Genomic DNA, 55,389 nt, shown 5'->3' with positions numbered 1-55,389 from the left:
CCCCTACGGCCGCCGCGGGCCCGATCGCGCCGGCTGGCTCACCAGAAAGGACTTGACCAAATCGCCCGCGGCCTGCATCCGGGTTCGCCGATCCATGCGGATCGCGCGTTCTGCAGGGATGCCAGACCATGACCGGCAAGACATGGGCCTATGAGGACTTCGTCGAGGGCGCCTCGTTCGACCTCGGCACGAAAGAGGTGAGTGCGGCCGAAATCATCGAGTTCGCCAGCGAGTTCGATGCCCAGCCGATGCATCTCGACGAGGAGGCCGGCAAGGCGAGTATCCTGGGCGGCCTCTCGGCTTCAGGCTGGCACACCTGCGCCATGTTCATGCGCATGCTGTGCGATGCCTTCCTGCTGGACTCCACCTGCCAGGGCGCACCGGGAGTCGATCAGGTCAAATGGAAGAAGCCGGTGCTCGCCGGCGATACGCTGCGGGGCAGCCTGGTGGTTCTGGCCAGGCGCCTGTCGAAATCGAAGCCGCAACTCGGCTTCGTGACCATGCGCAGCGAACTGGTCAACCAGCGCGGCGAAAGCGTGTTCGAGCTCGAGAACTCCGTCATGTTCCTGACGCGCGACGCGGGGAATGCGGCATGACGCTCGACGAATTCTTCCGCATCGGCACCACGGTGACGCTGGGCTCGCACAGATTCGAGCCCGAGGCGATCAAGGCGTTCGCCCGCAAATACGACCCGCAGATCTTTCACATCGACGAAGAGGCCGCGAAGAAGAGCGTGCTCGGCGGCCTCTGCGCCTCCGGCTGGCATACCGCCGCCACCTGGATGAAGCTGAACCTGGAGAGCCGCCTGGACGCCGAAGGCTGGGACGGCCCGGTGCCCGAATTCGGCCCCTCGCCCGGATTCAAGAACCTGAAGTGGCTGAAGCCCGTCTTTGCTGGGCAAACCATCACCTTCACGCGCACGGCGCTGTCCCACCGCCCCATCGCGTCCCGCCCCGGCTGGCGGTTGCTGGCGCTCCTCTGCGAGGCCACTGATTCGACCGGCGGCAAGGTGCTGGAGTTCGAAAGCGCGGTGCTGGTGAAGGTGGAGTAGTCTCTTCCTTCGCCCCGTTTATGGCGTGGCCGAAGGCGGATGAGGGCGGCACCCGCGCTGGTTATCGTGTTGCCTCCCTGCCCTTCGCTATCGCTCCGGGCGTTCGAGATCTTTGAAAGGTCCACTGGACCTTTCAATTTCCTTCGGCAAACCGGTCTCAAACCCCCTCGAACCCAATCAGCGTTCGCACCGGCACGCCGAGCGCTTCGAGCTTGGCGCGCCCGCCCAAATCCGGCAGGTCGATGACGAAACAGGCGGCGAGAATGTCGGCGCCGATCTGGCGCAGCAGCTTGACCGCCGCTTCAGCCGTGCCGCCGGTGGCGATCAGATCGTCGACCAGGATCACCTTCTCGCCGGGCGCGACGCCGTCCTTGTGCATCTCCATCTCGTCCAGCCCGTATTCCAGGCTATAGGCGACGCGCACGGTCTCATAAGGCAGCTTGCCCTTCTTGCGGATCGGCACGAAGCCGGCCGAGAGCTGGTGGGCAACGGCGCCGCCCAGGATGAAGCCGCGCGCTTCGATGCCGGCGATCTTGTCGATCTTCTGCCCGGCATAGGGATGCACCAGCTCGTCGATGGCGCGGCGGAAGGCGCGCGCATTGCCGAGCAGCGTGGTGATGTCGCGAAACAGGATGCCGGGCTTGGGATAGTCCGGGATGGTACGGATCGAGGCCAGCAGCGTGTCTTCGAGAGAAGGTTTCATGAAGCGGCTCCGAATGATCCGGCTGACAAAGTGAAGCGGCGCGGGGCCGATCGTAACCCGGCGCGACCGACAACGGCTAGCGCGATGTGGCGACCGAGACAAGCGCATCCGGCAAAGGAATTGACTACGGGCTGGGAGCAACCACCAGGCGATTTTCCTCCTGTTGGGCGCAGCCACGAAAAAGGGGCGCCCGAAGGCGCCCCGCTCGAACGGATGGCTATCGGCCAAATCCTACATGCCGAGATCGGAACGAAGCTCCGCCCTGGCCACATCGTACTCGGCCTTGAAGTCATCCCGGTTGAGCAGGACGGCGGCGATGACGCTGCCGGAAATCTTGCCCATCTCGACGTCGGACGGATAGTGGATGCCGCCGACGATGCGGTTGTGGGCGAACTCGGCCGCGCGCGCCATGATCTCAGCACGCCTTTCCGGAACCATGTCGGACAGGATGATGCCCATCATCGTGCCGACGGTCGCATGGCCGGACGGCCAGGAACCGGAGCTCGACAGCTTGACCACCGGCTTGACGAGATCGCTGAGCTGGTGCGGACGCGGGCGCTTCCAGACATCCTTGGCCGGATCGACGACGGCGCCTTCGGTCTCCACCACGCGATCGAAGAAGGCGCTGAATTTCGGCAGCTTGTCCTTGTTGAAATTCGGCCCCATGACATCGGCGAAACGCCAGACGTTTTCCTCGGCGTCGGCGATGGCGCGGGCTTCCATCTCGGGTGTGCGCGTGACCTGCATGGTCAGCACTTCGCCAAGCTCGGCCTTGGTCTCAGCCGAATCATTGGCCGGCGGCGGCGGCAGGATCATCGTCAGGTCGACATCCTTGTTGGTGATGAATGGTTTTGCGTCTTCGGCGCGGGCCGCGGAACCAACGACGAGCAGCAGCAGGCCTGCCGCAAGCGATGCGTATCTTTTCATGGGCGTGATCCTTTGATGAGAGCGCCGCAGGATCGCGATGTGTGGTGACGGCCATGTGACACCGCCGAGACGTGGAGCCGCAATCCACTCAAAAAGCAGAAAGGGCGCCTCGCGGCGCCCCATGTTGTGCACTGAACGACCCAAGGCCTTTTGAGATTCAGATCAGGCTGAATCGAAAACGATGGTTTCCGAGAACCGGAGCGGAGCGTACTTGAAGTACGTGAGCACCGGAAGCGCAGGAAGCCATCGTTTGCAGACCGGCCTCACCTGAAGATCAACAGGCCTAGTGCGCGACGGCTTCCCACACCTTGCGCTTGGTCAGGTAGACCAGGGCGCCGAACAGAAGCAGGAACACCAGCACGCGGAAGCCCATCTTCTTGCGGTCTTCCATGTGCGGCTCGGCAGCCCATGTCAGGAAGGCAGCCACGTCGCGGGAATACTGGTCGATGGTCTGCGGCGAACCGTCGTCATAGGTGACCTGGCCGTCGGAGAGCGGCTTGGGCATCTTCAGCGACACGCCGGACATGAAGTACGGGTTGTAGTGTGTGCCTTCGGGGATGACCATGCCGGCGGGCGGCGTCTGGTCGTAGCCGGTCAAGAGCGAATGGATGTAGTCGGGACCACCGGCATCATACTGGGTGAAGATATCGAAGACGAACTGCGGGAAGCCGCGCTCGACGCCGCGCGCCTTGGCCAGCAACGACATATCCGGCGGCGCCGCGCCGCCATTGGAGGCAGCGGCGGCTTCCTCATTGGCGAACGGTGCCGGGAAATGGTCGGACGGCTTGCCGGGACGGTCGAACATGTCGCCGGCATCGTTGGGACCGTCATGGATGGTGTATTCGGCTGACAGCGTCTTGATCTGCGCGTCGCTGTAGCCGAGGTCCGAAAGCGTGCGGAACGCCACCAGGTTCATCGAATGGCAGGCCGAGCAGACTTCCTTGTAGACCTTCAGGCCGCGCTGCAACTGCGCCTTGTCATAGGTGCCGAACGGGCCGGTGAAGCTCCAGCTCATTTCCTTCGGCTCGTTGATCGGGAAATGCGTCGGTGCCGCCGCGTTGTGCGCCTCTTCGGCCGCGAACGCGCAAGTGCCTGCAACTCCGGTGCCGGCGGCCACGAGGCCGACCAGCGCAAGCGAAGTGAGAATCTTTTTCATGCCAAATCCCCTTAGATTCTCTACCGCTCAGCCCTTGGTCTCAGGTGCTGCCGTGGCGCCCGCCGGATGTCCGCTGCCACCCTTGTTCTTTTCGAGCACCGCCTCGGTGATCGAGTTCGGCAGCCTGCGGGGTGTCTCGATCAAGCCGAGCACCGGCAGCGCGATCAGGAAGAAGGCGAAGTAGAACAGCGTCGCCATCTGCGCCATGAACACATAGCTGCCTTCCGCCGGCTGCGAGCCCAGCCAGCCCAGCAGGATGGCATCGGCCACGAACAGCCAGAAAAACAGCTTGTACCAGGGCCGGTAGACCGCCGAGCGCACCTTGGAGGTGTCGAGCCACGGCACCAGGAACAGCATGACGATGGCGCCGAACATGCACAGCACGCCGCCGAGCTTGGAATTGATCGGCCCGATGTTGAACGTGATGGCGCGCAGGATTGCGTAGAACGGCAGGAAGTACCATTCCGGGACGATATGGGCCGGCGTCTTAAGCGGGTTGGCGACCGTGTAGTTGTCCGGATGGCCGAGATAGTTCGGCAGGTAGAAGACGAAGTAGGCGAAGACGAACAGGAACACGATCATGCCGAACGCGTCCTTGATGGTCGCGTAGGGCGTGAAGGCCACGGTATCTGTCTTCGACTTGACCTCGATGCCGGTCGGGTTCGACTGGCCGACGACATGCAGCGCCCAGACATGCAGAACGACGACGCCGGCAATCATGAACGGCAGCAGGTAATGCAGGGCGAAGAAGCGGTTCAGCGTCGGATTGTCGACGGCGAAGCCGCCGAGCAGGAGCTGCTGGATCCAGTCGCCAACCAGCGGAATGGCGCTGAAGAAGCCGGTGATGACAGTGGCGCCCCAGAAGCTCATCTGCCCCCATGGCAGCACATAGCCCATGAAGCCGGTCGCCATCATCAGCAGGTAGATGATGCAGCCGAGGATCCACAGCAGCTCGCGCGGCGCCTTGTAGGAGCCGTAATAAAGACCGCGGAAGATATGCAGGTAGACGGCGATGAAGAAGAACGAGGCGCCGTTGGCGTGCATGTAGCGCAGCAGCCATCCGGAATTCACGTCGCGCATGATCTTTTCGACCGAACCGAAGGCGAGATTGGTGTCGGCCGTATAGTGCATGGCCAGCACGATGCCGGTCAGGATCTGCGCCACCAGCATGATCGCCAGAATGCCGCCGAAGGTCCACATATAGTTCAGGTTGCGCGGCACCGGATAGGCGATGAAGCTGTCATAGACCATCCTGGGCAGCGGCATGCGGGCGTCGAACCAGCGTTCGATACCGGTCTTCGGCGTGTAGGTCGAGTGTCCCTCGCTCATCGAAATATCCCCTGCCTCAACCGATAAGGAGTTTGGTGTCGGAAACGAATTTGAATACCGGAATCGCCATGTTCTCCGGCGCCGGGCCTTTGCGGATGCGGCCGGCCGTGTCGTATTGCGAACCGTGGCACGGGCAGAACCAGCCGCCGAAATCGCCTTCCTGGCCGAGCGGGATGCAGCCCAGATGGGTGCAGACCTGAACCATCACCATCCAGGCCTCCTTGCCGGGCGTGGTGCGGTTGGCGTCGGTCGCCGGCGCATCGGACGGCAAATTGGCGTTGCGGGCGATCGGATCCTTGAGATCGGAGAGGCTGACGGCCTCGCCGTCCTTCATTTCCTTCTCGGTCCGGTTGCGCACCACGACCGGCTTGCCGCGCCACTTGACGATCAGCGAGCTGCCAGGCGCCAGCGAGGAGACATCGACCTCGACCGAAGCGAGCGCCAGCGTCGAGGCATCAGGGCGCATCTGGTCGATGAACGGCCAGGCCACGGCACCGGCGCCAACCACGGCGGCCATGCCGGTGGCGACGTAGAGAAAATCTCGACGATTGGGATCGTGGATGTCGGTTGCGCTCACGGGTGCCTGATCCTTTCGCCTCTTCCGCGCCGGTGGCCGAGCCTTGTTCCCCGCTCAATCACGCCAACCCGACAGCGCATGGCGAACAGGCTAGCGAATTCCTCCGGCATTTGGACTTCGGTTTATGCGTGAAGCCCGTTTTTGTCCAGACGGGTGAAGGCACAAGGGCAGATTGTCGCGGGGACAAAATCCCCCAGTGTCCGGCGGGACGGCGAATGGCTGCAAAAGGCGGCTAAACAACCGGGAAATATCAGCAAAATCCAAGGCTCCAGCTTGCCTCGACACAGGGCGCCGGTGTGATCTATCCTCCTTCGCATGGCGCACGTCATCGATCGCGAGCAATGGGCTGTTCGTTCCGACCACTGGAAGGGCGAACTGCAGTGCGGTGCCTACGGCTCAAACTCCTGCCTGATCTTCAATCACCTGCCCGACGTCGGCGGCGGCCCGCGGCTGCACGCCCATCCCTATGCGGAGATCTTCATCATCCGCCAGGGAACCGGCCTCTTCACGGTCGGTGACCAGGAAATCGAGGCTTCGGCGGGGCAGATCCTGATCGTGCCGCCCAACACGCCGCACAAATTCACCAATCTCGGTCCCGGTCCACTGGAAACGACCGACATTCACGAAAACGGCAGCTTCATCACCGAATGGCTGGAGTGATTCCTAAAAACTGATTTTACGCGGCGCCCAGCCTCACTAGAACCGCCCTGGGGATATTGTATTCGCGGATCACGGCGTCATGCTTGCGAAGGCCGCACAGTTCGCGCTGGATGAAATAGGCGTGAACGGCCACGGCAGCCTCCTTGAGCAGACGGGGGCGCAACTCATCGTCCCCGTTATCGCGCAACCGCGCCAAGGTTTCTTCCACGCGCTGGCCGGCCCGCCCGAGCGCCGCCGCCTTCTCTGCCAGGATTTCATGGCCAAGCGCGTCGAAGGCCGCGTCGGCGGCCGACGTGCCGGCAAGATGGGATGGCGGACGCAAGGACATTTCAGTTCCCTTTCCTGAACACCATGCGATGGGTGACGAATTCTTCACCCTCCACGGGCTGAAAACCAAGCCGTTCATAGAAAGCGAAGGCTTCTGGCGGCGCGCGGGTGTTCAACACGGTGAAATACTGGCGGGCTCGGTCGATCACGATCTCGACCAGCGTTCGGCCAAGGCCGGCGCGACGGTGACGCGCGCTGACGAACAGGTGGCGGACCCGGCCGTGGTCCCTGCCCTCGAAATAGGGATCGATGTTCAGCCCGCAGACACCGGCGAGTTCGGCGCCATGCCAGGCTCCGAACAGCGCCTCGCCCCGCTTCAGGAACTTGTTGCGGCCGCTTGCCCAGCCATCGCCCAGACGCACCAGCATCCAGTAGCCTTCCAGCCGGCTCTCTTCCTTCAGCGTGTCGAAGGCCGCCACGGTTGGCCGCAAACGCTTGAGCGTGTAGCCGATCTCTGGGCCGATCTCCGGACTGAGCTCTGCCGATCCACCCACGCGCCTACTCCGCCGGCCGCGTCTCTTCCAGCACGCTTTCCTCGTGATAGAGGAACCCGCCGGACTGGCGCTTCCACAGCCGGGCATAAAGCCCGTCGAGCGCCACCAGTTCGTCATGTGTGCCTTGCTCGACGATGCGGCCGCCGTCGAGCACCACCAGGCGGTCAAGTGCCGCGATCGTCGACAGCCGGTGGGCAATCGCGATCACGGTCTTGTTCTCCATCAGCCGCGTCAGATTCTCCTGGATCGCCGCCTCGATGTCGGAATCGAGCGCCGACGTCGCCTCGTCGAGGATCAGGACCGGCGCGTCCTTGAGGAAGACGCGGGCGATCGCCACGCGCTGGCGCTGGCCGCCCGACAGTTTCACGCCGCGCTCGCCGACAAAGGCTTCGTAGCCCTGGCGGTCCCTGTTGTCGCGCAAGGTCAGGATGAATTCATGGGCCTCGGCTTTTTTCGCCGCCGCGATGACCTGCGCATCGGTTGCGTCGGGCATGCCGAGCTTGATGTTGTCACGCAGCGAACGGTGGAACAGGGCCGTGTCCTGGCTGACGACGCCGATATTGGCGCGCAGCGAATCCTGCGTTACACCAGAGACGTCCTGGCCGTCGATGGTGATCTGGCCGCTTTCGAGATCGTAGAGGCGCAGGATAAGGTTCGCCAGCGTCGTCTTGCCGGCGCCCGAAGGCCCGACCAGCCCGACCTTCTCGCCCGGCTTGACGACAAGGTCGATGCCGTTCAGCACCCCAAACCCCTTGCCGTAGTGGAACTCGACATTTTTCACGTCGATGCGCCCACCCGCCACGACCAGTTCCCCGGCGTCCGGTGCATCGGTCAGGCCGAGCGGCTGCGAGATCAGCGCCTTGGAGTTCTCCAGCACGCCGAGATTCCGCAAGATGCCGTTCATCTGCATCATCAACCGGCCGAGCAGCATGTTGAGCCGCAGCACCAGGCTGAGCGTAAAGGCGACCGCCCCGACCGTGATCGAGCCCTCGACCCAGAGATAAACGGCAAAGCAGCCGATCGCCGTGATCATGATGCCCGACAGCGTCGTCAGCGCCATGCGCACGCCGGTCAAGCGGCGGGTGAAGGGCCGCAATGCGTCGAGATAGATGTCGAAGCCGTTCCTGATGTAGCGATCGTCGCCGTCGGCCGCGAACAGTTTCAGCGTCTGCACGTTGGAGTAGGAATCGACAATGCGGCCATTGATCATGGAGCCCGCCTCCGCCGTCGCTTCGGCGTGCTTGCGGATTGCCGGCAAATAGCGCTTCGCCAGAAAGCCGAAGGCGGTGATCCAGACCACCACGAGTGCCGCCAGCCTGAGGTCAAGCCCGGCGACCAGCGCCAGCGTCGTCGCCGTATAGACGACCATGAACCAGACGACCTCGATGAAACTTTCCATCAGGTCGCCCGTTGCCTGCCCGGCCTGCCAGACTTTCGTCGCGATGCGGCCGGCAAAATCGTTCTGGAAGAAGGCGTAGGACTGGCGCGAGACGTGCCGGTGCGCCTGCCAGCGCACCAGATTGTAGAAGCCGGGCGTGATCGTCTGTTCGTCGACCAGCGCCGACAAGGCGACGACCACGGTGCGGATGATCAGCACCACCGCGACCATGAACACCAGTTCGGGTCCGGCGGCGGTCCACAGCGCGTGCCAGCTCCGTTCGCCGGGCAATTGGTCGAGAATATCGACCAGCCGTCCGACGAAATAGAACAGCCCGGCCTCGACGAGCGGCGCGATGCCGCCGATGACCAGCATGGCGAAGAAGGCGAACTTCGCTTGCCCGACATAGTGCCAGAGGAAGCCCGTAACGCTGGCCGGTGGCCGAAGATTCGCCGGCTCCCTGAACGGGTAGACCCAGGTCTCGAACCAGCGGTAGACGGCTGTCATCATGCGGCGGCCATCATTCTGCGGCTTGCCCCTTTGCTATTGCGTCATTGGCGGCTTCGACTGGGACGTCATCGAGCAGGAACCCACCCGACTGGCGCTGCCAGAGCTGCGCGTAGAGCCCGCCTCTGGCGACCAGTTCCTCGTGCGAGCCCTCCTCGATGACGCGACCCTGGTCCATCACGACGAGCCTGTCCATCGCCGCGATGGTTGACAGCCGGTGCGCGATGGCGATGACGGTCTTGCCTTGCATGAGCTTGTAGAGGTTCTCCTGGATGGCGGCTTCCGCCTCGGAATCGAGCGCCGACGTCGCCTCGTCAAGGATAAGTATGGGCGCGTCCTTCAACATAACGCGAGCAATGGCGATGCGTTGCCGCTGACCGCCGGACAGTTTGACGCCGCGGTCGCCCACATAGGCGTCGAACCCCTTGCGTCCATGATGATCCGAAAGTCCTGATATGAAATCCATCGCCTCGGCTCGCCGCGCCGCCTCGAGCAGCATCTCGTCGGTGGCATCGGGCCGGCCATAGAGGATGTTCTCGCGCACCGAACGATGCAGCAGCGAGGTGTCCTGCGTGACCATCCCGATCTGGGCGCGCAGCGAATCCTGTTTCATGCCGGCGATCTCCTGGCCGTCGATCAGGATCCGGCCGCTTTCCAAGTCGTAGAAGCGCAAGAGGAGATTGACCAGCGTCGACTTGCCGGCGCCCGAGCGGCCGACAATGCCGACCTTCTCGCCCGGCTTCACCGCCAGCGACAGGTTTTCGATGACGCCCTTCTGCTTGCCGTAATGGAAGCGGATATCCTCGAAGCGGATATCGCCTTTGGAAACGATGATCTCCTTGGCATCCGGCCTGTCCTCGACAAGGCGCGGCAACGAAATCGAGGCAATGCCGTCCTGCACCGTGCCGATATTCTCGAACAGGCTCGACATTTCCCACATGATCCACTGCGACATGCCCCACATCCGGAGCACCAGGCCGATGACCACCGCGACCGCACCGATCGTCACCACTTGCCCCATCCACAGCCACAGCGAGATGGCGGTGACCGAGAACAGCAGCAGCGCGTTCAGTATGTAGAGCGAGCCGAACAGCAGTGTCACCAGCCGCATCGACCGGTAGACCGTGTCGAGGAAGCCCATCATGCCTTCCCTGGCGAAGGCGGCCTCGCGGCGTGAATGGGAAAACAGCTTGACCGTCTGGATGTTGGTGTAGCTGTCGACGACGCGACCGGTCATGGTCGAGCGCGCATTGGCCTGCTCCTCGCCGACCTTGCCCAGGCGCGGGATGAAGAAGCGCAGCAGCAGGATGTAGCCGACCATCCAGACGCCGAGCGGCGCGGCCAGCCGCCAGTCGGCCGAACCGACGATCAACAGCATGCCGAGGAAATAGACGACGACGTAGTTCAGGACGTCGATCACCTTGATGACGCATTCGCGCACGGCAAGCGCGGTCTGCATCAGCTTGGTGGCGATGCGGCCGGCGAACTCGTCCTGGTAGAAGCTCATCGATTGCTTGAGCAGGTAGCGGTGCACCTGCCAGCGGATGCGCATGGGGTAATTGCCCATCAGCGTCTGCTGGTTGAGCAGGGAATGCAGCCCGACCGTGCCGGGCAGCGCAAACAATACGATGAAGGCCATGCCGGCGAGTTTCCAGCCCTCCGTCTGCAGGAAGGTTTCGCGGTTCTGCCCCGACAGCCAGTCGACGATGCGGCCGAGGAAGCCGAACATCCACACTTCCGCGATGGCGATGGCCGCGACCAGCACCGCATCGACAAGAATATAGGGCCATGCCCCGCGCGTATAATGCAGGCAAAAGGCAACAAGCGTCTTGGGCGGCTCGACCGGTTCCGCGGCCGGGAACGGATCGAGCTTTCTTTCAAACCAGCTAAACAACAACATAGGTCACGCCTGTGAGATCTGTTTTCCGCTTACGCGGCTTGGCGGCGTACGAAGTCCTCGGACCGCATGGCATCGAGGGCCGACGCTCCGGAATCATCCGGAGCGTCGGCCCTGCTTCGCGCTATATAGGGGTTCGCCGGCTTTTCGCCGACAGCCACCTTTGTCGATCCTGACGACATGGCGCCACCAGTCCGGTTTTTCGCGCCTGGCCGGATCAGCCGGATGATCCGGCGCACCAGCGACGGACGGCTCGGATCGGGTACCGCGCGCGAGAAATCGACATCCGGCAGCATGCCGCGATGTGGACGCCGGCGTACTTCGGCATGAACCGCCGACGAATAGGTGTCACCGATCAACAGCGCCCAGGTCGGCAGCCGGTGGATATGCAGGCTCCTCGAGCCGGGTATTCTATAGGGATCGAACATCGGTCCGTCCTCCGTGTTGAAATAGAGATAAAAAGGATGATCGACGTCGTGCCGCGGGATCGGCGGCGGATCAGTCGGAACGCGTTGGGACGGGGCCATCGGCCCCTTCGGCAGCTTGAAAAACATCGCGGTTTCCTTCGAAGACCAGGGTATGGTTTCGGCGGAAATCGGTGCGGAAGTGTCTAAAAGATCAGGAGAAACGTCGTACCGAAACCGCCAGGGCGCAAATAAGCCCACAGGTGGGGCGCTGGATGTACATGGCCATCATGAATTACCCCTCCATCGGTTCGGGTTGACAATGCCGGTCATATACCCGACTTCGAAAAAAATGGCCACCCGCAGGTCCAGGAATTTCCAAAACCAGGAAGCTGCTGTGGCCGATCTGCCACTTATTAGAAGGACGCGGAAGTGAACCCTGGTCTCCGCATCGCGCTCTACCAGCCTGACATTGCCGGCAATACCGGGACAATCCTGCGCTTCGCCGCTTGCCTCGGCCTCGGCGTCGACATCATTGAGCCGGCCGGCTTTCCGCTCTCCGACAAAGCGCTCAAGCGCGCCGGCATGGACTACCTCGAAATGGCTGCCCTGACCCGGCATGTCGACTGGGACGCCTTCGAGGAGTGGCGCAAGGCCCGCGCGGATCGCATGGTGCTGCTGTCGACCAAGGCTACGATCCCCTACACCGACTTCAGCTTCACCGACCGCGACATCCTCCTGTTCGGCCGCGAATCCGCGGGGGTGCCGGATCCAGTCCATCAGGCGGCGGATGCGCGGCTGACCATCCCGATGCAGCCCGGCGCGCGCAGCATCAACGTCGCCCTTTCCGTCGCCATGGTGGCGGGCGAAGCCGTCCGGCAACTCCGATAGGGGATCGCCGGCAGCGCCGTCAGCGGTGATTTTTGCCCAGGCGCACATCCGCCTTCTCCTTTGGTTTGCACAGTCAGGCTTTCTTGGCTACAAGCTCAACTTAACTTGAGGTCAAGCGGAAAGTGCGAAAATGGCGCCGGTAACGGAATTGACGGTCGGCCAGGTGGCCGCGCGTAGCGGCGTGGCTGTGTCGGCACTGCATTTCTACGAAGCGCGCGGTCTGATCCGCAGCCATCGCACGGCAGGCAACCAGCGGCGCTACGGCCGTGACGTGCTGCGCCGGGTGGCCATAATCCGGATTGCCCAGGAGGTCGGCATCTCGCTCGCGGAAATCGGTGCCGCGCTTGAATCATTACCTGAAGGCCGCACGCCGACGCGCGAGGATTGGAATCTGCTTTCAACGGCTTGGCGCGATAGCCTCGACCAGAAAATCAGCCAGCTAAGGAAGCTGCGCGACGGCTTGACCGACTGCATTGGCTGCGGCTGCATGTCGATCGACAAATGCCCGCTTCGCAATAAGGGGGATCGGCTGGCAAGGGAGGGAACGGGCGCGAGGCGCCTGCTGGTCGAGCGCTAATCCGCGGCTGGCAGCCGCCTTATCGTGAACTCGATCAGATCGCCCGGGCGTTCGAACCAGCTTTCGATCTCGGTCCAGTAGGCCTGCTTGGGGAAGCGCTCGAACCATTCCTTGGCCTTGAGACGGGCGTCCGAGCGCGGCAGCACGAAGGTCTCGCGCAAAAAACCGTCGCGCGGCATGCGTGCGCGCTCTGCCCGGCTTTGATCGAGCCTTTTCTTCAGGCCATCCAGCGGCGGTCTTGCCGGGGTGCGCACGAAACAACTCCTTGCACCTGGCGCATGACCCCGAAATCGGAATCGGGTTTCGGAAAGGATCATGCGCGAAACCAAAGTGACTTGACCCTATCCCTTAAGAGATTAGGGATCGCGCCCGGAAAAGACGAGTCTTTTGTCGACTCACCGCCCCGCAACCGGAGACGGCACTTGGAACGACCTGAAATACCGGCGGGGCTGCCTGCCGACATCGAAGAAAAGAAGATGAAGGCCCGGCTTTGGTTCGAGGCGCTGCGCGAGCGCATCTGCGGCGCTTTCGAGCAGATCGAGCAGGATCTCGGCGGGCCGCTGGCTTCGTGGTCACCGGGCCGTTTCGAAAAGACGCCCTGGGAGCGCGATCACGGCAAGGGCGGTGGCGGCACCATGTCGATGATGCACGGCCGCGTCTTCGAGAAGGTCGGCGTCCACACTTCGACTGTTCATGGCGAGTTCTCGCCCGAGTTCAGGAAGCAGATGCCAGGCGCCGAGGAAGACCCGCGCTTCTGGGCATCGGGCATTTCACTGATCGCGCACCCCTGGAACCCCAACGTTCCGGCCGTGCATATGAACACCCGCATGGTGGTGACCTCGCGCCAGTGGTTCGGCGGCGGCGCCGACCTGACGCCGGTGCTCGACCGCCGCCGCACCCGGGATGATCCCGACACGATAGCCTTTCAGCGTGCCATGCAATTCGCTTGCGAGAAGAATGCCGCCGTCGCCGACTATCCGAAATTCAAGGCTTGGTGCGACGAGTACTTCTTCCTGCCGCACCGCAACGAGCCGCGCGGCACCGGCGGCATCTTCTTCGACTACCTGCATCCGGAAGAAGAGAAGGGCGGCTGGAATGCCAATTTCAACTTCGTCCAGGATGTCGGGCGCTCTTTTCTCGTGGTCTACGGCCACCTCGTGCGCGCCAACTTCAACGAGAACTGGACCGATGGCGACCGCGACGAACAGCTCGTTCGCCGCGGCCGCTATGTCGAATTCAACCTTCTTCACGATCGCGGCACCATCTTCGGGCTCAAGACCGGCGGCAATGTCGCCTCGATCCTGTCCAGCCTGCCGCCGGAGGTGCGCTGGCCATAAAAAAATTGTGAGCGCGATGTGAGGCCGCATTGATGTCCCATTGTTCGAATCTGGGCGCGGAATGTGACGCAATGAATATCTTTTTCGTCTAATATCCATCTGAAAAAGCTGGGTTATTTATCGCATTCGGGTCGGGAAGCGCCGGTGGTTTGCCTGAGGGCAATTCCAGGAAAATGCGGTTTTCCCTTCGGAATTGCATCGGAACAGGCGAACCGCGACTCGACGCGACCGGACGGCCCGAAGACGATGCGGATCATCTTCGTCAAAGGATGGCCGCTTTCCCAGGAGTATATCAGCATGAGAAAGATCATTGTTTCCGCTGCCGCGGCTGCCTTTCTTGCTTCCGGTTCGGTGGCGTTCGCCGCCGTCAAGCACACCACCGGAACGGTCAAGAGCTTCGATGCGACGGCCAAGAGCCTGGTTCTCGACAATGGATCGTCTTTTACGCTTCCCCAAACCTTCAAGGATCCTGGCCTGAAGGTCGGCGAGAAGGTCAGAATTTCGTGGGACATGAGCGGCAAGGACAAAGTTGCCGAGGCAGTCAAGATCGTGAAGTGACGGCCTGCCCGCCGGGCTAGCGTAAGAGGGCGGAGCAGCGCTGCTCCGCCCTTTCACCGTTGACCGCAACCAATATCACACCATCTGTGTTATGGTTCTCACCCCCGCCCATGATCGGAAAAGTCGGATCATGAGCCAAAAAAGTACCGGAGCCTCGCAGGCTCCACGGAGGAAAAGGAGAAATCCGATGAAGGAATTTCACTGCGGGTCGCTGGTTCCCGGCTGTGAGTGGCATACTCGTGCCGGCGAGGAGGCCGAAGTGATGCGCCGTGCCGTCGAGCATATGCGTGAGACACATGGCGAAACGACCATCCGCGAGACGATGATCGAGGCTATCCGCTCCCGAATTGAGAAGGTCCGCGACGCGGCATGATCCTCATCAGCCTTCAAGTGCCTCCGCGGCGCGCTTGATCAGTGCGTCGCGATCGGGCGTGAAACTCGCATCGATCCATTCCGCTTCCAGGTTCTTGAGGATCTCGCCGAGCTTCGGCCCCGGGGTTGCGCCGAGCGCGGTCAGATCGGCGCCTCGCAGCGGAAACTCGGGCCTTTTCCATTTGAGCGCAAAGGAAAGCAGGCGCGAAAAGCCGCCGGCTTCGAGCAGCGCTTCATTGTCTTCGACGGCCCGCACCCGCGCCGCGGCAAGCGAAAGCCGCAGGCGGTCGACAAATCCTTGGCGGTCGCCGCGATAGAGCCGTTTCGCCAATTCGCCCTCGGTCGTCTTCGGTTCGACGGCGGTTGCCATGGACCAATGGCGCAGGCGATCCGCCTCGGCGGTCGAGAATTTCAGCCGCTCCGCAAGCGTCTTCATGCGCGCCGCATCCGGCGGCACCATAGCCTCCAGCCGCAGCATCGGATCCACTGCCCAGCCCAGATCCTTCTCGGCTCTGGTCAATCCGTGGATCGCATCGATGCCCCATTTCTCGCTTTCCGACAGCGCGGCGGTCAAGACACCGGCCTGCCGCATCCAGAGCAGCGCCCGCGAGGGATCGGGTGCGGACAAGAGCTTTTTCAGTTCGGACCAGATGCGCTCCGCCGAGAGTTGGGCGAGGCCTTCCTTCAACCGGGCGCAGGCCTTCAGCCCCTCGGCGTCGGGCCGGCCTTCGCCATACCAGGCGAAGAAGCGGAAGAAGCGCAGGATGCGAAGATAATCCTCGCGGATGCGTGCCTCCGGATCGCCGATGAAGCGCAGCCGGCGCGCCTCGATGTCGGCGATGCCGCCGACAAGGTCGACAACGCTGCCGTCGGCCTCCGCATAAAGCGCGTTGATGGTGAAGTCGCGCCGCTCGGCGTCGAGCTTCCAGTCGCGCCCGAACGACACCTTGGCACGACGGCCATCGGTCTCGACATCGGCGCGCAAGGTGGTGATTTCATAGGGTTTACCATCGGCGACCACGGTAATGGTGCCATGCTCGATACCGGTCGGCACCGCTTTGAACCCTTCCGCCTCGGCGCGGCGGATGGTTTCCCGCGGCAGGCAAGAGGTTGCTATGTCGATGTCGGTGACAGGCTGGCCCATCAGCACGTTGCGAACGGCGCCGCCGGCGATGCGCGCCTCTTCACCGCCTTCGGTGAGCGCGCCAAGCAGGCGCTGCAGATGCTTGTCGAAGAGCCAGTCCGCCCTGCCCGCGATCGAAACACTCACGCATAGAGCCTTTCATACAGTGTGCGGATGATCCCGGCGGTGACACCCCAGATGCGCCGGTCGCCATAGGGCATGTCGTAGAAGAACCATTCGAGATCGTTCCAGATGCGGCTGTCGCGCTTGTGGTTGGCCGCGTCCATCAGGAAGCGCAGCGGCACTTCGAAGGCGGCGTCGACCTCATCGGTGTTCAGGGTCAGCTGGAAATGTGGCCGCACGATGCCAAGCACCGGTGCGATGCGATAGCCGCTGCCGGCGACGTAATCGGGCATCCGGCCGATGATCTCGATGCGATCCTGGCCAAGGCCGATCTCCTCGAAGGTCTCGCGCAGTGCCGCCGCCTCCGGGCTTGCGTCGGTCGCATCGATCGTGCCGCCCGGGAAAGCCACTTGCCCGGAGTGATTGCGGAGTTTTTCGGCCCGTTTGGTCAGCAGAACCGTCGCCTCGCCGTCATGGTCGACCACCGGGATCAGCACCGCGGCGTTGCGCAGCGGCTTGCCAGGGTTAAGGCGCGGATGGCCGGGATTGAAGCGGTGATCGCCATAGTCGCCGCCGGCATGCGCCTCCGGCTGCGCGGCAAAGCGCGCGCGAAAATCCGCCGACGAAAACGGCGCCGGAGAGACCTGGTCCATCATTCGCTCAACCGCTTCAACTGATCGGCCGGCATGATCGGAAACACGGCGTTCTTGGAGCGCACCGAAAACATCGTCCTGCCGTCGATTTCGATCTCCTCGCCATGCCCGACCAGTTCGTACATGACCGGCCGCGCCACAAGCGCCTCCAGCCTGCCGCGCACCAGCAGATACGGCTTCAAACCGCCGGTCCCGTTCTCGTCGACGAAGCGCAGCGGCCGCTCCGGTCCGGCCTCGATCACGTCGCCGACATTGGTGCGGAAGGTGATGACCTGATCCTCGCCTTCGCCCGAAACATCCATCTCGACGGCGACGAAAGGCGCATCGGCGACGCGGATGCCGACTTTTTCCACCGGCGTCACCAGATAGGTCCTGCCGTCGGCGTCCTTGCGCAGCACAGAGGAGAAAAGCTGCACCAGCGGCATGCGGCCGATCGGCGTGCCCAGGTAGAACCAGGTGCCGTCGGCCTTGATTTCCATGTCGAGATCGCCGCAAAAGTCGGGATTCCAGCGCTCGACCGGCGCCGCGCCCTTGCCTGCGCGGGCCGCGCGCGAGATCAGCGCCTCGAGGCCCCGAGCCTCGGTGGCCTGCGTAAGGCTTTGTTGGCGATGTTCGTGGTGTTCGCTCATCGTCACGAAATAGTCACTGTTGTTCCGCTTGTCAGCCTAAGTCTGTGATTTAAGTTCAACCATAGGCGCTCCGCGAGGCCGAATCGCGGCAGTCTATGGTATGGTGCGGGCCAGCATTTCCAAACCATGGCATTTCCAACCAAAGGGATCGATGCGGCATGAGCGTGATGGTCAAGGAAAGCCCGATCAGCGAAACGGACATGGTCGCCGAGGCCGAGAAGGCACTTGCCGACATCTCCAGGATCCGTGACGGGGTTGGCCGGGTGATCTTCGGCCAGGAGAACGTCGTCGAGCGTACGCTGGTGGCGCTGCTTGCCGGCGGCCATGCGCTTCTGGTCGGTGTGCCGGGCCTCGCCAAGACCAAGCTGGTGGAGACGCTGGGCGTCGTGCTGGGGCTCGATTCGCGCCGCATCCAGTTCACGCCCGACCTGATGCCGTCCGACATCCTCGGCTCCGAGGTCATGGAGCAGGACGAGACCGGCAAGCGCTCGTTCCGCTTCATTTCCGGGCCGATCTTCGCCCAGCTGCTGATGGCCGACGAGATCAACCGCGCCTCGCCGCGCACGCAGTCGGCGCTGCTGCAGGCGATGCAGGAATATCATGTCACCATTGCCGGCGCGCGCTACGACCTGCCTTCCCCCTTCCATGTGCTGGCGACGCAGAACCCGCTGGAGCAGGAAGGCACCTATCCGCTGCCCGAAGCCCAGCTCGACCGCTTCCTGATGCAGGTCGATATCCTCTACCCCGAAATCGAGGCCGAGCGCCGCATCCTGTTGGAAACCACCGGCGTCGAGGACGCGAAAGCCCAGAACGTGCTGCAGCCGGCGCGGCTGAAGGAGATCCAGACACTGATCCGCCGCATGCCGGTACCCGAAAGCGTCGTCGAGGCGATCCTTACCCTGGTGCGCTCGGCGCGTCCGGGCCAGGGCAATGCCGACACAGACAAGCATGTCGCCTGGGGCCCGGGCCCGCGCGCCAGCCAGGCGCTGATGCTGTGCACCAGGGCCCGCGCGCTCTACGACGGACGCCTGGCGCCCTCGGTCGACGATGTCAGGGCGCTGGCCGAGCCGGTGCTGCAGCATCGCATGGCGCTGACCTTCGCCGCCCGCGCGGAGGGCACCAGCGTGCGCGACGTGGTGGCGAAACTTGTGAAAGGCATTTGATGGCGCGTATCGGCGAAGTCCAGGCCCCGGCAGCGACGCGCGATGCGCTCGCCCGAGGCCGGTTGCGGGCTTCGCTGGTTCCCGACCTGCTGGTCGAGGCACGCCGTATCGTCAACACCGTGATCGCCGGCTGGCATGGCCGCCGCAAGCGCGGCATCGGCGAGAATTTCTGGCAGTTCCGGCCCTATGTCGAAGGCGACGCCTCGCGCATCGACTGGCGCCGCTCGGCCCGCGACGACCACACCTATGTGCGCGACCGTGAATGGGAAGCCGCCCACACCGTCTGGCTGTGGGCCGACCCCTCGCCGTCCATGCTCTACAAATCGACGGGAGCCGGCGTTTCCAAGCAATCGCGCGCCCTGGTGCTGACCTTGGCCATGGCCGAGCTTTTGTCACGCAGCGGCGAACGCATCGCCTGGCCTGATCTGACCGATCCATTCACCGCTCGCAACGGCGCCGAGCGCATCGCCGCCCAGCTCATGCATGCCGGCGAACTGCCGGCAAAACCCGATCTCTCCAACATCAGGCGCTTCTGCGACATCGTCATCGCCAGCGATTTCCTCGACCCCGTCGAGGAAACCATGGCCTGGCTCGACGTGCTCGCCCGCCATGGCGTGCGCGCCCATCTGATCGAGGTTGCCGACCCGGCCGAGGAAACCTTCCCCTATGCCGGCCGCACCGAGTTCACCGATCCCGAGACCGGCGACAAGCTGACCGCCGGCCGCGCCGAGATGCTGGCCGATGAATACCGCCTGCTCTACACCGCTCGCCGCCAGGAGCTGGCCGGCTGGTGCAAGCGGCTTGGCTGGAGCTTTACCGTCAACCACACCGACCGGCTCGCGTCCGACGCGCTGGTGCGCCTGCACATGGCGATGACCGCCGATGGCGGGCATGCCGGTATCATTGCCGGCGATCAGCCCAGGCTGATCGCCAAGGGCGATCAGCCTGGAAAGGCGGTCGCATGAGCTGGCTGCCGCTCTCCTTCGGTGCCCCCATGGTGCTGTGGGGCCTGCTGGCGCTACCGGTGATCTGGTGGCTGCTCAGGCTCACCCCGCCCAAGCCACAGACCGAGGTGTTCCCGCCGCTGAAGATCCTGGCCCGTGTGCTCAAGCGTGAGGAAACCCCACAGCGCAGCCCCTGGTGGCTGACGCTGCTCAGGCTTCTGATGGCTGCCCTCGTCGTCGCGGCATTGGCCGAACCGGTGTTCAACCCGCGCGAAAAGCTGCCGGCCGAGGGTGCCGCGCTTGCCCTGGTCATCGACAATGATTGGGCGAGTGCCGCCGACTGGAACAAGCGTGTCGCCACCGCCGAGCGGCTGATCAAGGACGCCGGCTCGAATGGCGTGCCTGTTATCATCGCCTTCACCGCCGAAAAGCCCAATGCGGAGATGGGCCCCTTCGATGCCGCCGCCGCGCTCGACCGGCTGCGCGCCGCCAAGCCGCGGCCGATCCCCACCGACCGGCCCGCCGTCTATGCCCGCGTCGCCGGCATGCTGGAAACCTTGCCAGGCGCCAGCGTCGCCGTGCTGGCCGATGGCCTGGCGGCAAAGGGCGACGAGGCCGCCTTCAACACGCTGTTGTCGAAAAATGCCGCCCGAATCGCCTGGGCGGTGGCCGACCGGCTGTCGCTGACTGGCCTGACATCAGCCGAAAACCAGGTTGATGGCTTTGGTTTGACCGCCATCCGCGCGCCCGGCGATCCCGCCCCGGCGCAGGTCACCGCCGGCGCATTCGACGACAAGGGCCGCCGCATCGCCGATGCGACCCTGACCTTCGCGCCGGGCGAAGCCACGGCCACCGGCACCATGGCGGTGCCGTTCGAATTGCGCAACGATTTCGCCTCGATCGCGCTCGATGGCGAACGGCATGCAGGTGCCGTGCGTGTGCTCGACGAAAGCTCCAAACGCCGCCGCGTCGGGCTGTTGTCGCAGGCCGAGGCCGACCAGGCGCAGCCGCTTCTGTCGCCGCTCTACTATATCAGGCGCGCGCTGCAGCCTTTCGCCGATCTGGTCGAGCCCTCCAGCGCCGATCTCGCCGACGCCATCCCGCAGATCCTCGACCAGAAGCCGGCGATGATCGTCATGGCCGATATCGGCACCATTCCCGCACAGGTCCGGCAAAGACTGGTCGACTGGGTCGACAATGGCGGCACGCTCGTGCGTTTCGCCGGCTCGCGGCTGGCCGCCGCCGGCAATGACGACGATTTGCTGCCGGTCCGCCTGCGCACCGGCGAGCGTTCGCTCGGCGGCGCGCTGTCATGGACCTCGCCGCAGCCGGTCACCGAATTTCCCAAGGCCGGCCCGTTCGCCGACCTGGCGCCGCCGACCGAGGTCACGGTGACCAGGCAGGTGCTGGCCGAACCGACACCCGACATCGTCGAGCGCACCTGGGCGGCTCTTGCCGACGGCACGCCGCTGGTGACCGGGCTGAAGAAGGGCAAGGGCACGCTGGTGCTGTTCCATGTCACCCCCGAGGCGACGTGGTCGAACCTGCCGATCTCGGGCAGTTTCGTGGAGATGCTGCGCCGCATCGTGCAATTGTCGCGCAACCAGGGCGCGGCGATCGCCAATGCCGAAGCCGCAGCCACGTCGCTGGCGCCCTATCGGATGATCGCGGCCGACGGCTCGCTGGTGCCGCCGACACCGGATGCACGGCCGCTGGTGCCGGGCGCAGGACCACTGCCGGTCACCTTCGAGAACCCGCCTGGCCTCTACGGCTCGGAAACCGGCGTCTTCGCCCACAATCTGCTCGACGCCTCAAGCACCTTCGCCCCGCTGGCGCGCCCGCAAGTGACGGTCCCGGTCACCACCGTCCAGTACGCCTTCGATGAGTCGCGCAACCTGAAGGGCGCGCTGGTCGCGGCGGCTCTGTTGCTGATGCTGCTCGACACGCTGGCTGTGTTGTGGATGGGCGGCCTGTTTTCGCGCCGGCCGCGCCGGGCCGGGGCGGCCGCGACCACAGCCGCCGTGCTGATCGCGCTTGGCGTACTGTTCGGCCATGCCGATGTCGCGCGCGCCGACGACGCCAAGCCGGGCGACCAGGTTGCTATCGAGGCGATTTCGAAAACCCGCATCGCCTATGTGCTGACAGGCGTCCCGGGTGTCGATTCGATCAGCCGCGCCGGGCTCGAGGGTCTGACCCGCTTCCTGATCGAGAAGACCGCCTTGGAGCCGGGGGCGCCGGCCGGCGTCGATATCTCGAAGGACGAACTGTCGTTCTATCCCCTGATCTACTGGCCGATCGATCCGGCGGCACCGATGCCGAGCCAGGCCGCGATCGCCCGGATCGACGCCTATATGCAGCAGGGCGGCACCGTGCTGTTCGACACGCGCGACCAGTTCGCCAACGGTATCGGTGCCGATTCCACCAGCCCGGCGACCGAGCGGCTGCGCGACATCCTCGGCAACTTGAACGTGCCGCCACTGGAGCCGGTGCCGTCGGACCATGTGCTGACCAAATCCTTCTTCATCCTGCCCGAGTTTCCCGGCCGCTTCGCCGGCAGCCCGCTCTGGGTCGAGGCATCGCTCGATGCCAGCAATGCCGACAACCGGCCGGTGCGCACCGGCGACGGCGTATCGCCGATCATGATCACCGCCAATGATTTCGCCGGCGCCTGGGCGGTTGACGAGAATGGCGATCCGCTGCTGCCGACCGTACCGAACGATCCGATGCAGCGGGTCTACGCGCTGCGCGCCGGCGTCAACATCATGATGTACATGCTGACCGGCAACTACAAATCCGACCAGGTGCATGTTCCCATCCTGCTCGAACGGCTGGGGCAGTAGGATGATTTCTTACTCCCCACGGCGGGTCAACTCTCTCCACAACGGGGAGGATGAGGCATGAACTGGTCGATCTCCTTCGAACCGCTTCTATCCTGGCCGCTTCTGGCCCTGGTGCTGGTACCGTTGGCGCTGCTGGCGCTCGTCGGCCTGTGGTTTCGCCAGCGCGGCGCGGTCCTGCGCCTGGTCGCCCTGCTGGCGCTCGCCGCCGCCCTCTTCAACCCCGTATTCCTCAACGAGGAGCGCGAGCCGCTGAAAAGCGTCGTCGCGCTGGTCGTCGACCGCAGCCAGAGCCAGGACATTGGCGACCGTACCAGGCAGACCGACGAGGCCGTGGCCGGGTTGCAGCAGCGTCTTGGCCGCTTCAAGCAGTTCGACGTCCGTGTCGTCGAGGCCGGCAAATCCGACGCCGCCGAGGAGCGCACGGAAACGCGGCTGTTCGGAGCGCTGGAAGGCGCCTTCCGCGACGTGCCGCCCTCGCGCATCGGCGGCGCCATCATGGTCACCGACGGCGAGGTGCATGACACGCCGTCGGGCACGCCCGAGTTCAACGCCCCGCTGCATGCCCTGATCACCGGCAACGACCATGAGAAGGACCGCCGTATACGTTTCGAGAACGCGCCGCGTTTCGGCCTCGTCGGCAAGCCGCTCGACATGAGCTATCGCGTCATCTCGACCGAAAACGAGACCGGACCGGTCGATGTGCGCGTCTCGGTCAATGGCGAGCAGGTTTCGGTCGAGCATGCCACGGTCGGCCAGGCCATGGCGCTGCAGGTGACCATCCCGGGCGCTGGCCGCAACATCATCGAACTTGCCATCGACCGTGAGTCGGGCGAACTGACCGACACCAACAACCGCGCCATCGCGCTGGTCGACGGCATCCGCGAGAACCTGCGCGTTCTGCTCGTTTCGGGCGAACCGCATGCGGGCGAGCGCACCTGGCGCAATCTGTTGAAATCCGACGCCTCGGTCGATCTCGTCCATTTCACAATCCTGCGGCCGCCGGAAAAGCAGGACGGCACGCCGATCAACGAATTGTCGCTGATTGCCTTCCCGACCCGCGAGCTGTTCGTCGAGAAGATCAAGGATTTCGACCTCATCATCTTCGACCGCTACCAGCACCGCGACGTGCTGCCGATCCTCTATTACGATTACATCTCCGAATATGTCGAAAAGGGCGGCGCGCTGCTGATCGCCGCCGGTCCCGAATATGCCGGCGAGGCTTCGATCGCACGCACGCCGCTGATGTCGGCGCTGCCGGCCATGCCGACCGGCGAGGTCGTCGACAAGGCCTTTTATCCCCGCCTCACCGAACTCGGTCAGCGTCACCCGGTGACGCGCGGCCTCGACGGTTCGGCCACCGAGCCGCCGCACTGGAGCCGCTGGTTCCGCACCATCGGCGTGCAGAACCCGCAGGGTGAAGTGGTGATGAAGGGCGCCGACAACCGGCCGCTGCTGCTGCTCGACCGCAAGGGCGAAGGCCGCGTCGGCATGCTTCTGTCCGACCAGGGCTGGCTGTGGGCGCGCGGCTTCGAGGGCGGCGGCCCGCATGTCCAGCTCTACCGGCGCATCGCCCACTGGCTGATGAAGGAGCCCGAGCTCGAGGAAGAGCGGCTGACCGCCGAGGGACGCGGCATGGTGCTGGAGATCCGCCGCCAGACCATGGCCGACGATCCCGGCCCGGCGCAGATCATCACCCCCTCCGGCAAGACGCTCGCCGTCAAGCTCGACAAGTCCGAGCCCGGCGTCTTCCTCGGCAGCGTCCAGACCAGCGAGATCGGCCTCTTCCAGGTCGCCAATGGCGATCTCACCGCGCTTGCCCATGTCGGACCGGTCAACGCTCCGGAATTCGCCGACGTCGTCTCCACGCAGGAGCGGCTGAAGGCGCCGGCGGAAGCCACCGGCGGCAGCGTGCGCCGGTTGGCGTCTGCCGCGGGCAGCGACGTGACGCTGCCTTCCATCGTGCCGGTGCGCTCGGCCGGCGAGGCGTCGGGCAGCGACTGGATCGGCCTGCGCACCACCGACGACAGTGTGCTCAAGGCCGTGTCGCGCGTGCCGCTGTTCGGCGGCTTCCTTGGCCTGGGCCTGTTGCTCCTGGCGATGGGTTCGATGTGGTACCGCGAGGGACGATAGAGCGGTGCGCTCCTACTTTCTCCCCGTGTAGTGACGCGGAGAGCGACGCTATCGCGAGTGGTTTCGCCAATCGTCGAAACCAAGGCTATGACGAGCCCCTCCTCACTCCTCCGGTTCCGTCGTGAACAGCAGTGGGTAGCCCTTGGCCTTGCCGGCGTCGGTCGCCCGCGTCGCCTTGGTCTCGGCGACATCCCTGGTGAAGACCGCGACCACGCAGACGCCACGCTGGTGCGCGGTGATCATGACCCGGTGCGCCTGGTCCTCCGAGAGCTTGAACTCGCCCTTCAGCACCGTGACCACGAATTCGCGCGGCGTGAAATCGTCATTGACGAGGATGACCTTGTAGAGCTTCGGCCGCTCTGTCTGCGGCTTGACCTTGGTGCGCGGTTTTGTGGTGATTTCAGGCATTCGAACCGACTGTTTTCGCGATCAGCTTAAGTCCGCATTTTGCCGCGGGCGGCAGTGATCGTCCATTTACAGACCGTCGGCGGGCGGGCCCGGTCCTCCGGGATCATGTGGGGAATTGTCGGTCGCGGTTCAACGGCCCTGACGGCCGAAGACGCGGCGCGTTGGGTCGGCATCCGCCCGGCGTTCCAGCCACGCCGCGATCGGCCATCCGGCAACACAGATCAGCGTCACGCCGGCGAGCACGATCAAAAGCCATGCCTGCACCGGCGTGATGTAATCCCAGTTGCTGGAAATCGCCGGTGCGAACAGCGAAGGCTCGGTGCGCCCGCTTGCAGGGTCCGGCACGGGGCTGGCGGTGAGCAGAATCAGCACCCTGGCGACGCCGGTGGCAACAAGGCCGCCGATCACCATGGAGCGAAAAATGGACGAAAGCCGCTTCTTCATGCGGATTGTCCTACAGGGCCGGCATTGCAAACGGGTTAAGCACGATCGAGATGCGTGGCTGGAAGCCGCCGGCGTTCAGCTCATCGACCATGCCCTTGGCAGAAGGCCGCCCCAGCCGGTTTGCGGCTGGGGCGGCCTTGCTAGAACTAACCTCGAAGCTGATCAGGGCTTCTTGGGAGCAGCCTTCGCAGGAGCCGCCTTCGCGGGAGCCGCCATCGCGGGGGCCTTCTTGACCGGGCACTTGTGCTTCTTGGTCACCTTGCAAACGGTCTTCTTGGCGACCTTCTTCGGAGCAGCCTTGGCCGGAGCAGTGGTCGTCGCGGCGGCAGCCGGAGCGGTGGTCGTGGTGGCAGCGGCCGGGGCAGCGGTCGTGGTCGCGGCAGCGTTGCCGAGAACGGGCATCGAGAAGGCGAGAGCGACGGCGAGACCAAGGGCGGACAGGAGGGATTTTTTCATGGCTTCGTTTTCCTTTTTTGTGCGGGTCGTTTTGAGTGTCACTGGACCGGGTCGTTCGGTGTCACTCCAAGCAGCTTCAAAGCATTGGCGAGCATCCGGATGCCCTGCGCCTGTTTCTTGGCGGCGCAGTACCGGTTGCCCTTTCTCTGAAGTGCCTTTGCCGCGGTGACCTGCGTTGCCGTGGCATGGGTTTCGAGGGCTTCATCAAATTGGTGGCTGAGATTGGCGCACCGTTCGCTCCGGGTCAGCGGCGCCTTTGCGTCTGATTGGTCGACAGCGGCAGTGAGCAGGCCAAGGCCCAGCAAAACTCCCAACAAACTGATCGACAATCTTGGCATCGGTTTATCCGTGAACCCGGAGACTAGCGTCGCAGCCGATGACCTGACCGCCACGGCACCGTTATGCCGGCCTACCTTTTCAGGAGTTTTTCCCGATTGTAGAATTTTGTTTCTGAATTGTGTCTGGCCAGGCCACGCCAAGCTGGCCGTTGCTTCATGTGGAGACGGCGGAATTCATTTTTCCTTGAAAAGCAAGGCACTGGCCAACATACGGCCCGAATTCTATCGTGTGGCTCACGAGCCAAAAATGGCGTGGCTCGCAAACCAGACAGGGCAGCTGTGAAATCCGAGACACACATACTGATCGTCGACGACGACAAGGGCATTCGCGACCTGCTTCAGGAGTTCTTCCAGAAGCGGGGTCTGCACACCTCGGTTGCCGCCGACGGCACCGAGATGGAAACCATCCTGCGCCGCACGCAGGTGGATCTGATCGTGCTTGACGTGATGCTGCCCGGCAGGAGCGGGCTGGAACTGTGCCGCGACATCCGCGCCCAGTATACGACGCCGATCATCATGCTGACCGCCGTCACCGAGACGACCGACCGGGTCGTCGGGCTCGAGATGGGCGCCGACGACTATGTGCCCAAACCCTTCGACCCGCGCGAATTGCTGGCCCGCATCCGCGCCGTGCTGCGGCGCAATGGCGCCGCCGAGCCCAAGCGCGCCACCACCAAGCAGATTTACCACTTCGCCGGCTGGACGATGGACTGCTCGCGGCGGCGGCTGACCGCGCCCGACGATGTCAGGGTCGAACTGACCATGGCTGAGTTCAACCTCCTGCAGACCTTCGTCAAGAGCGCCCAGCGCGTGCTGACCCGCGATCAGCTCATCGAACTGTCCGGCGGCGACAGCGACTATTCCTTCGACCGCAGCATCGACATCCTTGTCTCCAGGCTGCGGCGCAAGATGGAAGATGATCCCAAGACGCCCAAACTGATCCTCACCGTGCGCAGCGGCGGCTACCAGTTCCTGCCCGAGACGACATCCGAATGAGACGTTTCCTGCCGCAGACCTTGCCTGTCTGGGTGCTGCTGATCGTCATTGCCGGCCTGCTGATCAGTCAGGTCGCGACGCTTTATATCGTATCGCGCGACCGCGCCGCCGCCAACGACGTGGTCGACCTCTACCGCCTCAACGACCGCGCCTTCTCGCTCGTGCAGCTGATGCACGACGCCACGCCGGAGGAGCGCAAGGCGACGGCGACCGGGCTGTTCAACTCCACCTACGCGCTCACCGTCTCGGACACGCCCGCCGTCACCTCCTCGATCGCCGGCGACGACGAACTGGCCGAACTGGAAGACATTCTCGTCGGCCGATTGTCCAAGTTCGGTATCACCGACGCGCGCGTGCGGCGCGATCCGGCGACGCGCGAAGCCGACGATGCCGGCGGCGCGGCACCGGGACCCGAGATCGGCCAGGTGGAGCGGGATCTTCTGGTGCTGGCCGCCGATTTCGCCCAGAGCGACAAGCTGACGGCTTCGCTGCGCTTCGCCGACGGCCAATGGCTGAATTTCACCGAACCGATCACGCCCGTCGGCCCGATCCTGAGCGTCGATAGCCTGCCGCTCTATTCGCTGATCGCGGGGCTGGTGGTGATCATGTCGATCTGGTCGCTGCGCCGGCTGACCGCGCCCTATCGGATGATGGAAACCGCCGTAAACCGGATCGGCAACGACCTCAAGAGCCCGCCGATCGCCGAGAGCGGCAGCCGCGAGGTACGCGCCGCCGCCAAGGCGATCAACGCCATGCAGGCGAGGCTGCGCGAATATGTCGAGGATCGTGAGCACCTGGCGGCGGCCCTCGCGCACGACCTGCGCACGCCGATGACCAGGATGCGGCTGCGCCTGGAGCTGTTGCGCAGATCACCGGCGCGCCAGGCGCTCGCCCACGATCTCGCCGACATCGAAAGCATCGCGAGTTCCGTGATAGACTTCGCCAAATTCGAGGTCACGGAAGAGAAGGCCGAACGGATCGATTTCTGGTCGCTCGTCGAATCGGTCGCCGACAGCTACGAGACCGTGTCCTTCGACAATGACGACGTCCGTTCGCGAGGCCTGATCTGCATGGCGCGGCCGGTGGCTCTCAAGCGCTGCGTCACCAATCTGGTGCAGAACGCCGTCACCTACGGCAAGCAAGCGCATCTCAGCCTCAGCCGCTTGGACGGCACGATCACGCTCGCCATCCGTGACGAGGGACCGGGCATTCCCCAGGCCCAGATCGACGCCGTCTTCGGCTCCTTCGTGCGTCTCGAACAGTCCCGCAACCGCCAGACCGGCGGTCTCGGGCTGGGGCTGACCATTGCCCGCAACATCGCGCGCGCGGCGGGCGGCGAAGTGCGCCTATCCAACCATCCAGACGGCGGCCTGCTGACCGAGTTGCGCCTGCCGATGGCGGCTTAGGACATAGCCGCCTGAAGCGCGTCGCGCCGAAGCGGATCAGGCGCCGCGCTTCAGTCTTCGTTTTTGTGCATGTCGTCTTCCCAAAACCGAGGTCACTTTTGGGCGACATGCATCAGCGCCGCAGCACCGCGCTCAGCACGTCGCGGATGCCGATCGCGCCGACGAAGCGCGACTGGTCGTCGAACAGCGCCACGGGTGCGGTCTGCGACCGGTGCATGGCCAGCATCACGGTCTTCAGCGAGGTGCCGGGATTGGCCCAGAACACTTGCGCCAACTCCTCCGGCTGGCCCTCGACATCGGCGCAGGACACCCATACGGCCGGCTTGCCGTCGCGCTCGGCCGCCGCCACCAGCCCGTGCTCGTCGATCTTGAAGCGCGTCGTCTTGCGCCGGTCGAGCCACACCCAGCCGTCCTTGCCCTGTTCGAGATCGCGGCGGTCGCGCATCACGTTCCAGGCGGTCAGCACCGAGAGCGGGTTCACATTGGCGATGAAGTCGCGGACATAATCGTTGGCGGGGCGCAGCACGATGTCTTCCGGCGCGCCGGTCTGGACGATACGGCCGCCCTCCATGATAGTGATGTGGCTGCCGATCTTCAGTGCCTCCTCGAGATCGTGGCTGACGAAGATGATGGTCTTCTTCAATTCCGCCTGCAGCTGCAGAAGTTCGTCCTGCAGCTTGGTGCGGATCAGCGGGTCGAGGGCCGAGAACGGCTCGTCCATCAACAGGATAGGCGCCTCGGTGGCGAAGGCACGCGCCAGGCCGACGCGCTGCTGCATGCCGCCCGACAGCTCATGGGCGTATTTGTTCGACCATTGGTCGAGATTGACCAGCTTGAGCTGGCGATGCACCCGCTCCTTGCGCTCGGCGTCCGGCACGCCGGCGAGTTCGAGGCCGAGACCGACATTCTCCTCCACCGTGCGCCATGGCAGCAGGCCGAACTGCTGGAACACCATTGCCACCTGCTTCTGGCGCAGCCGCCGCAGGGTCGGCTCGTCGCAGGTGACGACATCGACCGTGCGGTCACCGTCCTTCACCAGCACCTGGCCGCGCGACACCACGTTCAGCCGGTTGACCGCGCGAAGCAGCGTCGACTTGCCCGAACCGGACAGGCCCATCAGCACCGAGATTTCGCCTTCATGCACAGTCAGGCTGGCGCCGGCGCAGCCGAGCACATTGCCGGTCTTCTCGAGGATTTCGGCCCGGGTGGCGCCCTTGTCGATCATCGCCAGCGAGCCGGCCTGGTCGGCGCCGAAGACGATATCGACATTCCTGAAATCGACGGCGACGGTCATTTCTTGCCTCCAACGCCAATGCGGGTCATCCGGTCGAGCACGATGGCGAGCACGACGATAGCGAGACCGGCCTCAAGGCCCAGATCGATGCGGCGCGAACCGAGCGCCCGGTTGATTTCCGTGCCGAGCCCGCCGGCGCCGATCAGGGCCGCGAACACCACCATCGACAGCGACAGCATGATCGACTGCGTCAGACCGGCCATGATGGTGGGCAGCGCCGAGGGCAGCTCGACCTTCCACAACAGCTGGCTCTTGGTGGCGCCAAAGGCCTCGCCGGCCTCGATGATCGACTTCGGTACCGAGACGACGCCGAGATGGGTGAGCCGGACCGCGGTCGGGATGACGAAGATGATGGTGACGATCAGGCCGGGCGCGTTGCCAAGACCGAACAGCGTCAGCACCGGGATCAGGTAGACGAAGGTCGGCAGCGTCTGCATCAGGTCGAGCACCGGCAGCATGATGCGATAAACCTTCGGCTTGTGCGCGGCCCAGATGCCGAGCGGCACGCCGATCGCCATCGCCGCCGCCGCCGCCGCGACAACCAGCACCAGCGTCTGCACCGTCTGTTTCCAAAGGTTCTGGTTGATGATGAAGATCAGCCCGATGAAAACGCCGATGGCGAGCGGCCGCGAACGCTGCAGCAGCCAGGCGATGACGGCAATCACCAAAGCGAGCAGCACCGGCGGCACCATCAGCAGGATGTTGACCAGCCCGTCGAGCAGAAAATTGAGGCCATTCGAGAACGCCCTGAAGACGGTGTCGAAATTGTCGGTAAGGAAACCGAAGAACGCCTTTCCCCAGGCGCCGATCGGGATCTTGTGATCGACCATGAACTTGGAAATCGGATCCATCTCACCCCTCGTTTGCCAGAGCTCTGCCTTCGGCCCCGTACTGTCGCGACGTCATCTTGTCACAGGATACGAAAAAGGGCAGCCTTTTCCACAAAGACTGCCCTCTGTTTCGGTCACGCCGAAATCAAAGTCGGCTCAGCTTCCGAGCGCGGTCTTGACCGCCGCCGCAGCGTCGCCGCCGTCGAAGGTGGTCACGCCGGCGATCCACGGCTTGACCGCATCCGGGTTTTTCTTCAACCAGTCGGTTGCCACCTTGTTGGCATCGCTGCCCTTCAGGATGGCGTCCATCATCTGGCCTTCCATATCCAGATTGAACTTCAGGTTGGCGATGAACTTGCCGACATTCGGGCACTCGCTCATGTAGCCCTTGCGCACATTGGTCGAGACGGTGGCCGCGCCGAAACCGCTGTCGCCCATGCCGTCGAGATAGGTGATCTTCATGGCACCCATCACCGGATGCGGCGTCCAGCCGAGGAAGGCGATCCACTCATTGCTCTTCATCGACTGCTCGGCTTGCGTCAGCATGCCGGCCTCCGAGGATTCGACCAGTTCGAACCCGTCGAGATTGTCCTTCGGGTTCTTGATCATGTCGAGGATGATGCGATTGCCGTCATTGCCGGCCTCGATGCCGTAGATCTTGCCGTTGAACTTGTCCTTGAACTTGCCGAGGTCGGTCAGCGACTTGACGCCGGCATCCGCGACATAGGTCGGCACGACGATGCCGTAACCGGCGCCGGCCAGGTTCTGGCTGACGGTCTCGACCGAACCGTCGGCCGTATAATCCTTGATGTCATTGGTCATCGACGGCATCCAGTTGCCGAGGAAGACGTCGAGGTCCTTGTTCTTCAGCGACGCATAGGTCACCGGAACCGAGAGCTGGATCACCTGCGGCTCGTAGCCGAGCGCGGTGAGCAGCACCGAGGCCAGCCCGGTGGTGGCCTGGATGTCGGTCCAGCCGACATCGGAGAGGCGAACCGCCTTGCAGCTTGCCGGATCGCCGGCGAAGGCGGCGCTCGTGGACAGGAAAGCCGCCAGGCCCAGGCCGGCGACGAAGGAATTCATGCGCGACATCTGTATTCTCCCATTTCGATTCTTTGGCGAAGCGAAGTTACGGTTTTTGTGCCCGCCTTGTTTCGTCAGCCAAACACCATTCTGGAGTGGTTTCAAGCGCTAAGACAATCACGATCAACGGCGCTGGCTGGCCCATCAGCGACACAGCTGACGCTTTCCGCGCCGAGCCCAAGCGCAATCTGCCTCGGCAATGGCGGCTTTTTCAGGGGAATGCGGCGCCTGCCCCTCCCCGAGGCCTGGCAAGTCGGCTTAAAAGAGCGGCATGGCCAAGCTTTACTTCCACTACGCGACGATGAATGCCGGCAAGACGACCATGCTGTTGCAGGCGTCGTACAATTACCGCGAGCGCGGCATGACGACGATGCTGTTCGTCGCCGGCCACTACCGCAAGGGTGACACCGGCCTGATCTCGTCGCGCATCGGGCTGGAAACGGAAGCCGAGATGTTCCGCGACGGCGACGACCTGTTCGCCCGCGTCGCCGAGCATCACCAGCACACGGCGGTGCATTGCATCTTTGTCGACGAGGCGCAGTTCCTGGAGGAGGAGCAGGTCTGGCAGCTTGCCCGGATCGCCGACCGGCTCAACATCCCGGTCATGTGCTATGGCCTGCGCACCGATTTCCAGGGAAAGCTGTTTCCCGGCTCGCGCGCGCTGCTGGCGATCGCCGACGATCTGCGCGAAGTGCGCACCATCTGCCGCTGCGGCCGCAAGGCGACGATGGTCGTGCGCCTCGGTCCCGACGGCAAGGTGGCCAGGCAGGGCGAACAGGTGGCGATCGGCAAGGACGTCTATGTCTCGCTCTGCCGCCGGCATTGGGAAGAGGAAATGGGCCGCGCGGCACCGGACGACTTCATCGGCTTCATCAGCCGCTGAATGGGGCTCGCTGGGGCGTCGGCGTGGGTAGCTGGCTGCCACCTCTTGTCGGCCGCGCCGTTCTATGGTGCCTTTGTCAAGGCCAGCGCCCTATTTTCCCACCCTCAGCCAGAGCCTCCCGGGGTCAGCCATGCTTCGAGCCGCCTTGTCCGCCAGCCTTCTTTTGCTTGCCACCTCCGTTACCGCCCGGGCCGGGGGCGATCCTGTGCTGGGCAAACATGTTTTCAACCGATGCATGGCCTGCCATGAGGCGGCGTCCGACCGCGACAAGGTCGGCCCGCATCTGATGGGCGTCGTCGGCCGCAAGGCGGGAACCGCCGAAAGCTTCCTCGACCGTTATTCGGACGCCATGAAGAGCGCGGGTGCTGCCGGCCTCGTCTGGGACGAGGCAAATCTTGCCGAATACCTCAGATCGCCCAAGCTGAAGGTGCCCGGCAACAGGATGGCCTTTGGCGGCCTCAGCAATGACGACGACATCGCCAACGTCGTCGCCTATCTGAAGGCCGACCCCAAACCCTGAGCAGACGCCGTTCGTCGTCGGATGGGCCGACTTGTGCCGCCGGTGGGGCTGCAAATGGCCAGTTGTTGTCGAGTTTAGGAGCCATTCGCTTCCGCGTGGATTGATTGCTTTGCCGGCATCAAAGTTCAAAATCAGCTGAACAAGGCTTGGCCTGCCAGTTGATCACGCCATGACCACGGCTCCACTGGCTTTCAAGGGTTCGGCCGGATATTTGTTTTCGCGCCATGCACTGTCTTCACGTCTTTCAATCCCCTGATACCCCACATATATTCGCCGCTGTTCGCAACCAGCGAGCGGAAGCCGAAGCGGGAGGCCCCTATGGCGACATTGCAGAATTTCGATGCCGAAATTGCCAAGACCAAGCAGGTCGTCCAGGACATGCGCACCAAGATCGAGCAATCCGGCACCGTGCTCGACACGCTCGCAACCGCCGACAAGAAGATCGGCGACGCCAATTTCGACATCGAGAACGCCCGCATTGAGGATGTACTGAAGCAGCAGAAGGTGATGGAAGGCAACATCGCCGACCTGATCATCGGGCTGGAGGACGCCACCAACGTCTTCGGCGCCGAGTTCGAGAGCATGAAGAACTATACCGGCTGGGAAAACTTCGTCGGCGTTTTTTCGGCGCAGCGCAAGCAGCGCATGCGCACCGATCGCGTCCGCAACATGTCGCTCGCCGGCAACCTGCAGGAGCTGCTGGCCAAGTCTGATACCATCGTCGGCATATTGAAGGCGCAGAAGGAAATTCTCGACCAGCGCTACAAGACCTCCGAGGCCAGCCTGTCGCAGGTGATCGAGCGCCGCAAGACCACCATGACCAACCTCGAAACCGTGCAGAAGCGCATCGAGGAGCTCAATCCGATGCTGCTCGACATCGAAAACAGGATCGCCGCCTCGACCAGCCAGAAAGACCGCACGCAGCTCGAGGGCGAGCGTTCCAAGCTCGCCACCGAATACAATGAAAAGCAGGCGAAGGAGCAGGAGCTGCTGGCCGAAAGCCAGACGCTGGAGCGCTATACTTCGATGTTCCAGACCTTCGTCGATTCGCTCAACAACCAGATCGCCGCGCAGTCGACGCTGATCAACAAGCTGACCATCGATACCGAACAGCGCATCGTGCTCTACAAGGCGCTCGAGGACTCGCTGAAGACCGCCGCCCAGCAGGACGTCGCCCACAAGATCAACACGCTGGGCAGCCAGGTCGACAACACGGCCGAGGAAACCATGGCCGGCATCGGCGCCGCCTCGCAGAAGCACATCGGCGATCTCTTGGAGATGCACGAGAAGAACATGGTCGCCAGCGCCGACATCCAGCGCCGCAAGAAGCTGGCCGACGATGCCTTTGCCCGCCGCTTCGACGAGGTGCTGAAGAAGCACAATTCGGCCAACTACGTGCAGTCATAATTGCCGCGCGCATCGGTGCGACAATCCCAGGACTGACAGCATGACCCCCGAAAACGACGCCGCGGCGCGGTATTTCTCGGCAATCACGGCCGCGCTCAGCGGCCTTGAAGTGTTCATGCGCGACGACCGCTCGCCGCTTTACCGACACGGCATCGTCGCCAAGATCGTTGCCGAGTACATCGCTCGGCTCGACAAGTCCTTTTCCTGCTGGCGCAACCGGCTGGGCTTCATGGACACGTTCCGCATTTCGCGCGCCGAGAGCGGCTACCCGGTGTTCCAGAACCTGCTTGAACTGGAAAACGACCGCCTGCAGGCCGACGCGCGGCTCGCCAACATCCCCCAGGCCGGCGAGCTGCGCGAGGAGATGGCCGACTTCATCCTGCGCCACAAGGAGTTTCCCGAGGCGCTGCAGAAATCGATGGCCGAGCGGCTCTATCTCGAAGACGTCAAGAGCGAGCAGACCTTCGGTCCGTTCACGCTGGCGCAGACGGCCAAGGTGTCGGTCAATCCGAAGACGGCGCGGCCTTATTACCTCGTCCACTGGGCAAGCTTCGACGGCAGCGCCAACCTGCCTCTGGTCTATATGGTGACGGTGGAGGATTCCTCGGAAAGCATGGTCCGTCAGCTTGTCGACCGGAGCGGCAAGCTCAACGACAAGGTCGACATTCCGCTGCCCGTCGACGGCCTGCTCAACCCCGAGCTTGCCCACCGCTTCGACGATTTCACCGAGAAGAATTCGGCCTATACGCTGTCGCCGGCGACCATCGCGGTCAATCTCGACAAGGATTTCGAGCCATTGCACCCCAAGCAGCTGAGGCGGGTGGTGCTTGGCCCCTTCTACTCGGCAGGCATCACCGACAACAACTCGACGGTGACGGAAGTGCTGGCCAAGGTGCGCAAGCCCGAAAATGCCTGGCTTTTGACCTGGACCATCCAGGAAGTCTATTCCAAGGGCGAGAAGCCCGGCCGCAAGGGCCTGTTCTCCAGCGAGAAGACGACGCAGGAATTCTTCATCAACACCGACGACCTGGAAGCCGCCCGCCAAGGCGTGTCGAGCTACGAAAACCACGCGCTGATCCCGCACGAAGCCTACCAGGCGCTTTACGCCGCCGGCGAAGCACAGAAGATCTTTGGCGGCTACAAGGTTCACATCCTATCGAATGGGCAGGTCATCTCAGACGTCTGACCGTCACACCACGGAGCACCCTTCATGGACACCGGCCTGACCACCATCCCGGAAGCGGCTATCGAAAAACACCGCGCCACCGCGCAGAGCTTCATCACCCGCATCGTCGTGCTGGAGGATCCATCGCGCGAATCCGGTACGGCATTGGCCGGCACCAACCGCCGCTTCGTCTCCACCGTCTCGGTCGGTTCGGTGCGCCGCACCCGCGAGGTCGAGCTGTCGAAGACGGTCGGCGCCGTTCATCCCGACGACCAGTTGCTGACCATCCCGCAGCACACGCTGCTCTTTCGCGCCCGGCGCGGCACGGCGATCGCGCTGGCGGTATCGGACGTCTTCGCCGAAGGCTCCGATCTCGAAAGCCTGCAGGCCAGGAACACCCGCGCGCCGCTCGAAGGCGACGAGGCGTCCACCTTCAAGAAACTGCTGTCGGCTTCGGCCTATATTTCGGCCTTCAGCCTCGCCTCGTATCTGTTCCAGCTCATCGATAGCGACGGCGAGGCGCCGAACGATATCCCCGAGCCGGACTTCCTGTTCGACACGCCCCAGGATGCGGTGAAATCGATCCTGGCCGGCCTCGACAAGGCGATAGCGGGCTCGACGGACGACGGCGACCTGACGACCAGGGCGCGCGCCTTCGCCCGCGTCGCCATCGACGGGCTTTTGGCGCGCAAAAGCCGCTTCGACGGCATCGGCCCGTTCGAGAACGCCCATATCCGCATCGACGCCGACGACTTCACCCTCGACGGCTTCGACGTCGCGCCCGGCAAGCGCTCCAAGCCGCTGGTGATGACCTTCAAGAAACCGGAAGAGGTCGTCGGCAACCACATCGCCAAATACCAGTCGGTCAAGCTCGCCAAGATGCTGATGGCCTATGATTTCGAGCGTGAACTGAACCCGTTCGTCGAGCTCGGCGGCTTCCTGTTCACCTTCATCGGCGACGGCGCGCCCGGCACCGGCAAGACGACGCTGATCCAGATGATCGCCGGCCTCGTCAACGGCTATTGCCAGGTCGCCGGCTATCCCTTTGCCTATGAAAATTTCGGCGTCGACCAGATTTCGTCCTACCAAGGCAAGTCTGGCCAGAACTGCCGCCAGTTCATCAACAATGTGTTGAACCCGCGCGTCATCGGCTTCGGCACCATCGACGACATCGACCAGGTGGCCGCCCGCCGTTCCGACGACCGCGCATCGGCCGGCCAGCAGGAGATCACCGGCGTGCTGATGGACGCCTTCGCCGGTGCTGCCACCGTGGTGCGTGGCAATTGCTCGTTCGGCATGTTTTCCAACTATCCCGAAAATGTCGACGATGCGCTGCGCCAGCGCGCCGGCGCCCGCTGGCTGGTCGACGGGCCGCAGACCCGAGACGACTATATCGACATTTTCGTGCTGCTCGCCGGCAAGAACCACGAAATCCCCCTGGGCAAGCACGAACTCTACGCCGCGCAGGAGATCCAGCGCGCCGTGACCGAAGCCTATGAAGAGCATGAAAAGCCGCGGGAGGACGGACTGGTGCGGGTCTACGAGCGCTATATGAAGGAAAATGGCGCGCCCAGGACCATGGCCGACATCGGCACCTACCTGCACCTGATCAAGGACGCCGAGCCGCGCTTCACCGGCCGCGCCATCAAGAACGTCACCGACGCCATCAAGATGCGTGCCATGGACATCGAGCTTCCCGACGACTGGTTCGAAAAGCCGGAAGCCTTCATGCACAAGAGCTACGACGACAAGAAGGCGATGATCGAGGAATTGCGCGGGCCGTTCTCGCTTGCCATGGTCATGCAGGAGATCAACCGCTACGCCGATTCCGAGTTCCGCTATTCCGACAAGTCCGACGATGCCGCGGTGGAGAAGCTGCTGCGCGACGCAAGGCTGCGCGAACGCGCAGCGCGCGAGATGGAGGAGATGAAGAAGAAGGGTCTGTGGAATGCGTGAGGCGAGCTCTTCTTCCTTCTCTCCGTTCACGGGGAGAAGGTGCCCGAAGGGCGGATGAGGGGCAGCGCCATGCGTGGTGGAAACGAACCCAAGGTGGCAAGAGCCCGCGAGCTTCGGAAAATCGAGAACGATGCCGAGGAAAAGCTCTGGCATGAACTGCGTGGGCGACGATTGAATGGCCACAAATTCATTCGCCAACTGCCCATCGGGCCCTATTTCGCCGACTTTGCCTGTCGTGAGGCTAATCTGGTCGTGGAGGTCGATGGCAGCCAGCATGCAGGTGGATCCCGGGATCGCTACAGGGACGAAACGATGAACGCTAATGGTTGGTCGGTATTGAGGATTTGGCACGCTGATGTTTTGAGCGGCCGAAAGAGCGTATTGGAGACCATCGTTGCGGCCGTGGATGGTCGGCTGAACAAGAAGATGATTGGCATCGACGCGAAGTTTCTGCCTTCAATCTTGGAGACGAGATGATGAGCGTTTGCGCCGCCCCTCATCCGCCCTTCGGGCACCTTCTCCCCGTGAACGGGGAGAAGGCAAGATGAGCAAAAAACCCGACCTCCTTCGTGACAACGAGCTCATCTACGGCCGGCTGCTCACGGTCGACGAGCCGCATCTCATCCAGCGTTACAACAAGGCTCTGGCCGCTTTCGGACTCAAGCCCACCAGGCTGAAGAGCTTCCAGATCGACCGCACCGGCTTTTCGCCCGAAGTGGCCGAGGAGTGTGGCGACTACGATTATCTGGATCCCAACGAGGTCAACCGCCGCTTCATCATCCTGACGCCGTCGCAGATCGACCTGCCGGTGGTGCACACGGCCTTCTCGAACACCTCGCAGCTGATGTTCGAATTCATGTCCAGGAACCAGCGCGCCATAGACGCGCTGACCATCAAGGACGTGATCTACGGCGAGATGGAGGATTCCGTTCCCAAGGTCAACGACATCGAGGACCTGCTGTCGATCAGCCAGGTCGAGTTCAAGGTGCTGTCGGCCGAGGACGTGCTGGGCAAGGCGGCCGAGCTCGGCAAGCTCGTCGACCGGCTGAAGCAGGAGCCCGACGCCTGGCGCGACAATGCCATGCTGACCCGCATGGTGGAACTCGCCAAGGTCTGCGGCGACATCAGGGAGAACGCGCTGGTGCCCGACCAGGTGATCTTCCGCCACAACGCCTACTGGACCAGCCATTTCGGCGGCCTCTACGTGTTCGTCGATCCCGACATGACGACGGTGATCAGCGATCCGGCGGCTCCAGGTTTCCGCCGCTCGCGGCCCTGGCAGGTGAGCTATCTCTCCATCAAGGACGCCGACAAGGTGTTCAAATTCCTGGCCGCCACCGGCCGCATCGAACTGCCGCGCGCCTCCTGGATCGAAACCTCGGGCTATCTCGAGCACCGCGCCGAAATGGTGGTGCGCGCGCTGATCCGCGACGCCGAGCCGAACCGCAATTTGACCGATGTCGACAAGGTCTGGCTGCAGACCTGGATCCAGAGCCATGCCGACCTGATCACCAGGGACGGCAATTTTCCCTTCCTCAACGCCGCCAAGCGCGAGATCGCCCAGCTCGGCCACCTCAAGATCGAGGACGTCTTCCCGCAACAGCGCTTCCTGGTGGTCCGCGCCAAGCCGGATCATCCCGACGCCTGGCTGACCAACCGGCTGATCTCGGATTTCGTGCCGTCTGACTTCGTCTCGCGCTACATCTTCAACAAGGACGGCTTCTACAAGGACTATGACGGCTTCAGCGACGCTTGGCGATCGCATGTTGTGGACGTTCTGAAAACCACATATTTGAAGGAAAAGGTGGCGTTTCGCACACGCCTCTACGGCCTGACCGACTAGAACGATATGAACCGTCATTCCGTTCTAACTTGTTGTTTTGGTGCATGATGTTATCCAAAAAGCCTGCAACTTTTTGGCATCGTGCTGAGGGGGTGATACAGCCATGCTCGACCCGATCGTGAACTTCTTCGTCAAGCTGTTCCAGTGGATCGGCCGCGGCATCGGCCTTCTGATCGGCGTGATCCTGTGGCCCTTCTTGTGGGCCGGCCGCTGGTATACGCAGCGCGGCTGGATCCTGAAGGCCGTCGTCGGCCTAGCCTTGCTGGTGCTGATCGGCCTTTACGCCAACTTCTTCTACGCCACCCAGTGGTGGAACAGGTTCAACCCGAACTACCCGGACACCTATACGTTCGAGAAGCGCAACGTTTCCGCCGGTGAACAGGTGGCCGCCGGCGCCGGCACCGACACGGCCAAGACTTGCGGCAACTCCGGCATCGCCCAGGTGGCGGCGGACCTGACTGACTTCAACGTCAACCAGAATGCCTGGATCTCGTCGATGATCCTCTACAAGCTCGGCCTGTTCGGCATCGACTGGGACAACACCCCGTGGATGGACAACAAGGCCTCTTTCCAGCGCGGCATCAACCAGGCGGTGCGACGCACGGCGACCGAGCTTGCCGACAATCTCGGCCGCGTGCGCACCACCTCGCAGATCGATGCCGACCTGCAGGACGCGCGTGGCAATCTGCAGTTCGACGAGTATACCTGGTATTTCGGCGTGAGCCCGTTTGGACCGAAGACACCGACGCCGAGCTACTATCGCGACGCCGTGCGCAAGCTGCGTTCGTTCAATGCCCGGCTCGCCACCTGCCAGGCCACTTTCGATGCCCGCGCCGACAATCTGAAGCAGTATATCGATCGCATCGCCAGTGACATCGGCTCGACCTCCGCCATCCTCAAGGAGCGTGCCGAGAACCACAACAATGGCTGGTTCGACACCCGCGCCGACGACCGCTACTGGTTCGCCTATGGCCAGCTCTATGCCTATTACGGCCTGATGAAGGGCGCCCAGGCCGACTTCGAGGACGTCATCAAGGAAAAGCACCTGCAGAGCCTGTGGGATACGATGGACGCGCAGTTCGTGTCGGCCCTGCGCATCCAGCCCTTCATCATCGCCAATGGCCGCGAGGACGGCTGGCTGCTGCCCACCCATCTGACGACGATGGGCTTCTACGTGCTTCGGGTGCGCTCGAACATGGTTGAAATCAGCAACGTGCTGACGCAGTAGCGCTGTCCCACGGCAACACTCGCGATGGCGGATTTGCGTCGTCGCGTCTGTCGCATTCCGTGCATTGTGCGGCTGTTTTGAGACGGCGGAAGCGCCCCTGCTCTGGCTTCTATACGGCGCGGCAAGCGGAGCCATAAAGAACCGGGAATAGGTCGGCCGCCGCAGAGGAATTTTCTCTATAGGAAACATAGTTGCATGAAAGTTGACGCCGCCGCAGCGACAGGGTTAGATGCCCTGCGCGTCCGGCTCCAGCCTTCTTGCGAGTAAGATCAACCCCGTCCCCTCCACCGTCCAATCCAGAGGAACGCCGTCATGGCCGAAGTGAAGTCCGACATCGAGATCGCGCGTGGCGCCAGGAAAAAGCAGATCCAGGAGATCGGCCAGAAGATCGGCATCCCAACCGAACATCTGCTGCCCTACGGCCACGACAAGGCCAAGATTTCGGCCGAGTTCATCAAGTCGGTGAAGGGCAACAGGGACGGCAAGCTGATCCTCGTCACCGCCATCAACCCGACCCCGGCCGGCGAAGGCAAGACCACCACCACCGTCGGCCTCGGTGACGGTCTGAACCGCATCGGCAAGAAGGCGATCGTCTGCATCCGTGAAGCTTCGCTCGGCCCGAATTTCGGCGTCAAGGGCGGAGCCGCCGGCGGCGGTTACGCGCAGGTCGTGCCGATGGAGGACATGAACCTCCACTTCACCGGCGACTTCCACGCCATCACCACGGCGCACAACCTTTTGTCGGCCCTGATCGACAACCACATCTACTGGGGTAATGAACTCGGCATCGACACCCGCCGCGTGGTGTGGCGCCGCGTCATGGACATGAACGACCGGGCGCTGCGCGAGATCATCTGCTCACTCGGCGGCGTCGCCAACGGCTTTCCGCGCGAAGCCGGCTTCGACATCACCGTCGCCTCGGAAGTGATGGCGATCCTCTGCCTCGCCACCGACCTGAAGGACCTGGAAAAACGCCTCGGCGACATCATCGTCGCCTATCGCCGCGACAAGTCGGCGGTCTATGCCCGCGACCTCAAGGCCGATGGCGCCATGGCCGTCCTGCTCAAGGACGCCATGCAGCCCAATCTGGTGCAGACGCTGGAGAACAACCCGGCCTTCGTGCATGGCGGCCCGTTCGCCAACATCGCGCATGGCTGCAATTCGGTCGTCGCCACCACGACGGCACTCAAGCTTGCCGACTACGTCGTCACCGAAGCCGGTTTTGGTGCTGATCTGGGTGCCGAAAAGTTCTTCGACATCAAGTGCCGCAAGGCCGGGCTGAAGCCGGCCGCCACCGTCATCGTCGCCACCGTGCGCGCCATGAAGATGAATGGCGGCGTCAAGAAGGAAGACCTTGGCAAGGAGAATATCGAAGCCGTCAGGAAGGGCTGCCCGAACCTTGGACGCCACATCGAGAACATCAGGCAGTTCGGCGTCCCGGCGGTCGTTGCCATCAACCACTTCTATTCCGACACCGACGCCGAGATCCAGGCGCTCAAGGACTATGTCGCCTCGATGGGCGAGGAAGCGATCCTGTGCAAGCACTGGGCCAACGGCTCCGCCGGCATTGAGGAGCTTGCCAACAAGGTGGTGGCGCTCGCCGAATCCGGCGCCTCGCAGTTCGCGCCACTCTATCCCGACTCCATGCCGCTGTTCGAGAAAATAAACACCATCGTTCAGCGCATCTATCGCGGCTCGGAAGCCATCGCCGACAAATCGGTGCGCGACCAGTTGAAGGCCTGGGAGGATGCTGGTTACGGCAACCTTCCGGTCTGCATGGCCAAGACACAGTACTCGTTCTCGACCGACCCGAACCTGCGCGGCGCGCCGACCGGCCACACCGTGCCGGTGCGCGAGGTCAGGCTGTCCGCCGGCGCCGGCTTCGTCGTCATCATCTGCGGCGAGGTCATGACCATGCCTGGCCTGCCGAGCAAGCCGTCGTCGGAAAAGATCTTCCTCAACGAGGCCGGCCAGATCGAAGGCCTGTTCTGATCTTTCATCTCGACAAGAACAAGAAGGGCGCCGCATCGCCGCGGCGCCCTTCTCGTTTGCGGATAGTCCTACGCGGCGCTGCGCGACAGCGCCCGCTGGTTGGACGCATGGATCGTGTCGCGTTCCGGCAGCGCGCCGGTCTCCAGGCAGTCGATCCATTCGGCGGTCTTGAGCACCGCGGCGAAGCGCGACTGCAGGATGATGCTCACCACGCGATGGATCTCCTCGGCCGAGGCGTAGCCGGCGCTGTTGGCGTAAGGCACCGAACCGCTCGCGTCGGACAGGAACTCGACCGCGAAGCCCATATGCACGGCATGGATGATGGTCGACAGGTCGCAATTATGCGTCATATAGCCGACGACCGCGATCGTATCGATGGCGTTGGCGCGCAACCAGTCCTCGAGGTCGGTACCGGTGAAGGCGCTTGGCAAGTTCTTCTCGACGTAATGGTCGCGGCTACGCCTGGCGATCTCGGGATGCAGTTCGCCGCCATGGCTGCCCCGGGCGAAGATCGGCGACGTCTCGGGCGCCATCTGCTTGACGACCACGACCTTGATGCCTGCTGCCGATGCGGCATCCATGGCACGCGTCACGTTGACGACGCTGTCGCGGAACGGCGGATACTGGATCGCCAGGTTGCCGCCGTCATAGTCATTCTGGACGTCGACGACGATCAGCGCGCGGCGCGGCGCGGTGTTGGCTGGGGCAGACATGATGTTTCCTTTCAGGCTTGAATGCGATGGACCGAAGATAGCCTGCTGACCGAGGCGCCAACAGTGGCCCGATTGACATCACACGAAAGAATTGGGACAATCCTCCTTCACACTGGAACCGCCCCATGACCGCTCCCATCATCGCCGTCCTCGCCTTCGACGGCATCAGTCCGTTCCATCTCTCCGTGCCGTGCCTGGTGTTCGGCGCCGACCGCACCAGGCTCGGCCTGCCGCGCTTCGACTTCCGCGTCTGCGGCGTGGAGGAAGGGCTGATTCAGACCGACGCCGGATTGAGCATCCTGGTCCCGCACGGGCTTGCCGCGCTCGAAGACGCCGATATCGTCATCATCCCGAGCTGGAAGGATCTCGGAGCGCCTGTGGCAAAACCGCTCGAGGAAGCGCTCGGCCGCGCCCACCGGCGCGGCGCGCTGATCGTGGGCCTCTGCCTCGGCACCTTTGCCCTCGCCGCCGCCGGCCTGCTTTCAGGACGGAAGGCGACCACGCATTGGGCCTATACGGATCAGTTGCAGGCTCTCCATCCCGACATTTCGGTCGATGCGGACGTGCTCTACGTTGACGGCGGCGACATCGTCACCTCCGCCGGCGTCGCCGCCGGGCTCGACTGCTGCCTGCACATCGTGCGCGCCCGCTATGGCGCCGAGGCGGCACTGCGGCTCGCCCGGCACATCGTGCTTTCGCCGCACCGGCAAGGCGGACAGGCGCAGTTCATCGAACGCCCGGTAGCGCCGAGCCCGGCCGCCGACCGCTTTACCCAGGCTCTCGACATGGTGCGCGCGACATCAGGCGAACCGCACAGTCTCGACAGCGTCGCTGACGCGGCCGGTCTCACCCGCCGCACCTTTACCCGCCGTTTCCAGAAGACGACAGGTACCAGCTTCGGCGACTGGCTGGCCGACCAGCGCATCGCGCTGGCGCAGAGGCTGCTGGAGGCGACGGACAAGCCGATGGACATGGTCGCCTTCGAGGCCGGCTTCGGCAGCGCAACTTCCTTGCGCCAACATTTTGCCGCGCGGCTAAGGACATCGCCGGTGCAATATCGGCGCGAGTTTTCCAGACGGGTCGATCAGGACGAACGGGTGGCGCTGGACCTGTCATCTTGATCGAACGGCAAGGGCGCCGCGTCGCTGCGGGTGCCCTTGCATTTCCGCTCTCCGCGGTCAGCCAACGTCTTGCGGCGAGGCCGCGCGTTTACGGCCGGTGATCATGGCGCGAACCAGATTTTCATGATGACGCAGACTGGCGAACAGCACGCCGCCGACATGAAGTCCAATCAGCACCAGGACACCATTGCCCAGGATCTTGTGCGTATCCTCGACCCAGGCCACGCCCCACCAGGCATCGGTGGTCTGCATCCAGCCGGTGAGCGCAATTCCTGCCACGCAAGCCAGAAGCGCCAGCACCATTGCACCGCCGGCGGGGTTGTGGCCGAGATAGCGTTTTTCATCGCCATGCGCCACGTCGGCGAGATAAGAACTCACCACGCGCGGTCCACGCACAAACTGACGGAAGCGCGTGTATCCCGACCCCGCCAGACCGGCGATCAAACGCGAGGCAATCAGAACCCCGGCACTGTAGCCGGCCAGTTCATGCACCTTCATGATTTCGCCTGAAGAAAGCCACGCCACCGCGACGCAAAGGACCAGCGACCAGTGAAAGAGGCGGACGTAGGGGCTCCAGACCTCGACCGAGGCCTCTCGTGTCGACTCGACCGAGGTTTCTCGTGTCGAAACAGTGGCGTTCATGGCCGTCAACCGTCATCGGAATCGGCACCGACCGACTCCAGCGTCTTGGGATTGAAGACGGCTTCCAGCTTCTTGCCATTGGCGTCTAGCGCCTTGGCTTCATAGCAGCCGTGTTCCGTCTTGATGCTGCGAACCTTCCAGCCTTCGCTTTCAAGCTTCTTCTGCAAGGCTTCGCGCGGCTGCCACTGGCCGGTCGGCACATCGCATTTGTCGGCGGCGAAGGCCGGGCTGGCAAAAGCCATAACCAGCGCGGTCAGGATCAAGGTCTTCATCTTATTTTCTCCATCGGCCAATTCCGATGTCGAGGACCTTGGCCGCGAAACCTGACAGCAGCCTGAACACGCATCGCATCGTGCAAAAGCCTCAGTTGGCTTTCATTCAGCTTCCTGTCAGCCTCGTGCCGCATGAAGGCGCGTGTGCAGCGACACGGAGGCGAAGTGCGCGTTCTGTTGATCGAAGATGATCCGGTGCTGGGCGAAGCGGTGCGCGATCATATCGCCGCCGACGGCCACGCCGTGGACTGGAGCACGACGCTTGGCGGTGCCTGCGATCACCTCCGTGTAGTTTCCTATATGCTCCTCCTGCTTGACCTGCATCTGCCCGACGGCAAGGGTCTCGAATTCCTTAAAACGCTGCGTCGTGAAGGCACCGATACGCCGGTCATCATCCTGACCGCGCGCGACCAGCTCTCAGACCGCATAGCGGGGCTGAATTCCGGGGCGGACGACTATCTGGTCAAGCCCTTCGATCTCAGCGAGTTGTCTGCACGCCTTGCCGCGGTCGCGCGCCGCTATGCCGGAAACCCCAACCCTTTGATCCGGCTCGGAGCCGTCGAAATCGACCAGGCCGCGCGCCGCGTTACCATCGACGGCACGGAGGCCATGCTGACATCGCGCGAATGGGCGGTGCTGGAGCAGTTCCTGCGCCGGCCCGGCATGACAGTCGGCAAGAACCAGATCGAGGAGGCGCTCTATGCCTTCGGCGCGGAGATCGAAAGCAACACTGTCGAAGTCTATGTCAGCCGCTTACGCAAGAAGATCGGGCGCCAGGTCCTTACAACCGTGAGGGGGTTGGGCTACCGCCTTGCACTCCCATGAAGGTCTTCAGCAGCCTTGCCGGTCGCCTCGTGTCGTCGCTGATCCTCGTCACGGTCGCTGTTGGCCTGGTCGCCGCTGGCACCGGAAGCATCACGCTGCACCGCGAAATCAATGAAGCCATGGACAATTCGATGCAGGAGGCAGCCCGCAGACTGCTGCCGCTGGTCATCGACGATATGTTCGGGCGTGAGGCATCGCAATCGCCGCGCAGGCTGGGGGAGGCTGTTTCGGACGACGAAGGCGGCCGCCTCATCTTCCAGGTGCGGGACGCCGGCGGCCGCGTTCTCATGCATTCCCATGACGCTCCCGCGGAGCCGCTCACGGCTGAGCTCGCGCAGGGCTTCTCGGAGGCAGCCGGATGGCGCATCTACACCGAGCCCGCGGTCAGCGGCACAATACTCATCCAGGTCGCCGAGCTCGATTCACGGCGCAATGAGGAAACGCTCGAAGCCGCCACCGGCTTCCTCATACCGATGGTCATTCTCATCCCGTTGAGCGCACTTGTCGCGTGGCTGACCCTGACGCGTTTCCTGAGGCCGATCGCGACACTGCGCGGCGAAATCAGCGCCCGCCACGGCGACAACCTTGCTCCGATCCGCACCGAGGACCTGCCCTCCGAACTTGCCGCCATCGCCAAGTCGGTCAACAGCCTGATGCGGCGCCTGCATATGGCGCTCGATGCTGAAAAGGAGTTCACGGCGAACGCCGCGCATGAATTGCGCACACCGATCGCCGGCGCGTTGGCACAAACGGAGCGCCTGATCGCGGAAACATCCGACGAGGCGGCAAGAAAACGCCCGCGCCAGATCAAGGCGGCTCTGTCCGACCTCGCCGGCCTGTCCGAAAAGCTGATGCAGCTGGCGCGCGCCGACGCCGGAGTAGCGATCGCCGGCAAGCCAGCCGATCTCGCCGCGGTCGCCGCATTGGTGGTCGCCGACTTCGAGCAGCACGGCCAGAACAGGGGTCGGCTTCGTATTGAAGCGTCCGACCAAGGCAAGGCGTTGGCCGCGATCGATACGGATGCATTGGCCATTATCCTGCGCAACCTCATCGAGAACGCCTTGCGGCATGGCGCCGAGGGCGGCGAGGTTGTCGTTCGCATCACTGACGATGCCCGGCTCAGCGTGATCAACCAAGGTCCGGTGGCGTCAGCTCCCGGCGGTCTGGTCAAACGGTTCGAACGCGGTGGGACGCGTGCCGAAGGATCAGGCCTGGGACTGGCGATCGTCACCAAAATCCTGCAGCAGATCGATGCGACGCTTGTCCTGACCTCACCGGCATCCGGCCGACGGGACGGTTTTGAAGCGACGATCAGGTTCCCGCCGCGTAGTGTCAGCCCCGCCTGACCACCCGCGCCGGGTTGCCGACCACGGTCGTGTGCGCCGCCACGTCGCGCGTCACCACCGCCCCGGCGCCGACGATGGCGCCCTCGCCGATACTGACGCCGCCAAGGACGACCGCGCTGCCGCCGATCCAGGTATTGTCACCGATCGTGACCGGCTTGGCGATCTCCAGCCCCGCCTGGCGCCTTGCCGCCTCCTTATGGTGCTCGGCGCAATAGATCTGCACATTGGGGCCAAGCAGCGTCCCCTCGCCGATACGCACCGGCGCGGTGTCAAGAATGGTGCAGCCGGCATTGAGGAAGGTGCCGGCGCCGAGAAAGATGTTGAAGCCGTAGGCGCAATGGAACGGCGCCTCGATGCGGGCACCCTCGCCCACGCCGCCCAGCAGTGTCCGCAGGGCCGGCCCGAGATTCCCGCGTCGGCGAGGCGGCAGCGTATTGTGCTCGAACACCGCATCCGCGGCCAAGCCGCGCAACGCGCCAAGATCGTCATCCAGGCACGTATACCATTCACCACCAGCCATTTTCGCGCGTTCGCTCTGAACCATGGCAGTGCCTCCGTTTTTTTACATCACTGCGAACAGCGCCAAGGCGAGGACTGACGTGAAATCCGTAAACCAGGATGCGCGGCCTTGCTGATTGGCGGCCATTCGCGATCTGCTCCGGCAATGAAATAGTTCAGGACCGATGTCGATTTCCGGGAAGCTCATTCGTCCTCGGTAGGAAGCCGAAGAAATTCGCCCAGGCAAGGAACAAATGCGATGACAATCACGATCACGGCGTTTGAACGATCACCCGATGGCGGGAAGGGACTGGCCCGCGATACGCGTGTTCGCTGGGCGCTGGAAGAAGTGGGGCAGCCTTACGCGGTTCGTTTTGTTTCCTTCGCGGGCATGAAGGCGCCTGACCATCTGGCCATCCATCCTTTCGGCCAGATCCCCACCTATGAGGACGGTTCTCTCTCGCTGTTCGAGACCGGCTCGATCGTCTTTCATCTTGCCGAGCAGCATGCGGGCCTGCTGCCGAAGGAGCGCAACGCCCGCGCGCGAGCGATCACGTGGATGTTTGCCGCGCTGAACACCATCGAGCCGCCGATCCTCGAATTGACCACGGCAAGAATTTTCGAAGCGGACAAGCCCTGGAGCGAGGCGCGCTTGCCGCTGGTAAAGGACCGTGTTCGCGCCCGGCTGGACTGTCTCTCGACGCATTTGGGCGTCGCGGACTGGCTCGATGATGCGTTCAGCGCCGGCGATCTATTGATGGTGTCAGTGCTGCTACGACTGAGAATGTCAGGCATTCTGGATGAATACCAAAACCTGGCCGCCTATGTGGCGCGCGGGGAAGCTCGGCCCGCTTATATCAGGGCTTTCGCCGCGCAATTTGCGATCAACGCTCCATCAGCCAACTGACTTGCCTCGATCCGCCGTGGCTGTGCGCTTGTGAGTCTGCGGCCTAGCCAAATATCCGGCCTATGGTAGCTTGCCGTTTCAAGGCTGTACCGGCCCGGGATCGAGGGGGATCGACCATGCTCTACATTCTTGCACTCCTGATCGGCGTCATTGCCGGCCTGCGCGCCATGACGGCACCTGCCGCCGTTGCCTGGGGCGCCTATCTCAGCTGGCTGCCGGTTGCCGGCACCTGGGCGAGCTTCATGGGCCATTGGGCGGCTGTCGGCATCTTCACCGTCCTGGCCATCGTCGAACTGGTCACCGACCAGCTGCCGTCGACGCCAAGCCGCAAGGTGCCGCAGCAGTTCGGCGCCCGCATTCTGCTCGGCGCGTTCAGCGGCGCGGTGATCGGCGCGACCAGCGGCGCCACCATCGTGTGCCTGATCGCCGGAGCGATCGGCGCGGTCATCGGCACCCTGGGTGGTGCCGAAGCGCGCGGCCGGCTGGCGGCCGTTTTCGGCAAGGATCCGCCCGCGGCCTTCATCGAGGATGCGGTGGCGATCATCGGCGGCCTGCTGATCGTGGCGGCGGTGGCATGACGGCCCAGACCTTGAACGCAAGGACCTTCGACGCCATCATCATCGGCGCTGGCCAGGCGGGGTCGCCCCTGGCGGGCCGCCTGGCGGCAGCCGGTATGAGCGTGGCGCTGATCGAGCGCAAGCTGGTCGGCGGCACCTGTGTCAACACCGGCTGCATGCCGACCAAGACCATGGTCGCCAGCGCCTATGCCGCCCATCTGGCGCGGCGCGCTGCCGACTATGGCGTGACGTTCCCCGGCTCCGTCGGGGTCGATTATAGCAGGATCAAGGCGCGCAAGGACAAGGTAACCAACGACGCCCGTGGCAATCTGGAGACCTGGATCGCCGGAATGGAGCGCTGCACGCTCTATCGCGGCCATGCACGCTTCGAATCCGCCAACACGGTGCGCGTCGGCGACGACCTGTTGACCGCCGAGAAGATCTTTCTCAACACCGGCGGCCGCGCCTCGGTGCCGGACCTGCCCGGCATCCACGACATCGACTATCTGACCAACTCGTCGATGATGGATCTCGACGTTTTGCCGCGCCACCTGATCGTCGTCGGCGGCAGCTACATCTCGCTCGAATTCGCGCAGATGTTCCGCCGCTTCGGTTCGGAAGTCACCGTCATCGAAAAGAGCCCGCGCCTCACCGGCCGCGAGGACGAGGACGTCTCGGCCGCCATCCTGTCGATCCTCGAAAACGAAGGGATCGCGGTCCATGTCGGCGCCGACGACATCGGCTTCGCCAAGCAGGGCGGGGACATTGCCGTGAGTTTCTCCACGGGCCAGCCGCCCGCGGTCGGCTCGCATGTGCTGCTGGCGCTGGGCCGAACGCTCAATACCGACGATCTCGGCCTCGACAAGGCGGGCGTCGAGGTCGACGAACGCGGCGCGGTTGTCGTCGACGACCAGCTGCGCACCAGCGTGCCAGGCATCTGGGCGATGGGCGACTGCAACGGCAAGGGCGCCTTCACCCACACCTCCTACAACGACTATGAGATCGTCGCCGCCAATCTGCTCGACAAGGATCCGCGCAGGATCAGCGACCGCATCGAGGCGTACGCGCTCTACATCGATCCGCCGCTCGGCCGTTGCGGCATGACCGAGACGGCGGTGAGGAAATCCGGACGTCGCGCCCTGGTCGGCCAGCGGCCGATGACCCGTGTCGGCCGCGCCGTCGAAAAGGGCGAGACGCAGGGTTTCATGAAGATCCTCGTGGACGCCGACACCAGGGAGATCCTCGGCTGCTCCGTGCTCGGTCCGGGCGGTGACGAGGCGGTGCATTGCGTGCTCGACCTGATGTACGCCAAGGCGCCGGTCGACACACTGGCGCGCGCCGTGCACATCCATCCCACCGTCTCGGAGCTGCTGCCCACCATCGCCCAGGAGCTGAAGCCGCTGGCGTGAGACTGTCAGCCGCAGCCCCTTCTGTCGTCGCCTGTGTCTTGCCGAAGGCTCCGCGATTTCACGGTCGTCATCACGCATTTATTGCTGGGGCCGCGCCGGCTTCAAGATATCGTGTCGGGCACGAAGCGACATCGTTTCAGCCCTTGAAGGATCGGCCTGCGTCGGGCCGGTAGAAGAGGAGACGTCCGCTCCACGCTTTCTGCATTGCTGCATTGCGGCAATGTCTGTTGCGCCCGGCAGGGATCCTCGCGCAGTCTGAAATTGAACCGATTCAGTCTGGACCTCCCATGCCTTTGCCGATCCTTGCGCTTGCCATTGCGTCCTTCTGCATCGGCACCACCGAATTCGTCATCATGGGCCTGCTGCCCGAGGTCGCCGCCGATCTCGGCGTGACGATCCCCGCCGCCGGCCTGCTGGTTACCGGCTACGCGCTGGGGGTCGTCTTCGGCGCGCCTGTCGTGGCCATGGCTACCGCGCATTTGCCGCGCAAGCCCGTGCTGGTGGGACTTGCGGCCCTGTTCGTCGTCGGCAATCTCTTCTGCGCCATCGCGCCCAATTACTGGCTGCTGATGGCTGCGCGCGTCTTCACCGCTTTCGGCCATGGCGCCTTCTTCGGCATCGGCTCGGTCGTCGCGGCAAGCCTTGTGCCGCGCAACAAGCGCGCCAGCGCCATCGCGCTGATGTTCGCGGGCCTGACGCTCGCCAACATCCTCGGGGTTCCCGCAGGCACCGCACTCGGCGAAGCCTTCGGCTGGCGGGCCACCTTTCTGGCCGTGGTCGGCATCGGCCTGATCTCGGTCGCGGCCATCGCCTGGCTGGTGCCGTCCGACGTCACGGAACCGAGCGGCGGCGGTCTGCGCGCCGAAGTCCGTGTGCTCGGCAAGCTGCAAGTGTGGCTGGCGATGCTGATCGCGGCGCTGACCTCGGCCAGCCTGTTCGCCGTCTTCACATACATAAAGCCATACCTCACCGACGTGTCGGGCCTGTCGACCGCGGCTGTCACCTGGGTGCTGTTGCTGTTCGGCGCCGGCATGACCATCGGCAACATCATCGGCGGCAGGCTTGCCGACTGGAAACTGATGCCGACAGTGATCGCCACCTTGCTGCTGATGGCCCTGCTGTTCGTCGGCTTCATGCAGTTCGGCGCGATCGCCAGCGTTGCCATCGGCATCGTCTTCCTCTGGGGCCTGCTCATCTTCGTCGTCGTGCCACCTCTGCAGATCCGGGTCGTCGAGGCGGCTTCCGAAGGACCGAACCTTGCAGCCACGCTCAATCAAGGCGCCTTCAATGTCGGCAATGCCGGCGGCGCATGGATCGGCGGCGTGGCGCTGTCATCAGGCGTTTCCTATGCCGGTTTGCCACTGGTCGGCGCGGTGCTAGCCCTGCTGGCGGTCGCCGCTGCGGTGCTGTCGGCGGCGCTGGACAGGCGCGCGCCTGTCACGCTTCACGCTGCCGCGGAATAGGCCCTTGCGCCCATAGCGCGGCGGGCTGGACCAATCGACATCGGTACCTTCCAATGGGCATGTCTTCTCGCTTTCATGGAGAACGTCATGCAGAAATCGATCGAACGCATCGCCGGCGACAGCGACGGCGTTTCCTACGAATTCCCGGTGCTCCGCTTGGCCGGCGCCGACAAGACAGCACCTTCGGCCTACCTGCAGGCAGCGCTCCATGCCGGCGAATTGCCTGGCGTCGTCGCCGTCGATGCATTGATGCCGATGCTGAACAAGGCCGAGGCCGAGGGTCGCATCAAGGGCAACATCACCATCGTGCCCTGGGCCAACCCGATCGGCCGCGCGCAATACCATTTCGGCGAGCACCAGGGTCGCTTTCATCTGGGCACCCGCACCAACTTCAACCGCGGCTTTCCGCTGCTGGCCGCGCCCGACGCCAGGCTCTTGCCGGACGCCACCTTTGGCGGCGCCGACCAGCGGCTGAAGTCGCGCCTGGTGCAGCTTTCGCTCGGCCATGACATCGTTCTCGACCTGCACTGCGACGATGAGGGTCTTGCCTATCTCTACGTCCACACCAGCCTGTGGCCCGGGATGGCCGATTGCGCCGCCGCCATGGGCGTCGATGCCGTGGTGCTGTGGAGCGAGGACACCGACGGCACCTTCGAGGGCGCTTCGATCATGCCCTACCAGAACGCATCGGCCGATGTGGCGAAGTTCGACAGGCGCGTCGCCACCACTGTCGAATATCGCGGCATTCTCGATGTCGACGGCGCGCTGGCCAAGTCCGACGCCGAAGGCCTCTACCGGCTGCTGGTGGCGCGCGGCGTGATATCCGACACCGCCCTGCCCGCGCCCGGCCCCTTCAAGGGCGTCGCGGCACCTCTGGAAAATATCGACATGATGCCGGCGCCCCGTGGCGGTGCGGTCCTCTACGACGTCAAGCCCGGCGACCGCGTCACCAGGGGCGCGCGGCTCGCTACCATCGTTCACGCGCCAGGCGAAGCCGATGGCCGCACGGAAGTGTTCGCGCCGCAGGACGGCATCATCCTGACCCGCCGCTCGCGCCGCATCATCCGCATCGGCGAAGACCTGTTGAAACTGGTTGGCGACAGGAAGAGTGCCGATGCAAGGTCGGGCACGCTGGAGGATTGAGCCTGCGTCGAATCCAGTTGCGCGGCCGCCCAATCGCCGCTAAGGGAATCGCCATGAACATGCGTTCGATCAAGACCATTTGGTGGTGGGCCTGCTGACAGCGGCCTGTTCGAACGCGTGCGCGTGAAAATAGAGGGTGGCCGCAACGGAATGTCCGGGCGGCCATTTGTTTTTTAAAGCCATTCCCGGGTCCGTTGCCCAAGTAGCTGATGGAGACGGCAATGACGTTGAAGGTTCTGGAAAACGGCGCTGAAAGCTTCGCGACGGCGGGTGGCATCACCATCACCCGCGAGCGCCACGACCGCCCCTATGAAGGCGCGATCGACACTTATGTCGAGGGGCTGAACTCGCGCCGGGGCGCGGTATTTTCCTCGAACTACGAATATCCCGGCCGCTACACGCGCTGGGATACGGCCATCATCGATCCGCCGCTGGTCATCTCGGCACGCGGCCGCGCCATGCGTATCGAGGCGCTGAACGGCCGTGGCGAGGCGCTGTTGCCGGTCATCGGCAGGACACTGGGCGGCCTCGCCGAGGTCACGATCGCCGAGACCTCGAAAAAGCTGATCCGCCTCGATGTCGCCAAACCCGGCCGTGTCTTCACCGAGGAGGAACGCAGCCGCGTTCCCTCGGTCTTCACCGTGCTGCGCGCCATCACCGCGCTGTTCAAGACGGCGGAAGACGCCAATCTTGGTCTCTACGGCGCCTTCGGCTACGACCTTGCCTTCCAGTTCGACCCGGTCGACCACACGCTCGTGCGCAAGCAAAGCCAGCGCGACCTGGTGTTGTTCCTGCCCGACGAGATCCTGGTCGTCGACCACTACTCGGCCAAGGCCTGGACCGACCGTTACGACTATGCGGGCGAAGGTTTTTCGACCGAAGGCCTGCCACGCGACCAAATCGCCGAGCCGTTCAAGACCGCCGACCGTATCCCGCCACGCGGCGACCATGAGCCCGGCGAATACGCCAATCTGGTGCGCCGCGCGATGGACTCGTTCAAGCGTGGCGACCTGTTCGAGGTCGTCCCCGGCCAGATGTTCTACGAGCGCTGCGAGACCCAGCCCTCCGAGATTTCGCGCAAGCTGAAGTCCATCAACCCGTCGCCCTATTCCTTCTTCATCAACCTGGGCGAGAACGAATACCTGATCGGTGCGTCGCCGGAGATGTTCGTGCGCGTCAATGGCCGCCGCGTCGAGACCTGTCCGATCTCCGGCACCATCAAACGCGGCGACGACGCCATCTCCGATAGCGAGCAGATCTTGAAGCTGCTCAATTCGAAGAAGGACGAATCCGAGCTCACAATGTGCTCGGACGTCGATCGCAACGACAAGTCCAGGGTCTGCGAGCCGGGTTCTGTACGCGTCATCGGTCGCCGCCAGATCGAGATGTATTCGCGCCTGATCCACACGGTCGACCACATCGAGGGCCGCTTGCGTGAAGGCATGGACGCTTTCGACGCGTTTCTCTCGCACGCCTGGGCGGTCACCGTCACCG

General features: G+C 63.7%; 57 protein-coding genes (1 of these 57 cut by a window edge). 32 read left to right on the top strand and 25 right to left on the bottom strand.

From position 1 onward, the window contains the following. Positions 1 to 128 precede the first annotated feature (128 nt). Together FJ527_RS12300 and FJ527_RS12295 are read left to right on the top strand one after the other, a co-directional pair. Positions 129 to 596, top strand: a complete 468-nt coding sequence (locus FJ527_RS12300; protein WP_140823209.1) for a MaoC family dehydratase — start codon at positions 129 to 131, stop codon at positions 594 to 596. Then, the gene (locus tag FJ527_RS12295; protein WP_015316078.1) at positions 593 to 1,051 is read left to right on the top strand and encodes a MaoC family dehydratase; all 459 of its coding nucleotides are present in this window, start codon (positions 593 to 595) and stop codon (positions 1,049 to 1,051) included. The genes FJ527_RS12300 and FJ527_RS12295 overlap by 4 nt, the downstream gene beginning before the upstream one ends. Positions 1,052 to 1,208: 157 nt before the next feature. Here FJ527_RS12295 and FJ527_RS12290 read toward each other — a convergent pair whose 3' ends face one another. The 5 genes from FJ527_RS12290 to petA all read right to left on the bottom strand — a co-directional run bounded on the left by FJ527_RS12290 (position 1,209) and on the right by petA (position 5,743). Continuing rightward, on the bottom strand, positions 1,209 to 1,754 hold the full coding sequence (locus tag FJ527_RS12290) for an adenine phosphoribosyltransferase (RefSeq protein WP_015316077.1): 546 nt from the start codon (positions 1,752 to 1,754) through the stop codon (positions 1,209 to 1,211). Between the two features lie 231 nt (positions 1,755 to 1,985). Next, on the bottom strand, positions 1,986 to 2,681 hold the full coding sequence (locus FJ527_RS12285; RefSeq protein WP_015316076.1) for a phosphatase PAP2 family protein: 696 nt from the start codon (positions 2,679 to 2,681) through the stop codon (positions 1,986 to 1,988). Positions 2,682 to 2,964: 283 nt separating this feature from the next. Continuing rightward, complete coding sequence (locus FJ527_RS12280; protein WP_140617688.1) at positions 2,965 to 3,837, bottom strand: cytochrome c1; 873 nt, start codon at positions 3,835 to 3,837, stop codon at positions 2,965 to 2,967. Between the two features lie 27 nt (positions 3,838 to 3,864). Beyond that, complete coding sequence (locus tag FJ527_RS12275; RefSeq protein ID WP_015316074.1) at positions 3,865 to 5,166, bottom strand: cytochrome b N-terminal domain-containing protein; 1,302 nt, start codon at positions 5,164 to 5,166, stop codon at positions 3,865 to 3,867. Between the two features lie 16 nt (positions 5,167 to 5,182). Next, positions 5,183 to 5,743, bottom strand: a complete 561-nt coding sequence (gene petA / locus FJ527_RS12270; RefSeq protein WP_140617687.1) for a ubiquinol-cytochrome c reductase iron-sulfur subunit — start codon at positions 5,741 to 5,743, stop codon at positions 5,183 to 5,185. A 315-nt stretch (positions 5,744 to 6,058) separates the two neighbouring features. Here petA and FJ527_RS12265 point away from each other — a divergent pair, with 315 nt between their 5' ends. Further along, positions 6,059 to 6,403 carry a cupin domain-containing protein gene (locus FJ527_RS12265; RefSeq protein WP_140617686.1) on the top strand — a complete coding sequence of 115 codons (345 nt, stop codon included), beginning with the start codon at positions 6,059 to 6,061 and terminating at the stop codon, positions 6,401 to 6,403. 16 nt (positions 6,404 to 6,419) lie between these two features. Here FJ527_RS12265 and FJ527_RS12260 read toward each other — a convergent pair whose 3' ends face one another. From FJ527_RS12260 to FJ527_RS12240, 5 genes are read right to left on the bottom strand one after another with little or no spacing between them, the layout of a single operon-like run. Beyond that, positions 6,420 to 6,731 carry a DUF6665 family protein gene (locus FJ527_RS12260; RefSeq protein ID WP_015316071.1) on the bottom strand — a complete coding sequence of 104 codons (312 nt, stop codon included), beginning with the start codon at positions 6,729 to 6,731 and terminating at the stop codon, positions 6,420 to 6,422. Position 6,732: 1 nt separating this feature from the next. Continuing rightward, positions 6,733 to 7,224 carry a GNAT family N-acetyltransferase gene (locus FJ527_RS12255; RefSeq protein ID WP_224592852.1) on the bottom strand — a complete coding sequence of 164 codons (492 nt, stop codon included), beginning with the start codon at positions 7,222 to 7,224 and terminating at the stop codon, positions 6,733 to 6,735. 4 nt (positions 7,225 to 7,228) lie between these two features. Continuing rightward, positions 7,229 to 9,112 (bottom strand): ABC transporter ATP-binding protein, encoded by a 1,884-nt coding sequence (locus FJ527_RS12250; protein WP_140713623.1) that lies wholly within the window; start codon positions 9,110 to 9,112, stop codon positions 7,229 to 7,231. Positions 9,113 to 9,122: 10 nt separating this feature from the next. Beyond that, on the bottom strand, positions 9,123 to 11,009 hold the full coding sequence (locus FJ527_RS12245) for an ABC transporter ATP-binding protein (protein WP_140823208.1): 1,887 nt from the start codon (positions 11,007 to 11,009) through the stop codon (positions 9,123 to 9,125). 29 nt (positions 11,010 to 11,038) lie between these two features. Beyond that, positions 11,039 to 11,560, bottom strand: a complete 522-nt coding sequence (locus tag FJ527_RS12240; RefSeq protein ID WP_181166335.1) for a hypothetical protein — start codon at positions 11,558 to 11,560, stop codon at positions 11,039 to 11,041. 282 nt (positions 11,561 to 11,842) lie between these two features. Between FJ527_RS12240 and FJ527_RS12235 the strand changes: the two genes are divergently transcribed. Together FJ527_RS12235 and soxR are read left to right on the top strand one after the other, a co-directional pair. After that, complete coding sequence (locus FJ527_RS12235; protein ID WP_140713621.1) at positions 11,843 to 12,301, top strand: tRNA (cytidine(34)-2'-O)-methyltransferase; 459 nt, start codon at positions 11,843 to 11,845, stop codon at positions 12,299 to 12,301. Positions 12,302 to 12,431: 130 nt separating this feature from the next. Next, the gene (soxR, locus tag FJ527_RS12230) at positions 12,432 to 12,878 is read left to right on the top strand and encodes a redox-sensitive transcriptional activator SoxR (RefSeq protein WP_140713619.1); all 447 of its coding nucleotides are present in this window, start codon (positions 12,432 to 12,434) and stop codon (positions 12,876 to 12,878) included. On the opposite strand, the gene FJ527_RS12225 is transcribed toward soxR, so the two are convergent. Continuing rightward, on the bottom strand, positions 12,875 to 13,132 hold the full coding sequence (locus FJ527_RS12225; protein WP_023770299.1) for a hypothetical protein: 258 nt from the start codon (positions 13,130 to 13,132) through the stop codon (positions 12,875 to 12,877). The two genes, soxR and FJ527_RS12225, sit on opposite strands and share 4 nt — an antisense overlap. Before the next feature lie 168 nt (positions 13,133 to 13,300). Here FJ527_RS12225 and hemF point away from each other — a divergent pair, with 168 nt between their 5' ends. The 3 genes from hemF to FJ527_RS12210 all read left to right on the top strand — a co-directional run bounded on the left by hemF (position 13,301) and on the right by FJ527_RS12210 (position 15,146). Then, a complete protein-coding gene (gene hemF / locus FJ527_RS12220; protein ID WP_140823207.1) occupies positions 13,301 to 14,215 on the top strand; it encodes an oxygen-dependent coproporphyrinogen oxidase in 915 nt (304 codons plus the stop codon). Between the two features lie 297 nt (positions 14,216 to 14,512). Then, a complete protein-coding gene (locus FJ527_RS12215; RefSeq protein WP_015316062.1) occupies positions 14,513 to 14,773 on the top strand; it encodes a DUF1344 domain-containing protein in 261 nt (86 codons plus the stop codon). 187 nt (positions 14,774 to 14,960) lie between these two features. Then, positions 14,961 to 15,146 (top strand): DUF1059 domain-containing protein, encoded by a 186-nt coding sequence (locus FJ527_RS12210; RefSeq protein ID WP_015316061.1) that lies wholly within the window; start codon positions 14,961 to 14,963, stop codon positions 15,144 to 15,146. A gap of 6 nt (positions 15,147 to 15,152) precedes the next feature. Here the strand turns inward: FJ527_RS12210 and FJ527_RS12205 are convergent, their stop codons facing one another. Genes FJ527_RS12205 through FJ527_RS12195 form a run of 3 tightly spaced genes read right to left on the bottom strand, consistent with a single transcriptional unit; the run spans position 15,153 to position 17,673 of the window. Further along, positions 15,153 to 16,415 carry a CCA tRNA nucleotidyltransferase gene (locus FJ527_RS12205; protein WP_015316060.1) on the bottom strand — a complete coding sequence of 421 codons (1,263 nt, stop codon included), beginning with the start codon at positions 16,413 to 16,415 and terminating at the stop codon, positions 15,153 to 15,155. Continuing rightward, entirely contained in the window at positions 16,412 to 17,044 is a 633-nt protein-coding gene (locus FJ527_RS12200; RefSeq protein ID WP_140823206.1) for a CoA pyrophosphatase, read from the bottom strand. Before FJ527_RS12200 ends, FJ527_RS12205 begins: the two co-directional genes overlap by 4 nt. Then, a complete protein-coding gene (locus tag FJ527_RS12195) occupies positions 17,044 to 17,673 on the bottom strand; it encodes a DUF1285 domain-containing protein (protein ID WP_140823205.1) in 630 nt (209 codons plus the stop codon). The genes FJ527_RS12200 and FJ527_RS12195 overlap by 1 nt, the downstream gene beginning before the upstream one ends. A gap of 158 nt (positions 17,674 to 17,831) precedes the next feature. Here FJ527_RS12195 and FJ527_RS12190 point away from each other — a divergent pair, with 158 nt between their 5' ends. Genes FJ527_RS12190 through FJ527_RS12175 form a run of 4 tightly spaced genes read left to right on the top strand, consistent with a single transcriptional unit; the run spans position 17,832 to position 24,750 of the window. Next, positions 17,832 to 18,836: a MoxR family ATPase gene (locus tag FJ527_RS12190; protein WP_023770308.1), complete on the top strand. Its 1,005-nt coding sequence runs from the start codon at positions 17,832 to 17,834 to the stop codon at positions 18,834 to 18,836. Beyond that, positions 18,836 to 19,801 carry a DUF58 domain-containing protein gene (locus FJ527_RS12185; RefSeq protein WP_140617678.1) on the top strand — a complete coding sequence of 322 codons (966 nt, stop codon included), beginning with the start codon at positions 18,836 to 18,838 and terminating at the stop codon, positions 19,799 to 19,801. Before FJ527_RS12190 ends, FJ527_RS12185 begins: the two co-directional genes overlap by 1 nt. Further along, complete coding sequence (locus FJ527_RS12180; RefSeq protein WP_140823204.1) at positions 19,798 to 22,620, top strand: DUF4159 domain-containing protein; 2,823 nt, start codon at positions 19,798 to 19,800, stop codon at positions 22,618 to 22,620. Before FJ527_RS12185 ends, FJ527_RS12180 begins: the two co-directional genes overlap by 4 nt. 57 nt (positions 22,621 to 22,677) lie before the next feature. Further along, positions 22,678 to 24,750, top strand: a complete 2,073-nt coding sequence (locus FJ527_RS12175; RefSeq protein ID WP_140823203.1) for a hypothetical protein — start codon at positions 22,678 to 22,680, stop codon at positions 24,748 to 24,750. A 102-nt stretch (positions 24,751 to 24,852) separates the two neighbouring features. Here FJ527_RS12175 and clpS read toward each other — a convergent pair whose 3' ends face one another. From clpS to FJ527_RS12155, 4 genes are all read right to left on the bottom strand, one after another. Beyond that, complete coding sequence (gene clpS, locus FJ527_RS12170) at positions 24,853 to 25,158, bottom strand: ATP-dependent Clp protease adapter ClpS (protein ID WP_015316053.1); 306 nt, start codon at positions 25,156 to 25,158, stop codon at positions 24,853 to 24,855. Between the two features lie 129 nt (positions 25,159 to 25,287). After that, a complete protein-coding gene (locus tag FJ527_RS12165) occupies positions 25,288 to 25,602 on the bottom strand; it encodes a hypothetical protein (protein WP_140665118.1) in 315 nt (104 codons plus the stop codon). 162 nt (positions 25,603 to 25,764) lie between these two features. Then, entirely contained in the window at positions 25,765 to 26,058 is a 294-nt protein-coding gene (locus FJ527_RS12160; protein ID WP_140617674.1) for a hypothetical protein, read from the bottom strand. A 38-nt stretch (positions 26,059 to 26,096) separates the two neighbouring features. Beyond that, on the bottom strand, positions 26,097 to 26,396 hold the full coding sequence (locus FJ527_RS12155; RefSeq protein WP_015316050.1) for a hypothetical protein: 300 nt from the start codon (positions 26,394 to 26,396) through the stop codon (positions 26,097 to 26,099). A 279-nt stretch (positions 26,397 to 26,675) separates the two neighbouring features. Here FJ527_RS12155 and FJ527_RS12150 point away from each other — a divergent pair, with 279 nt between their 5' ends. Continuing rightward, positions 26,676 to 27,392 carry a response regulator transcription factor gene (locus FJ527_RS12150; protein WP_015316049.1) on the top strand — a complete coding sequence of 239 codons (717 nt, stop codon included), beginning with the start codon at positions 26,676 to 26,678 and terminating at the stop codon, positions 27,390 to 27,392. Continuing rightward, a complete protein-coding gene (locus FJ527_RS12145) occupies positions 27,389 to 28,798 on the top strand; it encodes an ATP-binding protein (protein ID WP_140617672.1) in 1,410 nt (469 codons plus the stop codon). The genes FJ527_RS12150 and FJ527_RS12145 overlap by 4 nt, the downstream gene beginning before the upstream one ends. A 112-nt stretch (positions 28,799 to 28,910) precedes the next feature. On the opposite strand, the gene choV is transcribed toward FJ527_RS12145, so the two are convergent. From choV to FJ527_RS12130, 3 genes are all read right to left on the bottom strand, one after another. Next, positions 28,911 to 30,092 carry a choline ABC transporter ATP-binding protein gene (choV, locus tag FJ527_RS12140; protein WP_015316047.1) on the bottom strand — a complete coding sequence of 394 codons (1,182 nt, stop codon included), beginning with the start codon at positions 30,090 to 30,092 and terminating at the stop codon, positions 28,911 to 28,913. After that, positions 30,089 to 30,943: a choline ABC transporter permease subunit gene (gene choW / locus FJ527_RS12135; protein ID WP_140665124.1), complete on the bottom strand. Its 855-nt coding sequence runs from the start codon at positions 30,941 to 30,943 to the stop codon at positions 30,089 to 30,091. The genes choV and choW overlap by 4 nt, the downstream gene beginning before the upstream one ends. A 135-nt stretch (positions 30,944 to 31,078) precedes the next feature. Beyond that, positions 31,079 to 32,014 (bottom strand): choline ABC transporter substrate-binding protein, encoded by a 936-nt coding sequence (locus FJ527_RS12130; RefSeq protein WP_015316045.1) that lies wholly within the window; start codon positions 32,012 to 32,014, stop codon positions 31,079 to 31,081. Positions 32,015 to 32,276: 262 nt separating this feature from the next. Here FJ527_RS12130 and FJ527_RS12125 point away from each other — a divergent pair, with 262 nt between their 5' ends. The 9 genes from FJ527_RS12125 (at position 32,277) to FJ527_RS12085 (ending at position 42,999) form a co-directional block, all read left to right on the top strand. Next, on the top strand, positions 32,277 to 32,888 hold the full coding sequence (locus FJ527_RS12125; RefSeq protein WP_140617670.1) for a thymidine kinase: 612 nt from the start codon (positions 32,277 to 32,279) through the stop codon (positions 32,886 to 32,888). Positions 32,889 to 33,018: 130 nt separating this feature from the next. Continuing rightward, complete coding sequence (locus FJ527_RS12120) at positions 33,019 to 33,408, top strand: cytochrome c family protein (protein ID WP_140823202.1); 390 nt, start codon at positions 33,019 to 33,021, stop codon at positions 33,406 to 33,408. A 318-nt stretch (positions 33,409 to 33,726) separates the two neighbouring features. Next, entirely contained in the window at positions 33,727 to 34,815 is a 1,089-nt protein-coding gene (locus tag FJ527_RS12115) for a hypothetical protein (RefSeq protein WP_023781403.1), read from the top strand. Between the two features lie 40 nt (positions 34,816 to 34,855). Next, positions 34,856 to 36,001: a hypothetical protein gene (locus FJ527_RS12110; RefSeq protein ID WP_140721661.1), complete on the top strand. Its 1,146-nt coding sequence runs from the start codon at positions 34,856 to 34,858 to the stop codon at positions 35,999 to 36,001. Between the two features lie 24 nt (positions 36,002 to 36,025). After that, on the top strand, positions 36,026 to 37,936 hold the full coding sequence (locus FJ527_RS12105; protein WP_140823201.1) for an ATP-binding protein: 1,911 nt from the start codon (positions 36,026 to 36,028) through the stop codon (positions 37,934 to 37,936). A gap of 69 nt (positions 37,937 to 38,005) precedes the next feature. Continuing rightward, a complete protein-coding gene (locus FJ527_RS12100; protein ID WP_015316039.1) occupies positions 38,006 to 38,413 on the top strand; it encodes a DUF559 domain-containing protein in 408 nt (135 codons plus the stop codon). Positions 38,414 to 38,480: 67 nt separating this feature from the next. After that, positions 38,481 to 39,779 (top strand): DUF6638 family protein, encoded by a 1,299-nt coding sequence (locus FJ527_RS12095; RefSeq protein WP_140823200.1) that lies wholly within the window; start codon positions 38,481 to 38,483, stop codon positions 39,777 to 39,779. Between the two features lie 103 nt (positions 39,780 to 39,882). Then, positions 39,883 to 41,007 carry a DUF2333 family protein gene (locus FJ527_RS12090; protein ID WP_015316037.1) on the top strand — a complete coding sequence of 375 codons (1,125 nt, stop codon included), beginning with the start codon at positions 39,883 to 39,885 and terminating at the stop codon, positions 41,005 to 41,007. Positions 41,008 to 41,319: 312 nt separating this feature from the next. Continuing rightward, positions 41,320 to 42,999 (top strand): formate--tetrahydrofolate ligase, encoded by a 1,680-nt coding sequence (locus FJ527_RS12085; protein WP_140823199.1) that lies wholly within the window; start codon positions 41,320 to 41,322, stop codon positions 42,997 to 42,999. A 68-nt stretch (positions 43,000 to 43,067) separates the two neighbouring features. Here the strand turns inward: FJ527_RS12085 and FJ527_RS12080 are convergent, their stop codons facing one another. Continuing rightward, complete coding sequence (locus FJ527_RS12080; RefSeq protein ID WP_140823198.1) at positions 43,068 to 43,712, bottom strand: cysteine hydrolase family protein; 645 nt, start codon at positions 43,710 to 43,712, stop codon at positions 43,068 to 43,070. A gap of 125 nt (positions 43,713 to 43,837) precedes the next feature. Here FJ527_RS12080 and FJ527_RS12075 point away from each other — a divergent pair, with 125 nt between their 5' ends. Then, on the top strand, positions 43,838 to 44,833 hold the full coding sequence (locus tag FJ527_RS12075) for a helix-turn-helix domain-containing protein (protein WP_015316034.1): 996 nt from the start codon (positions 43,838 to 43,840) through the stop codon (positions 44,831 to 44,833). A gap of 57 nt (positions 44,834 to 44,890) precedes the next feature. Here the strand turns inward: FJ527_RS12075 and FJ527_RS12070 are convergent, their stop codons facing one another. Both FJ527_RS12070 and FJ527_RS12065 read right to left on the bottom strand, forming a co-directional pair. Then, positions 44,891 to 45,475, bottom strand: a complete 585-nt coding sequence (locus tag FJ527_RS12070) for a cytochrome b/b6 domain-containing protein (RefSeq protein ID WP_140823197.1) — start codon at positions 45,473 to 45,475, stop codon at positions 44,891 to 44,893. A 5-nt stretch (positions 45,476 to 45,480) separates the two neighbouring features. Continuing rightward, positions 45,481 to 45,747 carry a PepSY domain-containing protein gene (locus FJ527_RS12065; protein ID WP_015316032.1) on the bottom strand — a complete coding sequence of 89 codons (267 nt, stop codon included), beginning with the start codon at positions 45,745 to 45,747 and terminating at the stop codon, positions 45,481 to 45,483. 165 nt (positions 45,748 to 45,912) lie between these two features. Between FJ527_RS12065 and FJ527_RS12060 the strand changes: the two genes are divergently transcribed. Together FJ527_RS12060 and FJ527_RS12055 are read left to right on the top strand one after the other, a co-directional pair. After that, on the top strand, positions 45,913 to 46,572 hold the full coding sequence (locus FJ527_RS12060; RefSeq protein WP_140823196.1) for a response regulator: 660 nt from the start codon (positions 45,913 to 45,915) through the stop codon (positions 46,570 to 46,572). Beyond that, a complete protein-coding gene (locus FJ527_RS12055) occupies positions 46,569 to 47,918 on the top strand; it encodes an ATP-binding protein (RefSeq protein ID WP_140823195.1) in 1,350 nt (449 codons plus the stop codon). Before FJ527_RS12060 ends, FJ527_RS12055 begins: the two co-directional genes overlap by 4 nt. On the opposite strand, the gene FJ527_RS12050 is transcribed toward FJ527_RS12055, so the two are convergent. Further along, positions 47,905 to 48,462 carry a sugar O-acetyltransferase gene (locus tag FJ527_RS12050; protein WP_140823194.1) on the bottom strand — a complete coding sequence of 186 codons (558 nt, stop codon included), beginning with the start codon at positions 48,460 to 48,462 and terminating at the stop codon, positions 47,905 to 47,907. The genes FJ527_RS12055 and FJ527_RS12050 overlap by 14 nt on opposite strands. Positions 48,463 to 48,675: 213 nt before the next feature. Between FJ527_RS12050 and FJ527_RS12045 the strand changes: the two genes are divergently transcribed. The 6 genes from FJ527_RS12045 to FJ527_RS12020 all read left to right on the top strand — a co-directional run. Continuing rightward, positions 48,676 to 49,323, top strand: coding sequence for a glutathione S-transferase family protein (locus tag FJ527_RS12045; RefSeq protein ID WP_140713590.1), 648 nt, complete (start codon positions 48,676 to 48,678; stop codon positions 49,321 to 49,323). Between the two features lie 116 nt (positions 49,324 to 49,439). Further along, entirely contained in the window at positions 49,440 to 49,901 is a 462-nt protein-coding gene (locus FJ527_RS12040; RefSeq protein ID WP_140713588.1) for a DUF4126 domain-containing protein, read from the top strand. Positions 49,902 to 49,912: 11 nt separating this feature from the next. Then, positions 49,913 to 51,289, top strand: a complete 1,377-nt coding sequence (locus tag FJ527_RS12035) for an FAD-containing oxidoreductase (protein ID WP_140823307.1) — start codon at positions 49,913 to 49,915, stop codon at positions 51,287 to 51,289. 287 nt (positions 51,290 to 51,576) lie between these two features. Then, positions 51,577 to 52,752: an MFS transporter gene (locus FJ527_RS12030; protein WP_140665162.1), complete on the top strand. Its 1,176-nt coding sequence runs from the start codon at positions 51,577 to 51,579 to the stop codon at positions 52,750 to 52,752. 87 nt (positions 52,753 to 52,839) lie between these two features. Beyond that, complete coding sequence (locus FJ527_RS12025) at positions 52,840 to 53,895, top strand: succinylglutamate desuccinylase/aspartoacylase family protein (protein WP_140823193.1); 1,056 nt, start codon at positions 52,840 to 52,842, stop codon at positions 53,893 to 53,895. A 221-nt stretch (positions 53,896 to 54,116) separates the two neighbouring features. Further along, a protein-coding gene (locus tag FJ527_RS12020; protein WP_140790921.1) for an anthranilate synthase crosses the window boundary here: on the top strand, positions 54,117 to 55,389 show its 5' portion. The gene runs 917 nt beyond the window's last position; the window shows 1,273 of its 2,190 coding nt (coding positions 1-1,273); its start codon is at positions 54,117 to 54,119; its stop codon lies beyond the right edge, outside the window.

Origin of the sequence: Mesorhizobium sp. B2-4-18 (assembly GCF_006441385.1) — a bacterium.
Classification (GTDB): domain Bacteria; phylum Pseudomonadota; class Alphaproteobacteria; order Rhizobiales; family Rhizobiaceae; genus Mesorhizobium; species Mesorhizobium australicum.
The sequence above is the reverse complement of the archived record's forward strand: the minus strand, read 5'-3'. Positions and strand labels throughout refer to the sequence as shown.

Excerpts from the sequence above, each read along its gene's own strand:
- FJ527_RS12295 (WP_015316078.1), top strand. The coding sequence starts at position 593 with ATGACGCTCGACGAATTCTTCCGCATCGGCACCACGGTGACGCTGGGC.
- FJ527_RS12265 (WP_140617686.1), top strand. The coding sequence starts at position 6,059 with ATGGCGCACGTCATCGATCGCGAGCAATGGGCTGTTCGTTCCGACCAC.
- FJ527_RS12080 (WP_140823198.1), bottom strand. The coding sequence starts at position 43,712 with ATGTCTGCCCCAGCCAACACCGCGCCGCGCCGCGCGCTGATCGTCGTC.
- FJ527_RS12045 (WP_140713590.1), top strand. The coding sequence starts at position 48,676 with ATGACAATCACGATCACGGCGTTTGAACGATCACCCGATGGCGGGAAG.
- FJ527_RS12275 (WP_015316074.1), bottom strand. The coding sequence starts at position 5,166 with ATGAGCGAGGGACACTCGACCTACACGCCGAAGACCGGTATCGAACGC.
- FJ527_RS12115 (WP_023781403.1), top strand. The coding sequence starts at position 33,727 with ATGGCGACATTGCAGAATTTCGATGCCGAAATTGCCAAGACCAAGCAG.
- FJ527_RS12245 (WP_140823208.1), bottom strand. The coding sequence starts at position 11,009 with ATGTTGTTGTTTAGCTGGTTTGAAAGAAAGCTCGATCCGTTCCCGGCC.
- FJ527_RS12250 (WP_140713623.1), bottom strand. The coding sequence starts at position 9,112 with ATGATGACAGCCGTCTACCGCTGGTTCGAGACCTGGGTCTACCCGTTC.
- FJ527_RS12185 (WP_140617678.1), top strand. The coding sequence starts at position 18,836 with ATGGCGCGTATCGGCGAAGTCCAGGCCCCGGCAGCGACGCGCGATGCG.
- FJ527_RS12300 (WP_140823209.1), top strand. The coding sequence starts at position 129 with ATGACCGGCAAGACATGGGCCTATGAGGACTTCGTCGAGGGCGCCTCG.
- clpS (WP_015316053.1), bottom strand. The coding sequence starts at position 25,158 with ATGCCTGAAATCACCACAAAACCGCGCACCAAGGTCAAGCCGCAGACA.
- FJ527_RS12050 (WP_140823194.1), bottom strand. The coding sequence starts at position 48,462 with ATGGTTCAGAGCGAACGCGCGAAAATGGCTGGTGGTGAATGGTATACG.
- FJ527_RS12160 (WP_140617674.1), bottom strand. The coding sequence starts at position 26,058 with ATGAAAAAATCCCTCCTGTCCGCCCTTGGTCTCGCCGTCGCTCTCGCC.
- FJ527_RS12090 (WP_015316037.1), top strand. The coding sequence starts at position 39,883 with ATGCTCGACCCGATCGTGAACTTCTTCGTCAAGCTGTTCCAGTGGATC.
- FJ527_RS12180 (WP_140823204.1), top strand. The coding sequence starts at position 19,798 with ATGAGCTGGCTGCCGCTCTCCTTCGGTGCCCCCATGGTGCTGTGGGGC.
- FJ527_RS12290 (WP_015316077.1), bottom strand. The coding sequence starts at position 1,754 with ATGAAACCTTCTCTCGAAGACACGCTGCTGGCCTCGATCCGTACCATC.
- FJ527_RS12165 (WP_140665118.1), bottom strand. The coding sequence starts at position 25,602 with ATGAAGAAGCGGCTTTCGTCCATTTTTCGCTCCATGGTGATCGGCGGC.
- FJ527_RS12065 (WP_015316032.1), bottom strand. The coding sequence starts at position 45,747 with ATGAAGACCTTGATCCTGACCGCGCTGGTTATGGCTTTTGCCAGCCCG.
- FJ527_RS12110 (WP_140721661.1), top strand. The coding sequence starts at position 34,856 with ATGACCCCCGAAAACGACGCCGCGGCGCGGTATTTCTCGGCAATCACG.
- FJ527_RS12195 (WP_140823205.1), bottom strand. The coding sequence starts at position 17,673 with ATGAGCGAACACCACGAACATCGCCAACAAAGCCTTACGCAGGCCACC.
- FJ527_RS12085 (WP_140823199.1), top strand. The coding sequence starts at position 41,320 with ATGGCCGAAGTGAAGTCCGACATCGAGATCGCGCGTGGCGCCAGGAAA.
- choW (WP_140665124.1), bottom strand. The coding sequence starts at position 30,943 with ATGGATCCGATTTCCAAGTTCATGGTCGATCACAAGATCCCGATCGGC.
- FJ527_RS12040 (WP_140713588.1), top strand. The coding sequence starts at position 49,440 with ATGCTCTACATTCTTGCACTCCTGATCGGCGTCATTGCCGGCCTGCGC.
- FJ527_RS12200 (WP_140823206.1), bottom strand. The coding sequence starts at position 17,044 with ATGGACCAGGTCTCTCCGGCGCCGTTTTCGTCGGCGGATTTTCGCGCG.
- soxR (WP_140713619.1), top strand. The coding sequence starts at position 12,432 with ATGGCGCCGGTAACGGAATTGACGGTCGGCCAGGTGGCCGCGCGTAGC.
- FJ527_RS12285 (WP_015316076.1), bottom strand. The coding sequence starts at position 2,681 with ATGAAAAGATACGCATCGCTTGCGGCAGGCCTGCTGCTGCTCGTCGTT.
- FJ527_RS12030 (WP_140665162.1), top strand. The coding sequence starts at position 51,577 with ATGCCTTTGCCGATCCTTGCGCTTGCCATTGCGTCCTTCTGCATCGGC.
- FJ527_RS12025 (WP_140823193.1), top strand. The coding sequence starts at position 52,840 with ATGCAGAAATCGATCGAACGCATCGCCGGCGACAGCGACGGCGTTTCC.
- FJ527_RS12120 (WP_140823202.1), top strand. The coding sequence starts at position 33,019 with ATGCTTCGAGCCGCCTTGTCCGCCAGCCTTCTTTTGCTTGCCACCTCC.
- FJ527_RS12215 (WP_015316062.1), top strand. The coding sequence starts at position 14,513 with ATGAGAAAGATCATTGTTTCCGCTGCCGCGGCTGCCTTTCTTGCTTCC.
- FJ527_RS12155 (WP_015316050.1), bottom strand. The coding sequence starts at position 26,396 with ATGCCAAGATTGTCGATCAGTTTGTTGGGAGTTTTGCTGGGCCTTGGC.
- FJ527_RS12105 (WP_140823201.1), top strand. The coding sequence starts at position 36,026 with ATGGACACCGGCCTGACCACCATCCCGGAAGCGGCTATCGAAAAACAC.
- FJ527_RS12130 (WP_015316045.1), bottom strand. The coding sequence starts at position 32,014 with ATGTCGCGCATGAATTCCTTCGTCGCCGGCCTGGGCCTGGCGGCTTTC.
- FJ527_RS12075 (WP_015316034.1), top strand. The coding sequence starts at position 43,838 with ATGACCGCTCCCATCATCGCCGTCCTCGCCTTCGACGGCATCAGTCCG.
- FJ527_RS12260 (WP_015316071.1), bottom strand. The coding sequence starts at position 6,731 with ATGTCCTTGCGTCCGCCATCCCATCTTGCCGGCACGTCGGCCGCCGAC.
- FJ527_RS12145 (WP_140617672.1), top strand. The coding sequence starts at position 27,389 with ATGAGACGTTTCCTGCCGCAGACCTTGCCTGTCTGGGTGCTGCTGATC.
- FJ527_RS12190 (WP_023770308.1), top strand. The coding sequence starts at position 17,832 with ATGAGCGTGATGGTCAAGGAAAGCCCGATCAGCGAAACGGACATGGTC.
- FJ527_RS12125 (WP_140617670.1), top strand. The coding sequence starts at position 32,277 with ATGGCCAAGCTTTACTTCCACTACGCGACGATGAATGCCGGCAAGACG.
- FJ527_RS12055 (WP_140823195.1), top strand. The coding sequence starts at position 46,569 with ATGAAGGTCTTCAGCAGCCTTGCCGGTCGCCTCGTGTCGTCGCTGATC.
- FJ527_RS12210 (WP_015316061.1), top strand. The coding sequence starts at position 14,961 with ATGAAGGAATTTCACTGCGGGTCGCTGGTTCCCGGCTGTGAGTGGCAT.
- FJ527_RS12070 (WP_140823197.1), bottom strand. The coding sequence starts at position 45,475 with ATGAACGCCACTGTTTCGACACGAGAAACCTCGGTCGAGTCGACACGA.
- FJ527_RS12100 (WP_015316039.1), top strand. The coding sequence starts at position 38,006 with ATGCGTGGTGGAAACGAACCCAAGGTGGCAAGAGCCCGCGAGCTTCGG.
- FJ527_RS12095 (WP_140823200.1), top strand. The coding sequence starts at position 38,481 with ATGAGCAAAAAACCCGACCTCCTTCGTGACAACGAGCTCATCTACGGC.
- choV (WP_015316047.1), bottom strand. The coding sequence starts at position 30,092 with ATGACCGTCGCCGTCGATTTCAGGAATGTCGATATCGTCTTCGGCGCC.
- FJ527_RS12240 (WP_181166335.1), bottom strand. The coding sequence starts at position 11,560 with ATGTTTTTCAAGCTGCCGAAGGGGCCGATGGCCCCGTCCCAACGCGTT.
- FJ527_RS12280 (WP_140617688.1), bottom strand. The coding sequence starts at position 3,837 with ATGAAAAAGATTCTCACTTCGCTTGCGCTGGTCGGCCTCGTGGCCGCC.
- FJ527_RS12175 (WP_140823203.1), top strand. The coding sequence starts at position 22,678 with ATGAACTGGTCGATCTCCTTCGAACCGCTTCTATCCTGGCCGCTTCTG.